Here is a 57,671-nt window from a genome sequence, read left to right on the forward strand (position 1 = left end):
GCCGCCTGAGAGCACCACCCGGCAACAACCGGCAGCGCTCCGCTCGCCGGGGGCTACGCCCTGCCCTGGTCACCTCGATTCACATACCAACACTGTTTCCCACTCACGACCGGTCTTGCTGTCAGGACTTGAGGTCCGGGAAGTCCTCTTCGCGGAACTCCGTGCCGGCGCCGCGGGCCGGGTCGTTCTCGCGGCCGCGCAGCTCGACGCGGCGGATCTTGCCCGAGATCGTCTTGGGCAGCTCCGCGAACTCAAGCCGCCGGATCCGCTTGTACGGCGCCAGGTTCTCCCGGCAGTACGCGAGGATCGCCTTCGCCGTCTCCGCCGTCGGCTCGTGACCGGCCGCCAGCACGACGTACGCCTTGGGCACCGCGAGCCGGATCGGGTCCGGGGCCGGGACGACCGCCGCCTCCGCCACCGCCTCGTGCTCGATCAGCACGCTCTCCAGCTCGAACGGCGAGATCCGGTAGTCCGACGCCTTGAACACGTCGTCCGTGCGCCCGACGTAGGTGATGTAGCCGCGTTCGTCGACCGAACCGACGTCACCGGTGTGGTAGAAACCGCCGCCGAAGGCCGCCGACGTGCGCTCGTCGTCGCCGGTGTAGCCCGTCATCAGGCCCACCGGGCGGTACTCCAGGTCGAGGCAGATCTCGCCCTCCGAAGCCCGTTCGCCGCTGACCGGGTCGACCAGTGCCACCACGAACCCGGGCAGCGGGCGGCCCATCGAGCCGGGCACGACGTCCTGGCCGGGTGTGTTCGCGATCTGGACGCTGCTCTCGGTCTGACCGAAGCCGTCGCGGATCGTGACGCCCCACGACTTCTGGACCTGCTCGATCACCTCGGGGTTGAGCGGCTCCCCCGCCCCGACGACCTTCTTCGGCGGGGTCTTCAGCGCCGTCAGGTCCGCTTGGATCAGCATCCGCCACACCGTCGGCGGCGCGCAGAAGCTCGTGACGCCGCACCGGTCCATCTGGGCCATCAGCCCGTTCGCGTCGAACCGGCTGTAGTTGTAGAGGAACACCGTCGCCTCGGCGTTGAACGGGGCGAAGAAGTTGCTCCACGCGTGCTTCGCCCAGCCGGGCGAGGAGATGTTCAGGTGGACGTCACCGGGCTCGAGCCCGATCCAGTACATCGTGGACAGGTGACCCACCGGGTACGAAACGTGCGTGTGCTGCACCAGTTTCGGCTTCGCCGTCGTGCCGGAGGTGAAGTAGAGCAGCAGCGGGTCGCCGGCCTTCGTCGGGCCGTCCGGGGCGAACTCCGGCGACTGGGCGAACGCGGCCGAGTACGGCTGCCAGCCCTCGACCGGCTCCCCCACCGCGATCCGCGTGTAGTCGCCCTCGATACCGGCGAACTTCTCCGCGTCCACCGACCGGACCACGACGTGCTTGGCCGCGCCGCGCTCCACTCGGTCGGCCAGGTCGGCCGGCCCGAGCAGGGTGGACGCCGGGATGATCACGGCGCCGAGCTTGATCGCGGCGAGGATCGTCTCCCACAGCTCGCCCTGGTTGCCCAGCATGAGGATCAGCCGGTCGCCGCGGCGGACACCGAGGCTCCGCAGCCAGTTCGCCACCTGGTTGGACCGGCCGGACAGCTCCGGGTAGGTCCACTGGTTCTCGGTGCCGTCCTCCTCGACGATCCACAGCGCGTACCGCTCGGCGTTGTCCGGGTCGTGCGCGACGACGTCGAACCAGTCGATCGCCCAGTTGAACTCGTCGAACTCCGGCCAGGCGAAGTCGCGGTAGGCCGTGTCGTAGTCCTCGCGGTGGGTCTGCAGGTAGTCCCGCGCCACGCGGAACGCGTGGTGGACTTCCGAAGCGCCGTTGCTCACCCTGCTGCCTCCTGCTCTATTCGCCCTTGAACTCCGGCTTCCGGCGCTCCATGAACGCCTGGACCGCTTCGCCGAGGTCCTTGCTGGGCAGGAACGCCGAGTTCCACGCCGCGACGTACCGGAGGCCGTCGGCGACCTGGCGCTCGGTGTTCGTCGCCAGTACCTGCTTCGTACCCTGCACCACGAGCGGCGGGTTCGCAGCGATCTCCCCGGCGAGTTCGCGCGCGGCCTTCAGCAGGGCGTCCTGGTCGGCGTGGACATCGTTGACGAGGCCGATCTTCTCGGCGCGCGCGGCGTCGATGTCCTTGCCGGTCAGGGCGAGCTCGCGCAGGTGGCCTTCGCCGACGATCGAGGCGAGCCGCTGGAGGCTGCCGAGGTCCGCGACGATGGCGACGCGCACCTCGCGGACGCTGAACTTGGCGTCGGCGCTGGCCAGCCGGATGTCCGCGGCGGCGACGACGTCGACCCCGCCGCCGATGCACCAGCCCGAAACGGCCGCGATGACCGGTTTGCGGCATTCCGCGATCGAGCTGACCGCGGCCTGCAGCGACTTGACCTGGTCGAGGAACGCCGTCCGCGGCCCGGCCAGGTTGTCCCCACCGAGCATCGGCGCCCAGTCGCCCATCATCGCCGGCAGGTCGAGGCCGTAGGAGAAGTGTGCCCCGCTGCCGGTCAGCACCACGGCCCTCACCTGCGGGTCGGCGTCCAGCGCGCGGAAGACCAGCGGCAGTTCGCGCCAGAAGTCCGGCCCCATCGCGTTGCCCTTCGACGGGCCGAGGAGCGTCACTTCGGCCACGGGGCCGTCGACGTCGACCTTCAGGGAGACGAGGTCGGGCAGACTGTCAGCAGTAGCGGTCATGAGGTCATCTTGACCCATGCCCGCGACGAGCCGCCATTGGCATGATGTCAATTGACGCGGGAGTCACTGCCGGGAATCACTGTGCCAACGTGGTCATGGGATGTTTTCCTGGACGTAGGTGACCACGAAGCGGGGAGGACGGTGGGACATGAGCCCGGCGAGCAGCGCGACCCTGATCGAGCCGGAACCCCCGGCGCCGGCCGCCCGGCGCGAGTCCCGCCCCATCGAGCTGACCGGCTCGTTCGACCACGAGGGCCACCGGCTCTGGTACACGGAGTTCGGCGGCGGCGACAAGGTCGTCGTCCTCACCCACGGCATCATGCTGACCCGCCGGATGCACGCCCCGCTCGCGCGCCGGCTGGCCCGCGCCGGGTTCCGGGTGGTCACGCTCGACCTGCTCGGCCACGGCGACTCCGACCGGCCGACCGAGTCGTGGCTCTACTCGATGCCCTCGTTCGCCGAACAGACACTGGCGCTGCTCGACCACCTCGAAGTGGAGTCGGCGGTGGTCGGCGGGACGTCGCTGGGTGCGAACGTCTCGCTCGAAGTGGCCGTGTCGGCGCCTTCGCGGGCGCGCGGGCTGATCGTCGAAATGCCGGTGCTGGACAACGCGATCGTCGCCGGGCTGTTCACGTTCGCCCCGCTGCTGATGGCGGCCCGGTTCCTGCCGGTGACGGTCCAGGCGGTGGCGCTGGTGGCGTCCCTGGTCCCGCACGGCAACCAGTGGGTCGACGTCGTCACGGACACGCTGTCCCAGCAGCCGGCCCCGATGGCGGCACTGCTCCACGGGGTGCTGTTCGGCCGGATCGCGCCGCCGAAGTCGGTGCGCCGCAAGATCACGACGCGGGCATTGGTGATCGGCCACGAGGGCGACCCGATCCACCCGTTCGGCGACGCGGACACCTTGGCGGTGGACATGCCGGACGCGGAGTTCGTCCAGGCGCGCAGCCCGGTCGAGCTGAGGCTGGACCCGACCCGGCTGTCGGACGCGATCCGGGACTTCGCCGCGAGCTGTTACGAAGACTGACCGCGACTCGAGGTGAGAGGCTTCGCCGGTGCCGTTGGTGTGGGTGACCGGCAACTCGGGAGCCGGCAAGTCGGCGGTCTGCGCGCTCCTGAAGAGCCGGGGCGAGCACGCGGTCGACGCGGACTGGGAGGGCTACAACCACTGGGTGGACCGGACGAGCGGACAGGTCGTCGCCGATCCCCCCGACCCGGTACCGGCTGGCTGGCTCGACCGCTTCGGCTGGCAGACCAGCCGCGCGGCGGTCGAGGTCCTCGCGGCGAAGGCACGCGACGAGATCGCGTTCTTTTGCGGATCCACCGAGAACGACGGGGATCTGCGGGACCTCTTCGACCTCGTGGTCTGCCTGGTGGTCGATGACGACACGCTCCGGGACCGGCTGCTGACCCGCACCTCGAACTCCTTCGGCAAGCACCCGGAGGAGCTGGCGGCGGCCCTCGAAGCCAACGAAGGCGCCGAGTCCGCCTACCGGCGGCTCGGAGCGACCGTCGTCGTCGACGGCCGCCTGCCGCTGCCCGACGTCGCCGATGCGATCCTCGCCGCCGCCCGCCGCGCTACGAAGACCGAACCGGCGCGAGGCCGGCCACCGGGCCGATCACGATGATCGCCGGCGGCCGGACTCCCGAGGCCGCCGCGTCGGTGACCACAGTGTCCAAAGTGGACCGCAAGGCCCGCTGGGTGCGCATCGTGCCGTCCTCGATGATCGCCACCGGGGTGGCGGCCGGGCGGCCGCCGTCCAGCAGCGCCTTCGCGAACTGCGGGAGCCGCTCCACGCCCATCATCAGCACGATCGTCCCGCGCATCCGCGCCAGCAGCTCCCAGTCGACCAGCGACCGGTCGTCGCCCGGGGCGACGTGGCCGGAGACCACCACGACCTCGTGCGCGACGCCGCGGTGGGTCACCGGGACGTCCGCCACCGCCGGGACCGCGAACGCGCTCGTGATGCCCGGGACCATCGTCACCGGGACGCCCGCCTCCGCGCAGGCCAGCACCTCTTCGAAGCCGCGGCCGAACAGGTACGGGTCGCCGCCCTTGAGCCGGACGACGAACTTGCCTTCCTTGGCCTTCTCGATCAGCGTGCTGTTGATGACGTCCTGGCTGGCGGCGCGGCCGTACGGGATCTTGGCCGCGTCGACGATCTCGACCTCGGGGGCCAGCTCGTCGAGCAGCTCGCGCGGGGCCAGCCGGTCGACCACCACGACGTCCGCGCGGGAGAGCAGCCGACGGCCGCGGACCGTGATCAGCTCCGGGTCGCCCGGGCCGCCGCCGACCAGCGCGACGCCGGGCAGGGTGCCCTCCGGGTGCGGCTGACGGCCGTCCTCGATCGTGCCGTCGTGCAGGCCGTCGAGCATCGAGTCGCGGACCGCGGCCGAGCGCAGCGGCTCGCCGCCGGAGAGGACACCGAACAGGAGGCCGCCGTGGCGGCCGGACGCCGGGGTCACCGCGGAACCCGACTCGCCTTCGTCGGCGCGGACGCAGAAGACCCGCTCGCGCTCGGCCTCGGCGCAGATCTCCGCGTTCACCGCCGGGTCGTTCGTGCAGGCCAGCGCGTACCAGGCATCCTTCAGGTCCCCGGAGGCGTAGCGGCGTTCGTGCCAGACCAGCTCGCCCGCGTCCACCATCCCCTGCACCGACGGCGTCGTGTGCGGCGACACCAGTTCCACGCGGGCACCCGCGCTGATCAGCCGGGGCAGCCGCCGCTGAGCGACCGAGCCGCCGCCGAACATGACGACGCGGCGGCCGGACAGCTGGAGGCCGGACAGGTAATGGGGATCGTCCATGGGCGGGAGTTTATTGACGGTTCACCCGCGCGCCAGCCCAGCGTGGGTCACGCCACGCGGAACACCGGTCCGCGCGCCACGAACGGCAGCCGCGCACCCCTCGGCACCAGGTACGCGTGCTCGCGTCGCGGCCGGACGTGGTCGCACATCGCGTCGGTGATGATCAGGATCGGGCCGTCGGCCGGGAAGTCGTCAGCGCGCTGGAGCAGGTCGACGCCGGGCTGCAGGATCGTGCCCCCGCGGCCGCGGACCTTCACCCGGCCGGCGATGTCCTCCACCGCGAGGTAGCCGGCGTCGTAGGCGACCGCGTCGCAGAACACCACCCGGGCCGCCGGGACGTCCCGGGCCAGCGCGTACGACGCGATCGCGCCCAGTGCCTTGCCCAGCAGCTCCGCGTTCATCGAGCCGGACGTGTCGAGCACGACGCCGAAGGTGGCGCGCCGGTCGAGCCGTTCGGGGCGGACGCGCCCCGGCCGCGGGATGTCCGGCGTCGCCGACTGACGGCGCGACGCCCGCGCGTAGCTGCGCACCGGCAGCTCCACCCGGACGTGCTCGTCGAACCAGCGCGCCAGCTGCGCGTCCCAGGGCAGCGGCGGGTGGTCCAGCGCCCGGATCTCCTGCTCCAGCCCGAGCGGCAGCAGCCCTCGGCCCCGGGCGTGGTGGTACTCGAGTCCCTGCGTGAGCGCACGACGGTAGAACTCGTCGAGGTCGACGCCGCCGGCACGGTCGCCGGTCCGCCAGGGCAGCGGCCGCGACTCCCGCCGCGACGACCGGCGCTGAGCCGCCTCCGGTTCGGACAGCCAGTCACCCAGGACGTCCCCGGCGGACCGGCCGCCGAGGGTCATCAGCTTGCGGGCGCGGCGGATGTCGGTGGTCAGCGTGTCGTACACCGACTCCGCCGACATCCCGGTGAGCTGCTGGTCGTGCAGGCTACCGTCGGGCAGCTCGCCGACGCCCATCGAGACCAGCCAGCCGTTGATGACGTAGTCGCAGGCGACGTTCCACAGGTACGGGTCGCGGCCCAGCACCCGGCGGTCGTGGCGCAGCGCGGCGTGCAGCATCTCGTGGGCCAGCACGAACCGCCATTCTTCGGCGGTCAGCGCGGCACTCGGGTTGACGTAGATCTCGCCGTGTTCGGCGTCGACCGCCGCCAGCGAGATGTCCCAGGCCCGGACGACCTCGGCGTCCACGACCAGGGTGAACCCGGCGGCGATCGCGCCGAGCAGCGGGAACGACGAGACGAACCACGCGAGCGCGCGGTCCCACTCCCCCATCGCGCGTCGGTGCCGGGTCTGCCCGCGCGCGTCCGCGGCGCGTTCCATCGCGTCGGTCGCCGAGGCGATCAGCCCGCGGGCGAAGCGCTCGGTCCACGGTTCCGGCTTCCCGCGGTAGGCCAGTTCCCAGCGCGAAAGCGGCGGCGCGTGCGCCAAGCACGGCCGGCCGGTGCCTAGGTCGGTGAACAGCTCCGGCACGCCCGTCTCCCGCCACGCCCTGGTCAGCGCCTCTTCGTCGGTGCCGGGCAGGTCCGGCAGCTCCAAGACGGGGGTGCCGACCCGGATTGCCTGGGCGAACCGGTGCACGGCCACGCAACAGGCGACGCCGTAGGCCTCGTCGATGACCGGCTCGTCGTCGAGGTGACCGAGGCCGAGGTGGAGCAGGAGGTGCGCGAACACCCAGGCCCACTCGCCCGGATCGGCGTCGCGCGCGCGATTCGGCGTGATGACGCCACGATCGTTGACGACGCCCCAGCCGCCGACGCTCTCGGCGCTCAGGCTCGCGCCGCGGGCGAGGTGCTCGAGGACGGTGTGCGAGCGCGCCTGGGCCCAGCCGTCGTCTATCGCCTTGGTCCGGCGCTTGGCCTCAGCCTTGGCGTTCATGCCCGCGCCGCGACCAGCCGCGGCAGGTCGCGGGCCGCTTCGACCAGGAACCACGACGGCAGCCGCGGGTGACCGGCCTCGTCGTCGGCGATGACCAGCTGCGCCATCTCCAGGGAGATCTCGGCCAGCTCGACGAGCAGGCTCTTGGCGTGGAAGGCGAACTGGCGGACGGCCGCCGACGCGTGCCGCTTGTCCGCCGGCAGGTCCTTGACCAGCCGGGCGCGGAACGTCTCGGCGAGGAAGTAGAGCAGGTCGCGGTCGCCCGGCTCGGCGGGCCAGCGCGCGTCGCCCTTGAGGATCGCCTCCAGGTCGAACGCGTGCCGCGCCACCTTGAGGTACGCGCGGAAGGAGCCCGCGTGCGCCGGCGTGAGCGTGGCGTACGCGAGCAGGGCGATCGTCTCGTCGCCGGCCGGGTCGCCGTAGGAGTGCAGGAGGTCGGACAGCATGTGCCAGGACCGCGGCGTCGAGAACGGCTCCTCGGTCTTCGGCGGCGGGCTCCACAGGTGGTCCGGCCGCTGGGTCAGGTATTCGATCACCCACGGGTGGATGGCGTGCCCGGCGGCCCACGTGAGCCAGTCGCCCGCGGCGGCACGCAGGTGGACGTGCACCAGGCGGTTGACCAGCGCGGACGCCATCGGGCGGGCGAGCGCCTGGTCGGTGGCGCGGTTGCCGGCGCCGATCACGACCGAACCCGCCGGCAGCTCGTACGAGCCGATCCGGCGGTCGAGGATGAGCGAGTAGAACGCCTTCTGGACGTCGGGCGCGGCGGCGTTCAGCTCGTCGAGGAACAGGCAGTACGGCTCGTCGCGCGCGATCTGCTCCGGCGGGCAGAACCGGCTGCGGCCGTCGACGATCTGCGGGACGCCGATCAGGTCTTCCGGCGCGAGCTGGGTACCGAGCAGCGACACGCATTCGAGACCCAGCGAAGCGGCGAAATCCCTTACCAGGGAGGACTTCCCGATGCCGGGCGCGCCCCAGAGGAACACCGGCCGGACGACGGCGGTGTTGAGCAGGACTTCGGGCAGCTGGGCGGGCGTGACCGTGAGCTGGGCGTGCAAGCGTGGACCTCCTCGGTCAGGACATCCTGCTGCGACGCCCCCTTTCGTGAGCCCATGATCCCGCGCCCGCCCAGCGTGCGCATCCGAATTAGTTCGCGCGACCCGATGCCGGGTACGGCAGCAGGGCCATCTCGCGCGCGTTCTTGATCGCCGTGGCGATCTGTTTCTGTTGCTGCGGTGTCAATCCCGTGACGCGGCGGGCCCGGATCTTGCCGCGGTCGGAGATGAACTTCCGGAGCAGGTCGGCGTCCTTCCAGTCGACCTCGGTGATCTTGTTGGCGCGCAACAGGTTCACCTTGCGGCGGGCGGGACGGTCACGGTTCGGCTTCGGCATCCGGCTCACCAGCTCGACTTCGTGACGCCGGGCAGCTCGCCGTGGTGCGCGGCCTGGCGCATCTTCACCCGCGACAACCCGAACTTGCGCAGGTACCCGCGCGGGCGCCCGTCGGCGGCGTCCCGGTTGCGGATGCGCGTCGGGCTTGCGTCGCGCGGCAGCTTCTGCAGCGCGACGACCGCTTCGCCCTTCTCCTCCGGAGACGACGACGGCGAGGCGATGACGGCCTTGAGCGCGCGCCGGCGTTCGACGTACCGCGCCGCGATCACCTTCCGCTGCTCGTTCTTCGCGATCTTGGACTTCTTGGCCATCAGCGCTCTTCCTTGAACTCGACGTGCTTGCGCGCGACCGGGTCGTACTTGCGCAGGACCATCCGGTCCGGGTCGTTCCGCCGGTTCTTCTTCGTGACGTACGTGTAGCCCGTGCCCGCGGTGGACCGCAGCTTGATGATCGGGCGGACGTCGGTGCTCTTCGCCATTACAGCTTCACTCCCCTTGCCTTCAGTTCGGCCACGACGGCCTCGATGCCGCGCTTGTCGATCGTCTTCATGCCCTTGACGGAGACGCGCAGCCGCACCCAGCGGCCTTCACTGGGCACGAAGTAGCGACGGTTCTGCAGGTTCGGCTCCCAGCGCCGGGACGTGCGGCGGTGCGAGTGCGAGACCTGCTTGCCGTAGCCCGGCTTGCGGCCGGTGACCTGGCACACGGCGGACACGGACCCTCCCGAGTTGATAGTGGTTGTCGTTTTCATCTACTCTACGCACCGTACCCCGCCCGTATTCCTGGAGCTCTCGTGACCCCTGATCCCCGCGTCCCGGTCGTCCTCGTCAGCGGCCTCGCCCCGGGACCGAACGCCGAACTCGCCGAGTTGCTGCGCGTCGCCGGGCCCGGCACCGCCGTCGTCCACCACGACCTGCGCGAGATCCACTCCGGCGTCGTCCGCCGCCGGCTCCGGCTGGAGCAGCGTGACCAGCTGACCGTCCTCGAACTGGCCCACGGCTGCGTGTCGTGCACCCTGCGCGAGGACCTGCTCCCGCTGCTGCGGCACCTGGCGCGGATGCCGCAGGTGCGCCGGATCGTCGTCCGGCTCGACGAGGCCATGGAGCCGGAGCCGGTGAGCTGGGCGATCCGGAACGTCGTGGTCGGCGACCACCCGGTGAGCGACGACGTCGACCTGCGCGCCGTGCTCACCGTCGTGGACTGCGCGACCTTCCTCGCCGACGCGACCGGCGACGACGTGCTCGCCGAGCGGAACCTGCAGGCCAGCCCGGAGGACGAGCGCACGGTCGCGCAGGTCGCGCTGTCGCAGGTCGAGTTCGCCGACGTCCTCGTGCTGGCCGGCGCGGCCACCGACGCGTGGACCGCCGCGAAGGCGTCCGCGATCCTCGACCGGGTCGCGCCCTCGGTCCCGCGGGTGGAACTGTCGCGGATCGACGGGCACAGCGTGCTCCACGCCGTGCCGAAGGACGCCCGCCGCGGCGAAGTCACCGACATGCACGGCGCGCTGCTGCGCGGCGAACCGCCGGTGCACGTCGACTGCGGCATCGGCCTGGTCACGTTCACCGCGCAGCGGCCGTTCCACCCCGAACGGCTCCACGACGCGCTCGACGTCCTGCTCGACGGCGTCGTGCGCACCCGCGGACGGGCCTGGGTGGCCAGCCAGCCGGACGTCGCGTTCTGGATCGAGTCGGCAGGCGGCGGGCTGGGCATCGGCCACGCCGGGCCGTGGCTCGCGGCGCCGGGCGGTCCGGAGTGGACGGACGTCTCGCCCGAGCGCCGCACCCTCGCGTCCCTGCGCTGGGACCCGGTACACGGCGACCGCGCGCAGGAACTCGTCGTGGTGACGGACCAGACAACGCCCGACGAGATCGACGCGGCCCTGCGCGGCGCTCTACTCACTGAAGAAGAACTGGCCGCCGGCCCCGGGGTGTGGCAGCACTACCCCGACCCGTTCGGCGACTGGCACGAAGAGCCGTGCGAGGACACCGAAAACGACCCGGCGCGCCACGACGCGACCGCGGCGAACCGAAAGGAAGACCAGTGAAGACAGGCATCCACCCCGACTACCACCCCGTGGTGTTCAAGGACTCGTCCACCGGCGACGCGTTCCTGACCCGCTCCACCATCACGTCCGAGAAGACCATCGAGTGGACCGACGGCGAGACCTACCCGCTCGTGATGGTCGACATCAGCTCGTGGTCGCACCCGTTCTGGACCGGCACCCAGCGCATCATGGACAGCGCCGGGCAGGTCGAGAAGTTCCACCGCCGCTACGGCAAGCGCGGGACGCGCTGATGGCCGTCCCGAAGCGCAAGAAGTCGCGTAGTAACACGCGTTCCCGGCGTTCGCAGTGGAAGGCCGCGGTGCCGGATCTGGTGCCGATCAAGGTCGACGGCGAGGTCCGGCTGGTCCCGCGCCGGCTGATGCGGCACTTCCACTCGTGACCGTCCCGGTCACCGTGCTGTCCGGTTTCCTCGGCGCCGGCAAGACGACGCTGCTCAACCGCATCCTCGCCGGCCGGCCGGGGACGCGGGTGGCGGTGATCGTCAACGACATGAGCGAGGTCAACATCGACGCGGCGCTCGTGCGCTCGCGGGAGCGCCTCGTCGAGCTGACCAACGGGTGCATCTGCTGCACCCTGCGGGAGGACCTCCTGGAGGAGGTGTTCCGGCTCTGCGCCGAGGGCCGTTTCGACCACGTGCTGATCGAGTCGAGCGGGATCTCGGAGCCGATGCCGGTGGCGGCGACGTTCACGTTCCTGGACTCGGTCGCCCGCCTCGACACCATGGTGACGGTGGTGGACGCGGCGAACTTCGCCCGTGAACTGGCCGCCGGTGACTCCCTCGTGGAGCGTCGGCTGGACCAGTACGAGAACGACGAACGGACGGTCAGCGACCTGCTCATGGACCAGGTCGAGTTCGCCGACGTCCTGCTGCTGAACAAGACGGACCTCGTTCCCGCGCCCGAGGCCGAGCGTCTGGTGGCGACGCTGCGGCGGCTCAACCCCGCCGCCGACGTCGTCACGGGCAGCTTCGGCGAAGTGCCCCTCGACCGGGTCTTCGGCACCGGCCGGTACGACGCGGCGAAGGCCCAGGAGGCGCCGGGCTGGGTCACCGAACTGAACGGCGACCACGTGCCGGAGACCGAGGAGTACGGCATCTCGAGCGTGGTCTTCCGCGCCTCACGCGCGTTCGATCCGGCAGCACTGTGGAACTTCGTCGCGCGGCGCCTGGACTCCGGTGAGTTCGGGACCGTGCTGCGCTCCAAGGGGTTCTTCGCGCTGGCGTCCCGGCCCGGGGTGATCGGGCTGTGGTCCCAGGCCGGGACGGTGGCGCGGTTCGAACCCCAGGGCGTGGCGGACGAGCCGCGTCAGGAGCTGGTGTTCATCGGCGTCGAACTGGCGGAGGAAGCACTCCTGAAGGCACTGGACGGCTGCCTGGGCGACGCGACCGGGCCGGACCCGTTCCCGGACTGGGAGCCGGTGGCCTGGTTCACCACGATGAAGTAGTCGCGGCCGCGGTTCGACTGGGCGCCGCCGGCGGTCCGGCTGTAGACCTGCATGGGGTAGAAACCCGACGCGTCGGGGGTGAAGGTGAAGCTGGCCCGGCCGTCGGCGTCGGCCGGGACCACGGTCGGATTGTCCCAGTCCTCGTTGAAGTAGTAGACGTACTCGACGACGCCCGGCGTACGGGGAGTCAAGGTGAAGACGCCGGGGATGCCGGGGCCGCCGCTGCCCACGAAGTCCGGGTAGTCGGTGCTCGCCACGAGAGGAGCCTCACTGGCCGTGTAGCTCGGGTCGGCGGTGCCGGACCTCAAGCCCGTGCTGGTCGTGCTCCACACGTTGAGCCGGTGGGACCCCGGGTTCGCGGTGACGACGTTCGCGGTCGCGGTTCCGTCGGCCGAGGCCGCGACGGTGGTCTCGGGACCGTTGTCGATCCGGTAGGTGTACGAGACGACATCGGCCATGCCGGGCGAGAAGCGGACCTCGGCCGGGACTCCGACACCGGTTTCACTGGGCGCGTCGACCCGCGGCTCCGTCGACTGCACGTAGAAGTGGTGGATGTGGTGCGGCGACCGGTTGCCCGCGCTGTCGACGCTCGCCACGTAGAGATCGTCGGGCCCGGATGCCTGCGGCGTGTAGGAAACCGTCGCCGAACCGCCAGGGTGGTCCGCCGCCACGAAGGTGCCGGCCGGATCGGTGTTTCCGTAGTAGAACCCGACGACCGCGTCCTCGCCGTTGGCGGTGAAGGTGAACGAGCCCGGCAGCCCGGCACCGGGGTGCCAGGCACCGTCGTCGGGGTACTCGGCCGACGTCACGGTCGGCTCGGCGATCGAGGTGGCGGCACTCGCCTGGGCCGGCACGGCGCCGAACGCCATCGCCCCGACGGCCAGCAGCACGGTGACTCTACGACGAACCCGCATCGGATACCCCCCAGGTGAATCCCGCTGTCCGCTCCAGCTAAGCACAATTCCGTGCTGGGCGGCCGATTTCGCTCGGGTCGGGCGAAACGTCCGAGTTGATCAACCCAGATTTATCAGTCTAGGTTGACGAATGTGACGGACGAGGAACTCCTCCAGGCGAGCGCCGACCTGCGCGTCGCCCTCGGGCGGCTGGTCCGGCGGCTGCGGCAGGGCTACGTCGTCGGCGAACTGACCCTGCCCGAACGGTCGGTGCTCTCCCGGCTCGACCGGGAGGGCCCGGCCACGCCCGGGTGCCTGGCCGACCTGGAACGCGTCAAACCGCAGGCCATGGGCGTCACGCTCGCCGGGCTCGTCGACCGCGGGCTCGTCGAGCGGCGCAAGGACGACTCCGACGGCCGCAGGGTGCTGATGTCGGTCACCGGCACCGGCGTCCAGCTGCTCACCGACCGCCGGTCGGAGACCACACGGAAGATGGCGACCGCGCTAGCCGACAAGTTCACGGTGGCCGAGCAACGGGACCTCGTCGCCGCCATCCCGCTGATCGAGCGGCTGGCGGACGAGCTGTGACCGCGACGCAGACCACGAACAGCCGCTACAAGTGGGTCGCGCTCTCCAACACCACGCTCGGCGTGCTGATGTCCGCGCTCGACGGCTCGATCGTCATCATCTCGCTGCCCGCGATCTTCCGCGGCATCGGCCTCGACCCGCTCGCCCCGGGCAACATCGGCTACCTGCTCTGGATGATCCTCGGCTACCTGCTCGTGCAGGCCGTGCTGGTCGTGACGCTCGGGCGGCTCGGCGACATGTTCGGCCGGGTCAAGATGTACAACCTCGGCTTCGTCGTGTTCAGCGTCGCGTCGGTGGCGCTGTCGTTCGACCCGTTCCACGCCGGCGGCGGCGCGCTGTGGCTGATCGGCTGGCGGATCGTGCAGGCCGTCGGCGGGTCGATGCTGACCGCGAACTCGGCCGCGATCCTCACCGACGCCTTCCCCACCGAGCAACGCGGGATGGCGCTCGGCGTCAACCAGATCACCGCGCTGGCCGGGCAGTTCCTCGGCCTGGTCGTCGGCGGGCTGCTCGCCGAGATCGACTGGCGCGCGGTGTTCTGGGTGAGCGTCCCGTTCGGGCTGCTCGGCACGATCTGGTCGATCCGCAGCCTCCGTGAGGTCGGCACGCCGAAACGCGCGAAGGTCGACTGGGGCGGCAACATCACCTTCGCCGCCGGGACCGCGTTGCTGCTGGCCGCGATCACCTACGGCATCCAGCCCTACGGCGGCGCCGCGACGGGCTGGGGCAGTCCGTGGGTGCTCGGCGGGATCGGCGCCGGCGTGCTGCTGCTCCTGCTGTTCGGACTCATCGAGACCCGGGTCGCGGCCCCGATGTTCCAGCTGAGCCTGTTCAAGATCCGCGCGTTCGCCGCGGGCAACATCGCCGCGTTGCTGACGTCGGTCGCCCGTGGTGGCATGCAGTTCATGCTCATCATCTGGCTGCAAGGGATCTGGCTGCCCCTGCACGGCTTCGACTACGAGCGGACGCCGTTGTGGGCGGGCATCTACATGCTGCCGCTGACCGTCGGGTTCCTGCTCGCGGGGCCGGTGTCGGGCTACCTGTCCGACCGGTTCGGCGCCCGGCTGTTCTCCACCGGCGGGCTGCTGCTGGTCGCGGCGGCGTTCCTCGGGCTCCTCGCGCTGCCGGTGGACTTCCCCTACCCGGCGTTCGCGGCGCTGCTCGTGGTCAGCGGGATCGGCCAGGGCATGTTCTCCGCGCCCAACACGTCGGCGATCATGAGCAGCGTGCCGACCGAGCAGCGCGGGGTGGCCTCCGGGATGCGGGCGACGTTCCAGAACTCCGGGACGTCGTTGTCGATCGGCGTGTTCTTCTCGCTGATGATCGCGGGGCTGGCTTCCTCGCTGCCGCAGACGTTGACCAGCGGGTTGCAGGCTCACGGCGTCCCGGCGTCCGTCGCCGACGGCGTCGCCCAGCTGCCGCCGGTGAGCACGCTGTTCGCGGCGTTCCTCGGCAGCAACCCGGTCGGGCACCTGCTCGGCCCGGACGTCCTGGCCGGGCTCTCCCCGGCCGACCGCTCGGCCCTGACCGGCGGGGAGTTCTTCCCGCAGCTGGTCTCCGGCCCGTTCCACCACGGCCTGGTGGTCGTGTTCACGGCGGCCGCGGTGATGGCCGTCGTCGCCGCGGTGGCTTCCGCTTCACGCGGCGCGCGTTACTTCCACACCCCCGAGGGATCGAAGGAGAACCGATGACCGACGAGATCGTCGCCGGGACCGTCACCATCACCGGCCACGGCGGTGACGAGCTCGAGGCCTACCTGGCCAAACCGACCGACGCGACCCCGCGCGGCGGCGTCGTGGTGATCCACCACATGCCCGGCTACGACGCGGCGACGAAGGAGATAGTGCGCCGTTTCGCCGTCGAGGGCTACAACGCGCTCTGCCCCAACCTGTACACGCGCGAAGCGCCCGGCGCGGACCCGGACGACGCGGCCGCCACGGTCCGCGCGGCCGGCGGTGTCCCGGACGACCGGCTCGTCGGCGACGTCTCCGGCGCGGCGGACTACCTTCGCGCGCTCGAGAACGCTAACGGCCGTATCGGTGTCATCGGGCACTGCTCGGGCGGCCGCCAGGCGTTCCTTTCCGGCTGTTCGCTCGACCTCGACGCGGCGGTCGACTGCTACGGCGCGTTCGTCGTCAACGACCCGCCGGAGGCGATGAAGCAGATGAAGCCGCTGCTCGGGCTGGCATCGCAGCTGTCGTGCCCGCTGCTGGGCCTCTTCGGCGCCGACGACCAGTTCCCCGGCCCGGACGAGGTCGCGGTCCTGGCGGCCGAGCTGGAAAAGCTGGGCAAGGAGCACGAGTTCCACACGTACGCGGACGCCGGCCACTCGTTCTTCTCCGTCGACCGCCCCAGTTACCGGCCGGAAGCCGCGAAGGACGGCTGGGAACGCATCTTCGACTTCTACTCCCGCACGCTCACGGCCTGAGAGAGGACCCGCTCATGTGCACCTACCTGACCGAGAAGTTCGCGCTCGAAGGCAGCGGCAAGGGCGCCCGCGGCTGGTTCCGCCTGAACGAGGGCACCGTGTACGTGGACCACCCGGTCCACGCACCGTACGGGCACACGGTGAACATCGACTTCCGCAACCCGGGGTTGGGCGCTTCGGCCCGCGTCGCGTTGGAACTCACCGAGGAAGACGCCCTGGCCTTGGCGGACGCGATCCACGCCGCGGTCAAGTCCGCCCCCACCGGCCTGGCTTCCCGCAACCAGTAGCGAAAGTCATGAGGGGCACCTTCATGGACTTTAGAGCCATGAAGGTGCCCCTCATGGCGTGTAGAGCGCGCCCAGGAACTCGAGCAGCAGGCGTTCGCGCAGCGGTGCGGGGGCTGTTGCGAGGAGCGCGTTGATCGGGGCCATCCGTTCCGGAAGCCCCGAAGCGCCGCCGAGGCCTGCCGCGACGAGAAGGCCCGCGAACTGTTCAGACGTCAGCGTCGCGGGGTCCAGCGCCGCGACGAACTCCGCCACCGCCGGGTCGATGACCACCGGGCCCGAGGCGCGCGCGGCGTCCAGAGAAGCCGCCAGGTCCGCGAGGAACTCCTTCTCGGTGCCGTGGTTGGCCGCCGTCACCGTCAGGTGCAGGTTCACCGGGGACGCCAGGTGCGCGAACTGCGGCTGGACGTACCAGCCGCGCGTCTTCATCTCGTCGGCCACCGTGAAGAGGTCGAAGCCGTCGTCGCCGGTGAACGCGATCAGCGTCGACACCGGGTCGCCGAGCACGCGCAGACCGGGCAGTTCCTCGATGCCGGCCCGGATCCGGGAAACCGCTTCCCGTGTGGACGTCGCCAGGCGGAGGTAGCCGTCTTCACCGAGGTGACGGACCACCGCCCACGCCCCGGCCAGTGGACCGCCCGAGCGGGTGCTCTGGATCGTCGTGTTCAGCATCGTGTAGCCCGGCCAGGCCGCGCTCGCGAAGTAGTGCGAGCGCCGCAGTTCCGCCGACGCGTGCAGCAGTACCGACGTCCCTTTCGGGCAGTACGCGTACTTGTGCAGGTCCACCGAAATGCTCGTGACGCCCGGGACGCGGAAGTCGAACGGCGCGACGTCGGCGCCGAGACGGGCGAAGTACGGCAGCACCCAGCCGCCGATGCACGCGTCGACGTGCATCCGGACTCCGCGAGCCGAAGCCGCCGCGGCGATCTCGGAAATCGGGTCGAGCACGCCGTGCGCGTACGACGGCGCGCTCGCCACCACCAGCACCGTCGAGTCGTCGATCGCCGCCGCCATCGCGGCCGGGTCGGCGCGGAACGTCACCGGGTCGACCGGGACGTCGATCCGGCGCAGCCCGAACAGGTGCGCCGCCTTGTGGAACGCGGCGTGCGCGGTGGTCGGCAGCACGATCGACGGCGAAGCGATCTCCGGGTGCGCGTCCCGGGCGGCGAGCACTGCCAGCAGACACGACTCCGTGCCGCCCGACGTCACCGAACCGACCACGCCCGGGACGTCGCCGAGCAACGCGGAAGCCGCGGCGACGAGGTCGTTCTCCATCCGCAGCAGGCTGGGGAACGCCGTCGGGTCGAGGCCGTTGGCCGACGACGCCAGCGCGTGCGCGGCGGCCCCGAGGGTGTCCACTTCGGACAGACCGCTGTCGTAGACGTACGCCAGGGTCCGGCCGCCGTGCGTCGGCAGGTCACCCGCGCGCAGCTCTCGCAGCGCCGCGAGGACGTCCTCAGGCGGGTTCATGGCGGGGTTCCAGGACCTTGCGCCGCAGCAGCGGCAGGGCCAGCGCGATGAGCACACCGGGCACGATCGACGCCCCGATCAGGATCGCCACGATCGCGCTGTGCGGCTGGGCCGTCGTCGCGTCCGTGCTGGACACGTACCCGCCGAACGCGAGGATGAGTGCCCACAGCCCGCCGCCGAAGGCCAGCCCGAGCGTCTCCCCCGCGGTCCACACGCCGGCCGCGATCCCCGCGCGGGTTTCCCCTGTGCGCTCCTCTTCGGCGGTGATCAGGTCGGGCAGGATCGCCAGCGGGAACACCGAGATCCCCGCGTACCCGACGCCGCACAGCGCCACGAACACGAACGACACGAACAGCGGGATCTCCTGGGCGAACACCAGGCCGAGCAGGCCGACCGCGAACGTCGCTGTCGCCAGGCGGAAGCCGTTGAGCTTGCCGACCCGGTCGCCCAGCCGCGGCCACAGCGGCATGGTGACCAGCGCCGGGCCGACGAAGATGACGAACAGGATCGTGCCGTAGCCGTCGTCGCCGAGGATGCGCTGGGCGAAGAACGGGATCGCGGCGAGCACCGTGCCGATGCCCAGCGCCTGGATGAAGTAGGTGCCCAGCAGCCAGCGGAACGGCCGCCAGCCGGCGAGGGTGCTGATGAGCTCCTTCAGGTTCACGGTGTTCGGCCGCAGCGAGCCGACCGGCGCGTCCTTGAGCCCGAAGTACACCAGCAGCGTCGCGGCCAGCACGATCAGCCCGATCACCACGGCCATCACGCGGTAGCCGGCGACCCCGTCGATCGCCGAGGTGATCGCCGGGGCGCCCCCGCCGCAGATCAGGATCGTCACGGCCAGGACGCCGATGCGGACGCTGGTGAGTTTCGTCCGCTCGGTCGCCGACTCGGTCAGCTCGGCGGGCAGCGCGTTGAACGGCACCTGGAACAGCGCGTACGCCGTCGCGCAGAGGGCGAACGTGATCGCCACGTACAGGGCGTCCGGCAACGGGGTGCCGAACCCGGGGTGGGCGAACATCGCCGCGAACAGGATCGCCACGCCGATGCCGCCGATGAGCAGGAAGCGGCGGCGGCTGCCGGTCTTGAGCAGGTCGGCGTCGGACATCCGGCCGGCGATGGGGTTGAACAGCACGTCCCAGGCCTTGGGCACGAACACGATCGCGGCGGCCCACCCGGCCGGCACGGCCATCGTGTCGGTCAGGTACTTGACCAGGACCAGGCCGGGGACCGTGCCGAAGGACCCGGTGACGAACGAGCCGAGCGAATACCTGAACCGCGTCCGGCCGGACAGCGTCGTCATGGTCCTCCTCGCAGAGCGGATTCCGACATCCAACACTGAGGGGATCAGTAGTGGATCTCGGCCCGCACCGGGTAGTGGTCGGAGGGAATCGTGCCACCGTCGTAATGCACCAGCTGTACCGGCCCGACCTCGGCGCGTCGCAGCGAGCCGACGTAGTCCAGCGAGTCGCGGTAGGTCGCCGGGATGGACTTCGCCGCGTCCGGGTTGGTCGCCGCGTCGAAGGTGTACTCCCCCGGCCCGGTCGTCTGCAGTGTCCCGCCGAGCGCGGCGGCGCCCTGCTCGGCCTGGGTGCGGCCGGCCGCGTCGCGACGGTCCTGCCCGGCCCAGTACTCGATGTTGAGGTCCCCGGCGACGGCCACCGCGTCACCGGCCGGGACTTGGGCGGCGGCGAGGTCGCGCAGTTCGCCGAGCTGCGCCATCCGGATGGTGTGCGCCTTCGGGAGCGTCTCCGGGCCTTCGTCGGCCTGCAGGTGCGTGCCAGTCCCCTGGTGGACAAGTAGTCGGCGGTGCCGGAATAGGAGTTGCGGTAGAGGGCTGGGTGCTTCTCTGTGATCGGGTACTTGCTCAGCACGGCCACCGCCGTCGACCACGATCGGCGAGTTCGAGCAGTTGCCGCTCACTGACGTCCAGCCCGGCGAGGTCGCGCAGTATTGGCCGACCAGCGGTGTCCGGAACAGGTCGGCGTCGGCGTCGGCGAGCCGGTCTCGCAGGTCCTCGGCCTGGGTGCTGCAGGCCTCCGCGAGCATGACGACATCGGTGCCCGGCGACCGATGACCTTTCGGCCGCCGGAGGTTCGGCCGCCGGAGGTCGGAGCTGAGCAGGCTCACGGCGGTGTCCGCGGCCTGAGCCGGGCCGCGAGGGTGGTCAGAGCGGTGACGACGACGGCGAGAATGGCGGTCCTGCGCACGACGGGGTCCTTTCCGGTCAGGAGACGACGAAGGCGCGGGAGGTCCCGCCGAGCTGGGCGATGGCGCCGGTGAGCCCGTGCTTCCACGCTCCGAAGTGGACGACGCGGTACTTCCCGACCGGCGTGTTCGCGGGGATGTCCCAGGTGACCTCGGCCCGGGACTCGGACACGAACGTCCGCGTCCACCGGAACTTCGTGGCCCAGTCGCCGTCGTCGGCGTAGCGGACCCAAGCGCCGTTGACGTACTGCTGGATCTCCAGGAACGTGCCGTCGCGGCGGAGATCGTTCTTCGGGTGACCGGTCACGAACGCGACCGCCACCTGCTCGCCGCGCCGGTAGCTGCTCTTCGCGTCCGTGACGACGTCGCCGAAGCTCTTCAGCAGCGGCGCGCTGTCGAAGACGACGCCCGGCTGGAAGTTGACGAGCTTGCCGCGCAGGTCGCGCGGGACCGGGCCGTGCGGCACCGGCGTCCCGGCCTTCATCGCGGCGGCGAGCTTCCCGAACTCCTGCTGGTACGCGGGCAGCGTGTAGCGGCCGAAGAGCGTCGACGCGCCTTCGTACTGCTGCGAGTCGTACTCCTCGGGCGTCGTGACGTACTGGCTGTAGGCGTTGGAGTAGCCCTGCATGAGGACGTTCTCCAGCGGCACGCCCAGCGCCACCGCCACGGTCTTCCGGATCCGCAGCCCGGCGACGATCGTGTACTCGGCCGGCCCGGCGACCAGGTGCAGTTGCCCGATCCGGACGATCTGCAGCGGCAGCACCTCCGGCGCCCACGGATACGGCTTCATCGCACCGAACGGCACGGCGACGACCTTCGGCGCCTGCGCGTCCGCGAGGGCCTGCGGGATCGGCGCGTCGATGCCGCCGAGCCAGTCGATGAACGGGTTCTTGACGCCTTCGGGCAGCGGCAGGCCGGGCCCGTCTTCGGTGCTGCCGGCCAGCATGGAGACGCCGATCGCCGCCGTGCAGGTGCGGTGCGGGCGGCCGTCGGGCGTGAACTTCGGGTCGACGTCGACGGCGGACATGTCCACGTAGGTCAGGCGGTGGTCGACGCCGCCGGTCACGGCTTCACCAGCCGCGTCGAACGCGCGTTTCGCCGCCTGGAACTGGAGTTCGCCGATGCGCCGGGTGTTCTCGAACTCGGTCTCGGACGTGCCCGGCTGCAGGTTCAGGTTCGGCGTCATGTCGCCGGAGTTGGTCTGGGCGAACGCGGCGACGAACCCGGGCGGGCCGTCGAGGTAGCGGACGCCGGCGTGGTCGTGCTCCCACGCGTAGGCGGCGTAGCCCTTGTTGTCGCTGCTGATCAGGTGGTTGCCGTTGCTCATCGACGTGCCGTGCGTGGCGAACCAGGTGATCGCGCCGACGTCCTTCCCGCCTTGGCGGAACCGCAGCACGGTGACGGCGGGGTCGATCGAGAGCGGAAAGTGGTCCTTGTCCGGGTTGAGCTCGAACGCGACGCGGGACCGGTTGGCACTCGCCTCGGTCAGCTCGGTGCGGCCGAGGGTGAGCTCGCCGGGCTTGAGGTCGTCGTGCGCCCGGCTGATCGCGTCGACGATCCCGGCGACGACGGCGTCGTAGGTCTGCTGCTGGAAGCCGAGGATCGAGAGGTCGTAGGCGGCGTAGTGGGAGTCGCCGCCGCACGCGGAGTGCGAGTGGGTGGCGTTGAGCAGGACGTTCTGCTCGGTGTAGCGGTCGCCGTACTTCCGGACCAGCTCGCGCAGGACGCCCTGGTGGACGGACTGGAACAGGGCGCCCAGCTCGGCGGTGACGAAGACGATCCGCTTGGTCCCGTCGTCGACGACGTACGCGCGGGCCCGGGTGCGCAGGTGGATGCCGGCGGTCTGCTGCTGCGGCATCGAGTAGCCCATCATGCCGTTCTCGGCCGCGGGCCCGGTGACGTCGCCGATCCCGACGCCGACCCGCAGCCCCGGTTCGGCGGCCTCGGCGGTTCTCCCGCCCAGCGCGGCGGCGAACGGGAGCGCGGTGGCTCCGGCCAGGACGGTACGACGACTCACCCGCATACGGTCTCCCGACTAACGTGAACGACTTTCGCGTTAATCGGGGACCGTACGTGAGCCCCGCCACCCCGGCAACCCGGCAACCCGACAAAAGTGCCGCCACGAGCCGCCCGGAAAGCCATGAAGGGCACCTTTATGGCCATAAAAGCCCTGAAGGTGCCCTTCATGGCGTTTCAGCCCAGGGCGTCGGCGATCTTCGTCAGCGTCGCCGCGTCACCCCGCAGGAGGAGCTGGGTGACCACCGTTTCCTCCCAGGCCTGCAACTCGTCGCGGATCTTCGCGGCCGGCCCGATCAGCGACGTGTCCTCCACGAGCGACGTCGGGATCGCCGCGGTCGCCTCGTCCTTGCGGCCCGCCAGGTACAGCTCCTGCACTTTGTCCGCGACGTCCTCGTAGCCGAGCCGGGCGAAGACGTCGTGGTGGAAGTTGACGCTCTTCGCGCCCATCCCGCCGATGTACAACGCCAGCGACGGCTTGATCCACGAAGCCGCCTCCTCGACGTCGTCGTGCACGATCACCGGGATCGAGCACGGCACTTCGAACGTCTCCAGGGTGTGCCGGGCACCTTCGCGGGCGAAGCCTTCTTCGAGCGCCGCCTTGTAGAAGGCGTTGCTCTTCGGCGAGAAGAACAGCGGCAGCCAGCCGTCGCCGATCTCGGCGGAGAGGGCGACGTTCTTCGGCCCCTCCGCGGCCAGGTGGATCGGGATCTCCTTGCGCAGCGGGTGGACCGTCGGCTTGAGCGCCTTGCCGAGCCCGGTCCCGCCCTGCAGCGGCAGCTGGAAGTGCTGGCCGTCCAGGGTCACCGGGGCCTCGCGGGCGATCACCTGCCGGACGATGTCCACGTACTCCCGGGTCCGCGCGAGGGGCTTCGGGTACGGCTGGCCGTACCAGCCCTCGACGACCTGCGGGCCGGACGCGCCGAGCCCGAGCACCATCCGGCCGCCGGAGAGGTGGTCGAGCGTCATCGCGCTCATCGCGGTCGCGGTCGGGGTGCGCGCCGCCATCTGCACGATGTTGGTACCCAGGCGGATCCGGCTGGTCGACGCGCCGTACCAGGCCAGCGGGGTGAACGCGTCCGAGCCGTACGCCTCCGCCGTCCACACCGAGTCGAAGCCGAGCTCCTCGGCCTTGAGCACCGCTTCGAGTGCGCCCGGGGTCGGGCCGCTGCCCCAGTACCCGACGTGGAATCCCAGCTTCACGAATGCCTCCTAGACGTTCGGCGCGTAGTGCTCGGGTTTGCCCCGCTCCGACAGCGGCGGCAGGTTCCTTCGTGGAGTCTCGACCAAGGCGGCCTCCGGAGCCACCTCGCCGCGCACCCGGCGCCAGCCGGCCCGGGCCCGCGGGTGGTAGCGGCGGTCGTGCGGGACGAGCTTGAACACGGCGTTGATCAGCTTCCCCACCCGCCGGTGCCGCCGCGCGTCGCGCTCGGACCAGCGCAACCCCAGCAGGTCGCGGATCTCGCGGTCGTACAGCCCGGTCGTCAGCCAGACGAAGTTCTTCGCGATCAGCACGCTCACCGGCCGCCACAGCACATCCGGCAGCCACGGCAGGAACGGCGGTTTCGCGATCCCGCCGAGGTCGAGGACGTCGCGGGTGGCCTTGTTGTCCTCCAGGACCTCGGCGCACATGTGCTTCCAGTAGCGCTGGAAGTCTTCCCAGCTCTCCGGCACCGGCCGCATGGTCATGTCGTACATCCGCCACCACGTGACGTGCTCGTCGAACAGCCGCCGCTTCTCCGCCTCGCCGATGCCGCCCATGAAGTGGTCGGCGATGAGGATCGTGCTGACGAAGAACGTCGAGTGCGCCCAGTAGTAAGTGTCGGGATCCAGCGCGTGGTAGCGCCGTCCTCGAGCGTCGACGCCCTTGATGCGGTCGTGGTAGCCGCGCACCTCGAGAGCGGTCCGGTGGGCGCGCGGGCCGTCGTAGACGACCCCGCCGATCGGGTAGAGCGAGCGGAACAGCCGCTGCCAGCGCTCCTCGAAGAACCGCGAGTGGTGCTCGACGCCGGCGCCGAGGCCCGGGTGCATGTTCTGCATCGAGCCCGCCCACAACGCGATGAGCAGGCCGCGCCAGTCGCCGAAGTACTTCCAGGTCAGCGAGTCGGGACCCAGGGGTTTCGGCGTCATCGGCGGCTCTCCTCGTCGCGTCGGAACTGACTACGGCTGTTGTCAGGCTAGGATCTGACAACACACGTAGTCAACCGAGGAGCGATCATGCCGGGCCGCACGTGGGCGGGCACGACCCTGGACGACCGCAAGGCGCTGCGGCGCGAGCAGCTCGTGTCCGCGGGGCTCGAACTGCTGGGCACCGAAGGCTCGGCCGCGACCAGCGTGCGCGCGGTCTGCCGGCACGCGAAGCTCACCGAGCGGTACTTCTACGAGAGCTTCGCCGACCGGGAAGAACTCGTCGCCGCGGTCTACGAACACGTCGGCGAGCAGGCCCGGCAGGCGCTGGTCGACGCCGTGCGGGACGCGCCGACCCCGGTGCTGCGGGCCGAGCACGCCGTGCGCGCGTTCGTCGAGCTGATCGTCGACGACCCCCGCCGGGGCCGGATCCTGCTGCTCGCGCCGCTCACCGACCCCGCGCTCACCCGCCGGGGCCTGCACCTGCTGCCGGTGTTCGCCGGGCTCGTCGGCGAGCAGCTGTCCCACGGCGACGAGACCGAGCGCCAGATGGTCGCGGTCGGGCTGGTGGGGGCGCTGAGCAACGTCTTCATCGCCTACCTCGACGGCTCGCTCAAGGTCTCCCGCGAGCGGCTCGTCGCCCACTGCGTGCGGCTCGTGCTCGGCGCCGACGACCACTGACCTCACCTCCGCTGCCCTGGTGACAGTGGCGGGGAAGATCGGGCACACTCAACCCATGCGTACCGCTGGGCGGAACGACGGCGCGAGCGGCGACGGTCTCGTCGCGGCCCGCCTCGCCGCGCTCCTGGAAGCTTTCCGGCCGGGCGACGACGCCCTCGGCGTCTCCGAGCTGGCCCGCCGGACCGGGCTGGCGAAGACGACCGTGCACCGGCTGGTGGGACACCTCGCCGGCACCGGCCTGCTCACCCGCGAGGACGGCGCGGTGCGGCTCGGGCTGCGGCTGTTCGAAATCGGCCAACTCGCTTCGCCCCGCCGTGGGCTGGTCGAAGCGGCCCGCCCGTACCTCGCCGACCTCCGCGAAGCGACGCGCAACACCGTCCACCTCGCCATCCTCGAAGGCACCGAAGTCGTCTACCTCGACGTGCTGCGCGGCCCGGACGCGCCGACGCTGCCGTCACGCATCGGCGGCCGGTTCCCCGCGCACGCCACTGGAGTCGGGAAGGCGATCCTCGCGTTTTCTCCGGAATCCGTGGTGAAACAGGTCATCGACGCCGGATTACCCAGGATGAGCCCGAAGACGATCACCGTGCCCGGTCTGTTGCGCCGGCAGCTCACCCGGGTCCGGGAGGAGGGAATCGCCTTGGAACGCGAGGAATCCGGCGTCGGTGTCGTGTGCGCGGCGAGCCCGCTGCTCGATTCCCGCGGCGTCGCGGTGGCCGCGGTCTCGATCTCCGGCTGGGCCAACCGGATGCGGACCGAACGGGTTGCCCCCGCCGTCCGCACGGTCGCACTGGCGTTGACCCGGACACTCTCCGGATCCACTCGAGACAGTCGGAAATAATCTTGCGAGACAAGGCTTTTCCGATCTCTAGGCCGTCCGGCTGACGTAACCGTCCCGAGCTGGACGGGTGATCGGGAGCGGCTACGATCCGTCGAATGGCCCAGCACAGCTGGGGGACGACGTTCTCGGGCCGCTCCCCCGCGACGCTTTCCGAGCCGGCGCCCGGTCACCGGCTGCTGTCGCTCGACATCGTGCTCGCGCTGCTGGCCCTCACCGGCGGCCTGCGGGTGCTCTACCTCGCCGCCCCGGACCCGGCGCTGCCCGCCGAAGCCGCGAACGTCGCCCACGCCTACGCGCTCGGCCACCTGACGCCGTTCACCGACGCGGGCGGGGCCGGGGTCAGCCCGTTCGGCTGGTGGCAGCTGTCGGCCTACACGATGGTTTCGGACGCGTTCGGCCGCTCGGCCACGGCGCTGGCAGCGGTCCGCGAGACGACGCTCGTCGCCGCGCTGATCGGGGTCGTGCTGCTGTGGGTGCTCGCGCGCCGGCTCGGCCTGACGCGGTGGGCGTCGGCGGCCGCGGTGCTGCTGCTCGCGGCGTCCCCGCTGGCGCTGGGCCTGCAGCGGCTGGTCGTCGTCGAGCACCTGGCGGTGGTGTGGGCCCTCGGCGCGCTGGTGCTCGTCACCCGGCCCGACGCCCGGATCCGGCACGACATCCTGGCCGCGGTCTGCCTGCTGGCCGCGGTGCTCACCTCACCGCTCGCGCTGTTCTTCCTGCCCGCGGCCGGCTGGCTGCTGGTGCGGCGCGCGCCCGTGCGGGCCGCGCTGGTGGCGGTGCTGCTCAACCTCGGGCTCGGCATCGCGTTCGGCCCGGCGGCGGGACTGCTCCGGCCGCACCTCGCGGCCGCGGGCCGTCCGACGGTCGCCGACTGGGTCGCGCTCGACCCGGCGTGGGCGGTGCTCTCGACCGTCGCGCTGGTGGCCGCGCTGGCGGTGACGTCCCTGCGGCCGTTCGCCGTGTCCGGGCTGCTGCTCGTCGCCGCCCTGGCGGTGCCGGGCGTGCCGGACACCGCCGTGCTCGCCCTGCTGCTGCCGGTGACCCCGCTGCTGCTGGCCGGGGTCGTGCAGGCGGTGACCCGGCAGCGCGCCCCCGCCCACCGGTGGGAGACGAAGCGGGGACCCGGCGTCGCGCTCGCGGCGGTCGTCCTGATCGCGATGGTCGCCGCGGGCTGGGTCTACGGCTACCCGGCTCTGCGGCCTTCGACCGACCGCGGCGGGCCGATGGCCGACGCGCAGGAGTGGTTGCGGGCCAACGCTTCCGGCTCCCGCGTCCTCGTCGACGACGCCGCCTGGGCCGAGCTCGCCAAGGCCGGCTGGCCGACCGGCATGCTCGTCGCGCCCGCCGCGTGCGCGGCCGCCTGCCCGCCCGCCGAGTGGGCCGTCTTCGCCGACGACGCGACCGACCTGCGCCACCGCTATCCGGCGCTCGAAGCCGCCTTCGACGACTCCGGCGCGACCGCCGTGTTCGGCACCGGCGACCGCCGCGTCACCGTCTCGCGCCTCGGCCTGCCGCCGGTCGACCCGGCCGCGCCGTCGGAGTCGTCGGCGCGCGCCCACGCCGGGGAGGCCCTCCAGGCGTCGGCTCGGATCTCCTTCGCCCCGGACGCCGCCGCCGAGCTCCGCGCGGGACGCGTCGACCCCCGGCTGATCGCGACGATCGCCGCGCTCGCGGCCCTCGGGCCGGTCCGGGTCGCGGCGTTCCCCGAAGTCCCCGGCGAAGACCCCGCCGGGCAGCCCCGCCGCCGGGTCCTGCTGACCGGCGGCGAAGACGGCGCGGCCGCGTTCTACACCGGCCAGCGCGACCTGTTCCGCCCGTCGTCGGTCGTCCGGACCGGCGCCGGCGTGCTCGTCACCTATCCGCTGTTCGCGCCCCCGGGACTGCTCGTCCCGTTCTCCTCCCCCTGACGGTGAAAGGCCCTCCGATGCGCACTCTGCCCCAGCGACTGCTCAGACCCGGCGGGCTGACCGCCGCAGCCCTCCTTCTCGTCGCGCTGACGCCGGTGACGGCCGAAGCGGCGACCGCCCCCGGCCCGGGCGTCGGCTGGATCCGGGTCGGCCACCTCTCCCCCAAGGTCCCGCCGGTGGACATCTACTTCGCGCCGTTCGGCCAGGCCGAAAAGGTCGTCATCCGCAAGGCCGGCTACGGCGCGGTCACCCCGTACTCGTCGCTCGACCCCGGCAAGTACACGCTGTCGATGCGGCCCGCCGACGCCGCGTCCAGCACCCCGCCGGCGCTGTCGGCGACGATCGACGTCGCCGAGCGCAGCGCCTACTCGCTGCTGGTCTTCGCGAACGGCCCGGACGGCACGCTCAAGGGCGACCTGGTCACCGACGACCTCACCGCGCCGGGCGCCGGCAAGGGCCGGGTCCGGGTGGTCGAAGGGTCGGCGGCGATCGCGCCGGTCAGCGTCGAAGGCCCGCAAGGCGTCTCGCTCGCCAAGGACGCCGCCTACGGCCAGACGTCGTCCTATGTGGACGTGCCGGAAGGACGCTGGCCCCTGCAGTTGTCCGGCGGCTCGGTGAAGTCCACCGCCGACGTCGACGTCAAGGCCGGGACGTCCACGACGCTGCTGGTCACCGAGAACGCCGGGGCGCTCAAGGCGAACCCGATCTCCGACGGCGGGTCGCTGCCCGAACCGCCGAAGCTCGGCGTCGAGACCGGTGGCGGCGGCACGGCGCCGTCGTCCGAACTGCCGCTCTGGCCGGCGTTCGCGGCGGCCGGGCTGCTGGCCGCGTTCGTGCTCGGGCGCCGGCTGGTCCGTGCGCGCTGACCTCGGCGCGCTGCTCGTCGCGGTCCTGGTGGCCGCGGGCTGCTCGGCGGCTCCGGCCCCGCCCGCGGCTCCACCCTCGCCCCCGGTTTCGTCGGCGCCGGTGGCGGGCGGGCCACAACCGCTGCCCCCGGCCGCCGACGTCCGCCCGGTGCGGCTGCGGATCCCCGCCATCGGCGTCGACGCGCCCGCGCTCGTCCCGCTCGGGCTGGGCGCCGACCACGAACTGGAGGCGCCCGAACGCTTCGAAGACGTCGGCTGGTACGCCGCCGGCCCGGTGCCGGGAGACCCCGGGCCGGCGGTGATCGCCGCGCACGTCGACTCCCGGTCCGGGCCGGCACCGTTCTTCCGGCTGCGCGACCTGCGCGACGGCGACCAAGTGTTCGTCGCGCGCTCCGACGGCCAGGAGACCCGGTTCGTCGTGGACACCGTCCAGCGCTACCCGAAGAACGCGTTCCCGACCGACGCGGTGTACGGGCCCGCGCCGGGCAGCGCGCTGCGGCTGATCACCTGCGGCGGCAGCTTCGACGCGGCGAAACGGTCCTATCGCGACAACATCGTCGTCTACGCCTCGACCCGCTGGGGTTAGAACTCCTTGATCAGGCCGCGCCGGGCCAGCTCGGGCCGGACGCCGTCGCCGAACCAGTACGCCTCCTCCAGGTGCGGGTAGCCCGACAGCACGAACTCGCTCACCCCGACGCTGTGGTACTCCTCGATCAGGTCGGCGACCTCGCTGTGGCTGCCCACCAGCGCGGTTCCGGCGCCGCCACGGACCAGACCGACGCCGGCCCACAGGTTCGGGTGGATCTCCAGCCCGCGGACGCCGCCGTCGGTCCGGCCGCCGTGCAGGGCGACCATCCGCTGCTGCCCGATCGACTCGCTCGCCGCGAGCTGCGCCTGGGCCTTGGCGACCTGCTCCGGGCTCAGCGCGTCCAGGAGCTTCTGCGCCTCCGCCCACGCTTCGGCCGAGGTGTCGCGCGAGATGGTGTGCAGCCGGACGCCGAAGCGGACCGGCCGGTCGCCGGCCAGCTCGCGGACCTTGCCGATCTTCTCCGCGACCTGCGCGGGCGGCTCGCCCCAGGTCAGGTAGACGTCGGCGTGCCGGGCGGCGACCGGCAGCGCGGCCGGCGACGACCCGCCGAAGTAGATCGGCGGCACCGGATCGGGCGCGGCCAGCGTCGTCGCGCCTTCGACGCGCAGGTGCTCGCCCTCGAAGGTGAACGGCTGACCGGACCAGACGCCGCGGACGATGGTGAGGAACTCGTCGGTGCGCGCGTACCGGGCGTCGTGGTCGTGCCAGTCGCCGAAGCGCCGCTGCTCCACCGCGTCGCCGCCGGTGACGATGTTGAGCAGCACGCGGCCGTTCGACAGGCGCTGGAAGGTGCCGGCCATCTGCGCGGCGAGCGTCGGGGAGATGACGCCGGGGCGGAACGCGACCAGGAACTTCAGCCGGGTCGTCTCGCGGATCAGCGCGGCCGTGGTCAGCCACGCGTCCTCGCACCAGGTGCCGGTCGGGGTCAGGACGCCTTCGAAGCCCTGGCGCTCGGCGGCGCGGGCGACCTGGGCGAGGTAGTCCAGGTCGGGTTCGCGCTGCGCCGACGGGCCCTGGGACCGGTTGGCGTGGAAGCGTTCCACGATCGTGCGGCCGTCGCCGCTGGTGGGCAGGAACCAGTGCAGCCTGATGCTCATCCGTTGCTCCTCGCCTGATCCAGGTCGGAGGCGAACCGCCGGTCGGCGAACGCGGCGAAGTCCACCTTGCCCGGCAGAGTCTTCTCGTCGGTGAAGGCGTCCGCGAGCTGTTGCTCGGACTGCACGACCGAGTCGTCCAGCGGGATCGGCTGGTCACGGCCCGCGTCGACGGCCTTCCGGGCCACCTCGGGCTTGAGCCCGGTCTCCTTGGCCCAGGCCGCCGCCCACTCCGGACGGTGCGTGTCGGCCCACTTCTGGGCCTTGACCACCCGGATCACGAAGTCGCGGATCGCCGAGTTCCGGCCGGGGTCGGCCAGCGCCGTCGTGCTCGCGGTTTCGAAGGCCAGCCCGTTGGACGCGCCGCGCCCGTCGGCGAGCACCCGCGCCTTGGCCTCGATCTGGGCCTGCGCGGTGTAGGGGTCCCAGATCGCCCACGCGTCGATCGTGTGCTGGGTGAACGCCGCGTAGGCCTCGGCCGGCTGCAGGAAGCTCACCTTGATGTCCTTGGTGGACAACCCGTTCTTGTGCAGTGTGTTCAGCAGCTGGCCGTGCGCGGAACTGCCCTTCGCGACGCCGACCGTCTTGCCCTTCAGCGAGGCGACGTCGGTCAGCGGCGAATCGGGCGGGACGAGGATGGCCTCCCGCTCGACGTTGCTGCGCGCGACGCTGACCACCGCGATCCTGGCCTTCGCCGCGGCGGCGAAGATCGGCGGCGTGTTGCCGACGCGGCCGATGTCGATCGCGCCCGCCGAGGCCGCTTCGAGCAGCGGCGGGCCCGAGGTGAACGTGGACCATTCGATCTTGTACGGCGTGCCGTCGAGCTGGCCGGCCGCGGTGAGCAGCGACTTGACGCCGCCCTTCTGGTCGCCGACCTTGAGCGTCACCTTCGCCAGGTCGGCCGCGCTCACCGGGCCCGGAACGGCGGCCGGTCCCGGGTTCGCGCTCGTCGCCGAGCCGCACCCGGCGAGCACCACGGCCGCCGCGACGAGAGCGATTCCGTTACGCCACTGCATCTTCGGTCACTCCCAGGTCCGCCAGCACGCGCCGGCGGAGGTCGTCGTGGTCGGCTTCGCGCGGCCGGTGCTCGGCCACGATCCGGCCGCCGTCGAGCACCAGGACCCGGCCGGCGAGCCGCAGGGCCTCGTCGACGTCGTGGGTCACGAGCAGCACGCCGGGCTGGTGGCGCCGCCAGAGGTCCTGGACCAGCCCGTGCATCGCGATCCGCGTGAGCGCGTCGAGCGCCCCGAAGGGCTCGTCCAGCAGCAGCAGATCGGGTTCGCGCACCAGGGCGCGGGCCAGCGAGACGCGCTGGGCTTCGCCGCCGGAGAGAGTGAGCGGCCAGTCGTCGGCGTGGTCGGTCAGGTGGACCTCGCCGAGGGCCTTCTCGGCGAGCGTGCGGTTGCGGGACTTCGCGACGCCGTCCTGGCGCAGGCCGAGGACGACGTTGCGCCAGACCTTGCGCCACGGCAGCAGCCTGGGCTGCTGGAAGGCGACCGAGACGGTGCCGGTCACGTCCGCGCGGCCTTCGACGTCGTCGTCGAGACCGGCCAGCACGCGCAGGAGCGTCGACTTGCCCGAGCCGCTGCGGCCGAGCAGGGCGACGAACTCGCCGCGGTCGACGGTCAGGTCGAGGCCGGAAAGGATGGTCCGGTCACCGAATCGCTTGGTGAGGTCCCGGACCTCGGCTACCGGGTTCGCCACCGCAGCACCTTCCGTTCGAGCAGCCGGACCAGCGCGTCGGTGACCAGGCCGAGCAGGGCGTACAGGACGAGGCCGACGACCACGACGTCGGTGCGCAGGAACTCCCGCGCGTTGTTGATGAGGTAGCCGACCCCGGCGTCGGCGTTCACGGTCTCGCCGACGATCAGCGCGAGCCAGGCGAGGCCGAGCGACTGCCGGAGCCCGACGAGCGCCTGCGGCAGCGCGCCGGGGAGGACGACGTGCCAAAGCCGTTCCGCGCGGCTGAATCCGAGCGCCCGCGAGGCTTCGACGAGGTTCGGGTCGGCGCTCCGGATTCCCGAGTGGACGTTCAGGTAGAGCGGGAAGGCCACGCCGAGCGCGACCAGCACGATCTTGGTTTCCTCGCCGATGCCGAACCACAGGATGAACAGCGGGATCAGGCCGAGGAACGGCAGTGTGCGCAGCATCTGCACGGGCGGGTCGACCAGCGCTTCGCCCCAGCGGGAAAGCCCGGAGACGATGCCCAGCAGCACGCCGACGACGGCACCGATCGCGAACCCGGCGCCGACGCGCCCGAGGGACACCGCGAACGCGGTCCCGAGTTCGCCGCTGCGCGCGACTTCGACGCCGGCCTGCACCACCGTCCACGGTGAACTGAGCTTGTCGGACGGCAGGACGCCGGTGGCGCTGGCGATCTGCCAGGCGGCGACGAGCACCACCGGGCTGATCCAGCGCCGCAGGTCGGGCCGGCGCACGGTCCGGCGCGGCGGCCCTTCGGCGCGTTTCCGGGCGCGCGGAAGCACGCCCGTGAAGGAAATCGACACGGATTTCTCCCGGGGACGGGGATGTTCGGGCTTGCGTGATCCCGAGCTTCGAGCCCGTTCGCGGGGAAGTCAATCCGTGGACGCGCACTCCCAGTCCGTGAACACGGCGGGTTTCACCCCGTGGAACCGGTTGTGCCGGAACGGGTCAGCCGCCGAACATGACCTTCCATTCGTCGAGCGACCGCGGCCGGTAGACGAAGTTGGTGCGCTTGACGTCGGACAGCGCGGCCGACGGTTCGGCCGAGTACTGGTGCCCGGGATAGACGACGGGGTCGCCGGGCAGGCCGGCGAGCGCCTGCAGGCTGCGGTAGATCTCCTCGGCGTCACCGCCGGGGAAGTCGGTGCGGCCACAGCCTTCGAGGAAGAGCGTGTCGCCGGAGACGAGCTTGTCCTCGACCAGGAAGCACTGGCTGCCGGGCGTGTGGCCGGGGGTGTGCAGCATCCGCACCGGGATCGACCCGACTTCGAGGACGTCGTCGTGGTCGTGCGCGCGCAGGTCGGTGTGCTCGACCCCGGTCACGCGGCGGACCCACTCGGTCTCGGCGCCGTTGACGTGGATCGGCACCGGCCGGAGCGCGAGCAGCTCGGCGATCCCGGGCAGCTCGAAGCCCATCATCGCGCCGCCGACGTGGTCGGGGTGGTGGTGCGTGGCGAGCACGCCGGTGAGCCGCATGCCATCGGCGTCGAGGACGTCGAGCAGGTCCTGCACGGCGTAGGCCGGGTCGACGATCACCGCTTCCTTGGTGTCCCGGTCGCCGATGAGGTAGGCGAAGTTCACCATCTGCGTCGCGACCGGGTCGCCGACGGCGAAGTCCCGCCCGGCGAGCAGCTGCCGGAAGTAGAGCCGATCTGCCATGGCCACACCCTACGGGTCAGCTTTTCGCCGGGGTCAGCACGATCCGGCCGAACACCTCCCCGGCGTGCATCTTCCGGTGCGCCAGTACCGCTTGCTCCAGCGGCAGCACCTCGTGCACGACCGAGGTCAGCTCGCCCCGGTCCGCCGCGGCGAACAGGTCCGCCGTCACCGCGCGCCGGTCGGCCTGGGGCACCGTGTTCGCGCTGAACGTCGCGAAGGACAGCGACTTCTGGAACGCCGTGAACAGCTCCTTGCCGAAGTCGCTCGGCGGGTCGCCGGCGACCGCGCCGACCGCCACCAGGCGGCCGTTCGGGCTCAGCTTGGCGAAGAACGACGGCAGCCCCGGGCCGGCGACGACGTCGAGGATGACGTCGTAGGTGTCCGCCGTGCCCTCGCCGGCGCGGTCCAGGACGCGGGTCGCGCCCAGCTCCCGCAGGCGGTCGCCGCGCTCGGGCGACGACGTCGTGACCGCGATCGCGCCGGCCCCGGCCTTCGACGCGAGCTGGACCGCCATGATCCCGATGCCGCCCGCCGCGCCGCGGACCAGCACCGACTCGCCCGGGGCGAAGTGGGCGTGGCGGAGGCCGAAGTGGGCCACGGCGCCGGAGCTGCCGAGCGTCACCGCGTCGACGGCCGACGTCGTCGCCGGGAGCGGGACGAGCGTCTCGGCCGGGGCGACCGCCTGCTCGGCGTAGCCGCCGCCGACGCCGGTGAAGGCCCACACGCGCTGTCCGGTCCAGTCCGGGTCGACGCCCGGCCCGGTCGCGGTCACCGTGCCCGCGATCTCGCCGCCGAGGACGTGCCCGTCCCGGAACCCGTACGCGGCGAGGGCGCCGCTGCGGATCACGGCGTCGACGCCGCCCACGCCGATCGCCTCGGTGGCGATCAGCACCTGCCCCTCGGCGGGTTCCGGGACCGGGAGGTCGACGACCGCCAGCCCCTCGGGACCGCCGAACGCTTGCACCGCAACTGCTTTCATGCCCCCGACGGTAGTGGACGCCGGCGTCCGCTTGGCTAAAGTGAGAGCGTGGCCGATCAGTTGTCTCACCTGTTGCGCTCCGACGCCCGCGACAACCGCGAGCGCATCCTCGACGCGGCCCGCGCGGTGTTCGCCGCCGACGGCCTGGACGTGCCGATGCGCGAGATCGCCCGGCGCGCCGGGGTCGGGCCGGCGACCCTGTACCGCCGGTTCCCGACCAAGGAGCTGCTGGTCACCGAGGCGTTCGCGGACCAGATGCGGGCGTGCTACGCGATCGTCGACGAAGGGCTCGCCGACCCCGATCCGTGGCACGGGTTCGCCCTGGTGGTCGAGAAGCTCTGCGAGCTGCACGCCCGCGACCGGGGCTTCACCGCGGCCTTCGTCTCGGCGTTCCCGCACGCGATCGACTTCGCCGCGGACCGCGAACGGGCGTTGCGCTCGATCGCCGAGCTGATCCGCCGCGCGCAGGAGGCCGGGCACCTGCGCCCCGACGTCGTCCTGGACGACCTGGTCCTGGTCCTCATGGCCAACAACGGCATCCAGGCGCCGTCACCGGCGGCGCGTGTCCTGGCTTCACGGCGCTTCGCCGCGCTCGCTCTCCGGGGCCTGCGAGCCTGACCCCTGGTGCAGGGCGGCGTACGCGCGTTCGCGCAGGACGTTCGCCTCACGGTCCGACAGGGTCGCGTCCAGCGGGCGCAGGGTTATCCGCACCAGGAGGTTCTTCTGGTCCTCGGTGGCGCCGAGCCGGGCCAGCGCCTGGGGCGGCAGTTGCGCGCACGGCGTCTCCTGGCGGATTTCGACGCGCTCGACGACGTCGGCGTCGTCGCCGAGGGCACTGCGGACGCGGTCGCCGAGGTCCTCGGCCCGGTCGTCGGCCGCCACCGCGATGGAGAGGTCGCGGCGCACCGGCGGCAGGACCGACACCGGACGGTACGGCGCGAGGTCGCCGAGCTGCGCGACGACGGCCGGGTCCGCCGACCGCAGGAGGCGGATGTCCGGGATGCCCTTGAGCAGCATCACCACCCGGTCGAGGCCCATCCCGAGGGCGAGCCCGGACCAGCCGTCGCCGAGGCCGGCGCGGGCGAGGACGGCCGGGTGCGCGAGACCGCATTCGGCGATCTCGACCCACTCGCCGCGGTGCTCGACGTCGAGCTGGGCACCGTCCACTGTGTACGGATGACGACGCGGCTCGAGCCGCCACCGCCGTCCCGGCAGAAGGTTCTCGACGAGGGCGGCCACGAGTTGTTCGAGGTCGGTCTCATTGGTGCGGGTGATCCGCCAGAGGTCGAGCTGGTGCGGGGTACCGGTGTGCAGCCGATCGATGCTGTCGCGCCGGTAGACGATGCCCGGGCAGACGAGCAGGACGTCGTCGGCCGGGCGCGCTTTGAGCGCCCGCAGCGCGGCGGCGATCATGGCGCTGGAGTGGCTGCGCAGGACGTGGTCCGCGTCGACGTAGCGGGTGTAGCGCGCGTCGCGGGTGACGTCGGCGGGGTCGTAGCCGAGGTTGTCGTAGTTGTCGGCGACGGTGACGATCCGATCGCCAGGCCATCGCCGGACTTCGGTGCGCGATCCTTTGACGGCGACGACGGCCCGTTCGACGACGAGCTGGACGGCGTGCGGACCGGCAGCGGGATCGGTGAGATCGCGGACGGCGAGGTCGCGGGTGAGCTGGGTGGGAGTGAGTGTTTCGGGCATGACAGAACCTCCTGGGTGAACGGGATGGGGGTGATTGCTCCCCCTGACCCGGACACCAGGCGAGGTTCACTGCGGCGCTATTCGCTCACTTACGGCGGCGACCGCCGCTGCGATGAGCCCGAACCGCGCTCAGGCGAGCGCGGACATGGCACCGAAACCCCGCTGGCACCCGCAAAGGGCCAGGGGGCCGGTAAATCGGCGGTACTCCGCAACGACGGCCACAAACCCACACTAGCCGGGCCTGTCACGCGATTTTCCCCGAAGGCCCGCCGCACCGTCACCCCTCCCTCACTCACCCACCTCCCCATCGGCCAGCTCCCGCAGCACGTCCAAATGCCCCACATGCCGCGCCGTCTCCTGCACGACGTGCGCCACCACCCACCGGACCGTGAACTCCGATCGCCGCCGCGTCCGGTCGTCCGGCCCCAACCGGCGCAACGCCTTCTCCGACCGCGCCCACTCGGCCTTGTACGCCGCCACCACCGATGCCGGCGTGTCGTCCGGTGCCAGGTCCCAGCTCGGGTCCGGCGACCCCACCCACAGCGACGGCAGGTCCGCTCCCCCGGCCTCGATCGACAGCCACCACCGCTCGACCGCCGTCAGGTGCTTCACCACCCCCAGCGCGCTCAACCGGGGCGACGTCGGCAACGGGGTCGCCGCCGCCTGCGGAACCGGCAGCCCCGCCAGCTTGTTCACCGCCGTCGCGCGGAGGAACTGCAGGAAGTCCAGCTGAAGGCGCAGCTCGTCCCACGCCAGCCGCGCGGGCCAGGAGCGATGCGTCTTCGAACTCGTGTTCGACATGACCGGAAAGTACCGCAAGGGTCCGACAAAATAGAGTGATCGGCATGTGGTGGGGACTGCTCTGCGCCCTGGGCGCCGCAATCGCGTACGGCGTCGCTTCGGTGATGCAGTCGGTCGCCGCCCAGGCGACCGAAGACTCCGGGGCCGGCGGGGTCGACCCGAAGCTGCTCGTCCGCGTCCTCGGCCAGTGGAAGTTCGTGCTCGGCCTCTCGCTGGACGTCCTCGGCTTCGTCGCGCAGATCGCCGCGCTGCACGTCCTGCCGCTGTTCGTCGTGCAGGCCGCGCTCGCCGCGAGCCTCGCCGTGACCGCCGTCGCCGCGCGGTTCCTCGGGGTCCGGCTCGGCCGGAAGGAATGGGCGGCCGTCGCCGTCGTGGTCGCCGGGCTCGCGCTGCTCGGCGCCGCCGCCGAGAGCGAGGGCTCCGACCCGGTCGGGCTCGGCTTCCGGCTCGGGCTGATCGGCGCGGTCGTCGTCCTCGCCGCCGCCGGGATCGTCGCCGGGAAGGCGAGCCGGCGCGTGCGGACGCCCGCACTCGGGCTCGTCGCGGGGCTCAGCTTCGGCGTCGTCGCCATCGCCGGGCGGATCATCCCCAGCCTCGCCCCGCTGGACCTGCTCACCGATCCGGCCACCTACACCGTCGCCGTCGCGGGCGGGATGGCGATGCTGTTCTACGCGACGGCGTTGCAACGCGGGAGCGTCACCACCTCGACCGCGATGATGGTGCTCGGCGAGACCGTCTTCCCGTCGCTGGTCGGCGTGTTCGTCCTCGGCGACCGCACCCGGCCCGGGTTCGCGGTCGTCGCGATCGCCGGGTTCGCCCTCGCCGTCGCGGCCGCGCTCGCGCTGGCCCGCTTCGGGGAACCGGCGACCGAGGGAAATGAGACGAAGCCGACCGTATTCCCGTAACTTGTTTACTTAGACTAGCCTTACCTATCCCACGACAGGACAGGGAGGCGCGGGTGAGCACGACCGGACGGGAAGTCCTCCGCCGTTCGATCACCGGGCAACGACGATCGGTGGCGCTCGCTTCGCTGCTGACCGCGGGCCACCAGGGCGGCGAAGCACTGGTTCCGGTGGTGATCGGCGTGGTGATCGACCAGGCCGTCGCGGACGGCTCGGCGGGCACGCTGATCTTCTGGCTGGCGGTGCTGGCCGTGCTGTTCGCCGCGCTGTCGACCAGCTACCGCCTGGGCGCCCGCTTCGGTGAGCGCGCCGCCGAACGCGCCGCCCACGAACTGCGCCTCGACGTCGGACGCCGCGTGCTGCACCCCGGCGGCGGCGCCGAAGCCGGCAACCTCGCGGGTGAGCTCGTGAGCATCGGGACGTCGGACGCGAAACGGGTCGGGCAGCTCAACGGCGTCCTGCCGTTCGGCGTCGCCGGGCTGGCCGGGCTGCTGGTCAGCGCCGTCGTGCTGCTGACCATGAGCATTCCGCTCGGCCTGCTCGTGCTGCTCGGCACGCCGCCGATGCTGTACCTGGCGCACCTGATCGGCAAGCCCCTCGAACGCCGCAGCGAGGCCGAGCAGGAGCGTTCCGCCTTCGCCTCCGGCATCGCCACCGATCTCGTCGCCGGGCTCCGCGTGCTCAAGGGCGTCGGCGCCGAACGCGCCGCAGTCGACCGCTACCGCCGCACCAGCCAGGATTCGCTGCGAGCCACCTTGCGTGCGGCGCGCGCCCAGGCCTGGCACAACGGCGCGCTGCTCGCGCTGACCGGCATCTTCATCGCCGTCGTCGCGCTCGTCGGCGGGAACCTCGCGGCGGCGGGCGACATCAGCGTCGGCGACCTCGTCGCCGCGGTCGGCCTGGCGCAGTACCTGATCACGCCGTTCTCGATCTTCTCGTGGGTCAACGGCGAGCTCGCGCAGGGCCGCGCGTCGGCCGGGCGCATCGCCGACGTCCTGAACGCGCCGCCGGCCGTCGACGCCGGCGAGGCCACGATCCCGGCTCCGGCCGCGGGGCACGTCCGGCTTTCCGCGCTCAGCCGGGGCGCGCTGCGCGACGTCGACTTCGAAGCCCGCCCCGGCGAGCTGCTCGGCGTCGTCGCCACCGACCCGGCCGCCGCGACCGACCTGCTGGACTGCCTCGGCCGCGCCGCCGACCCGTCGACCGGCTCGGTGTCGGTCGACGCGGTCGATCTGTCCACTGTGGACCCGAGCCGGGTCCGCGAGGTGGTGCTGGTGGCCGCGCACGACGCGGATCTGTTCGCCGGGACCGTCGCCGAGAACTTCGCGACCGGGCCGCTCAGCGAAGAAGCGATGTCCGCGGCCGCCGTCGACGAGGTGGCCGGCGCGCTGCCCGACGGCGTCGCGACCGAAGTCACCGAACGCGGGCGGTCGCTGTCGGGCGGGCAGCGCCAGCGGGTCGCGCTCGCCCGCGCGCTCGCCGCCGACGCGCCGGTGCTCGTGCTCCACGACCCGACGACCGCCGTCGACACCGTCACCGAGGCCCGCATCGCCGCGGGCCTGGCCGCACTGCGGCGCGGCCGCACGACCATCCTCGTGACCACCAGCCCGGCACTGCTCGCCGCGACCGACCGCGTCGTCCTCCTCGACGACGGGCGGATCGCGGGCGAAGGCAGCCACGCCGACCTGGCCGGTCGCGCCGACTACCGGGCGGCGGTGCTGTCATGACCCGTGAACTCCTCCCCGTGGCCGACGGCCGCCGGATCCGCGCCGTCGTCGGCGAACTCCTCGGCCGGGCGAAGGGCCGCACCGCGGCCGCGTTCACGATGCTGGTCGCGGCCACCGCGATCGGGCTGCTCACCGCGCCCCTGCTCGGCCGGGTCGTCGACCTCGTCGCAACGCGACAGCCGGCGGCCGAGCTGCTCACGCCGGTCGTCGAGCTGGTCCTCGTCGCGGTGGGACAGGCCATCGCGACCGCGATCGGCGTGTCGCTGGTGGCGCAGCTGGGCGAGACGATCCTGGCCGAGCTGCGCGAACGCTTCGTCGAGCGGGCCCTCGGCCTGCCGCTCGAACAGCTCGAGCGCGCCGGGTCCGGCGACCTGACCGCACGCGTCACGAACGACGTCTCGGTCGTCGCGGAAGGCGTCCGGCAGGCGCTGCCCGAGCTGGGCCGCTCGGTGCTGACGGTCATCCTGACGCTGGGCGCGCTGGCCGTGCTGGACTGGCGGTTCCTGCTGGCCGCGCTGGTCGCCGTGCCGATCCAGCTGTGGACCGTGCGCTGGTACGTGCCGCGCGCGAAGCCGCTGTACGCGAGTCAGCGCGAGGCCGTCGGCGAGCAACAGCAGCAGCTGCTCGACACCATCGGCGGCGCGAAGACCGTCCGCGCGTTCCGGCTGGCGGACACCCACCTGGAGCGGGTGCGGCAACGCTCCGACACGGCCGTCGACCTGGCACTGCGCGGGATCCGGCTGGTGACGCGGTTCTACGCGCGGCTCAACCTGGCGGAGTTCGCCGGGCTGTCCGCCGTGCTGGCCGTGGGGTTCCTGCTGGTCGGGGCGAACGCGGTGACGGTCGGTGTGGCGACGGCCGCGGCGCTGTACTTCCACAGCCTGTTCGGGCCGATCACGACGGCGCTGGCCCTGGTCGACGACGCGCAGGCGGCCGCGGCCAGCCTCGCGCGCCTGATCGGCGTGGCCGACCTGCCCGCCGAGGCGTCGCCTTCCCAGCCCGCACGGCCCGTGGACGCGTCGGTGAAGACGGCGGCGGCCGGCTACTCCTATGTGGACGGTCACCCGGTGCTGCGCGACGTCGACCTCGGTGTCGCCCCCCGCGAGCGGGTGGCGCTGGTCGGTGCGAGCGGCGCCGGGAAGACGACGCTGGCCAAGCTGATCGCCGGGATCCACCGCCCGTCCACGGGTTCGGTGACGCTGGGCGGGGTGGCACTGGAGGAACTCGGCCCGGAGACCACGCGCCGGACCGTCGCGCTGATCAGCCAGGAGGTCCACGTCTTCGCCGGACCGCTGGCCGAAGACCTCCGCCTCGCGCGCCCGTCGGCGTCCGACGAGGATCTCCGGACGGCGTTGGCGAAGGTGGGCGCACTGTCCTGGGTGGACAGTCTGCCGGACGGATTGGCCACCGTGGTCGGCGAAGGCGGTCACCAGCTGACGGTGACCCAGGCCCAGCAGCTGGCGCTGGTCCGGCTGGTGCTGGCCGACCCGCCGATCGCGATCCTCGACGAAGCCACGGCGGAGGCCGGCAGCGCGGGTTCCCGGGTCCTGGAGTCGGCGGCCGCGGCGGCCCTGGAAGGCCGGACGGCACTGGTGGTGGCCCACCGCCTCACCCAGGCGGCGGCGTCCGACCGGATCGTGGTCCTCGACGCGGGCGCGGTGGTGGAGACCGGAACGCACGACGAGCTGGTCGCGGCGGGCGGCCAGTACGCGAAGCTCTGGGCGGCCTGGTCGGGTCAGCGCGCCTGAGCCCGTCCATGCGAAAGCGCCGGGAGCCACCTGGGCTCCCGGCGCTTTCGTCTTTCCGGAGGGTCAGTCGTCCATGGCGTCGGCCAGGGACTTCGGCCGCATGTCCGTCCAGTTCGCTTCCACGTGGTCCAGGCAGTCCTGGCGGCCGGCCGGGCCGAACGCGACCGTCCAGCCGGGCGGGACCTCCACGAACTCCGGCCACAGGCTGTGCTGGTTCTCCGCGTTGACCAGCACCAGGTACGTACCGGACGGGTCTTCGAACGGGTTCGTCATGCCCAGCCTCCTCAGGCGGTGATGTCCGTGCGGGCGCCCTTGACGACCTCGGTCAGCTTCTGGATGACCGGGGCCGCGAGCACCGGGTTGAACCGGGGTTCGGTCGACCAGTCGGCGAGCTGGTTCGCCTTGACCGCGGGCAGCTGCGCCCACGTCGGGATCGCCGCCAGCTGCTGGCGCGACAACGCGTACGTGCGGCTGTCGCTCAGGATCAGGTCGGCCGGGTACTTGCCCGCCTGCTCCCAGCTGAGCGTCTCGAAGTAGTCGTCCGGGCCGGCGCCGTTGATGATGTCCAGGCCCAGGTCGCGGTAGTACGCCAGGTCCGCGAAGAACTCCGGCTTGCAGACGTACAGGTTGTCCTTGTCGCTGGACACCACGAGGACCTTGAGGCCCGGCTTGGCCTTGATCGCGGCCTTCAGGTCGTCGGACGCCTTCTGGAAGTCGTCCTTGCCCTTCTTGATGGCGGCGGAGTTCGCGTCACCACCCAGCGCGACGGCGAGCTGCTCGTAACGCTCGATCACCTTCGGCAGCGTGACCTTGTACTCCGACAGCGCGACGATCGGCGCGATCGCCTGCACCTTCGGGCCGAGGTCGTCCTTGAGCACCCACAGGTCGGTCGGCTTGGTGCCGGTCAAGCCGGTGACGACCAGGTCCGGCTTCAGCGCGGCGAACTTCTCCATGCTGAAGTCGTCCCAGGCGTTGCCGATCGAGGTGACGGCGTTCAGGTCGATGTTGCCGGCCTGGATCTCCTTCGCGCCGTCGGCCGTCTTCTGCGGGCCGAACACGCCGAGGGGGTGGACGCCGTAGTCCCACAGGGCGGCGGCCGAGCTGGCGTAGGCCACGACGCGGGACGGGCGCTGGTCGCGCGACGCCTTCTGGTTCCGGTCGTCGGTGAACTCCCACGGCCCGGAAGCGGCGGCCGCCGGCTTGTCGTCACTGCTGCCGCACGCGGTGAGCGCCGCGGCCGCGGCGAGCCCGCCGGTGCCGATCAGGAATCCACGCCGGCTGAGCCCGGCACCGCCTTGAAACACGGACATGAGAACCTTTCGCGGATTTCGGGGGTTCCGGGTGGCGGAGCCCCCGGCCCGGGCCGGGGCCCGGATGTCACAGTCGACACACTTTAGGATAGGCACACCTTATTTAGGTGAGGCTGCCAAAAGCAACCACCGCGACCGACCTGTGTCCACGCCCACCTACGTCAATTCCGGCCCGACAACTGGGCTTGCGCGCCGGGCACCGGCTCGGCCGGGTCGTGGCCCAGGTGGACCTGGCGGTTGTCGGCGTCGACGTGCACCACGCGCGCCCGGTGCCCGGCGCGTTCGGCCTCGTCGACCTGGGCGTAGGTGATGATGATGACGAGGTCGCCGGGGTGCACGAGGTGCGCCGCGGCGCCGTTGATCCCGATCACGCCGGTCCCGGGCTCGCCGGTGATCGCGTAGGTCTCCAGGCGGGCGCCGTTGGAGATGTCGACGATCTGGACCCGTTCGCCTTCGACGATGTCCGCGGCGGCCATCAGGTCGGCGTCGATGGTCAGGGACCCGACGTAGTGCAGGTCGGCCTGGGTCACCGTGGCGCGGTGGATCTTGGCGTTCATCAGGGTGCGCTGCATCAGTTTCCTCGGGTTTCGGTCAGCAGGGCGGCGAGCCCGGCCGCGGTGGGGGTACGGAAGAACTCGGCGATCGGGAGCTCGGTCCCGAGCCGCTCGGTGATCCGGGTGCGCAGGACCACCAGCAGCATCGAATGCCCGCCGAGAGCGAACAGGTCGTCGTCGGCGCCGACCGCGGCGACGTCCAGGACCTCCGCGAAGACTTCGCAGAGGGCCTTCTCCAGGGGTGTTTCGGGGGCCCGGCCGCGAGTCTCGAACTCGGGCACCGGCAGGGCGGCCTTGTCGAGCTTCCCGTTGGGCGTCACGGGGAACGCTTCCAGGGGGACGATCGCCGCGGGCACCATGTACTCCGGCAGCGACCGGGCGACGAACTCCCGCAGCCGCACCGGATCCGCGTGCGCCGGGGTGGTGTAGGCGACCAGGCGCTTGTCCCGGTCTTCCCGGACGACGACGAGCGCCTGCTCGACGTCGTCGTGGCGCGCCAAGGCCGTCTCGATCTCGCCCGGCTCGATCCGGAAGCCGCGGATCTTGACCTGGTCGTCGGTGCGGCCGAGGTACTCGAGTTGCCCGTCGGGCCGCCACCGCACCAGGTCGCCGGTGCGGTACATGCGCTCCCCCGGCTCGAACGGCGAAGCGACGAACCGCTCGGCGGTGAGCGCGGGACGCTCGTGGTAGCCGCGGGCCAGCCCGGCGCCGGCCAGGTACAGCTCGCCGGGTACGCCGGCCGGAACCGGCGTCAGGCCACTGTCGAGGACGTACGCGCGGGCGTTGTGCACCGGGCGGCCGATCACCGGCCGGTCCGCGTCGGCGAACCGGCCGACGAGCGCGTCCACGGTCGCCTCGGTCGGGCCGTAGAGGTTGTACGCCGCCGTCCCCGGCATCGACCGCAGCGACTCCCACAGCGTCTGGGACACCGCTTCACCGCCGACGCCGACGACACCGAGGGCGCACTTCCCGTCTTCGACGACCCCGGCCGCGGCCAGCTGCGCGAAGTGCGACGGCGTGAGCTCCAGGAAGTCGAGGCCGCGCTCGCGCACCACCGCGGCCAGCCGGTCGGGGTCGCGGCGAGTGTCGTCGTCGACGACGTGCACCTCGTGCCCGTCCAGCAGCCACAGCTGTGGCTGCCAGGAGGCGTCGAAGAAGAACGCCCACGCGTGCCCGACCCGCAGCCGTCGCCCGCCCGCCGCCGCGACCGCCGGGCGGTACAGCGTCTCGCGGTGGCTGTGGAACAGGTTCACCAGCCCCGAGTGCGGGATGACGACGCCCTTGGGCTTGCCCGTGGAGCCGGACGTGTACAGCACGTACGCCGGGTTCGCGGGCGACGGCAGGGTCAGCGCCGTGTCACTGTCCACTGTGTCCTCAAGCAAGTCCTCGACGAACAGTGCGCCGGCAACCGGCGAGGCCAGGGCGCGGCTCGTCAACACCAATGCGGCACCGGCGTCGGCGAGGATCGCCGAGATCCGGTCGGCCGGCTGGTCCGGGTCCACCGGCAGGTACGCCGCGCCCGCCTTGAACACACCGAAGATCGCCTCGACGACGGCCGCGGACCGCGGCAGCACGAGCGCTACGACCTTCTCGGGACCCGCGCCCCGCGAGGCCAGCCAGCGGGCCAGGCGGTCGGTCCGCAGCGCGAACTCCGCGAAGGTGACGCTCGAATCCGCGTCGCTCAGCGCGGTCGCGCCCGGCGTCGCCGCCACCTGCGCCGCCAGCCGGTCGACGACCGTCGGCGCGGACGTCGTCAGCGGCTCGCCCGAGCCCCACTCGGCGACGATCCGGTGCCGTTCCGCCGCGTCGAGGACGTCGATCCGGCTCAGCGGCCGGTCCGGGTCGGCGACGACGGCCGTCATCAGCCGCACCAGGCGCTCGGTGAGCGTCCGGGCGGTCGGCTCGTCGAACAGGTCGAGGCTGAACTCGAGGTCGCCCTCGATGCCCTCGGGGGTCTCGACGAGGTCGAAGGACAGGTCGAACTTCGCCTGCCGCAGCCCGGTGTCCCGATAGGACGCGTCGAGGCCGAGCAGCCGCTCCGGCTCCGAACCCGAGTGGTAGACGGCGAGCATGACCTGGAACAGCGGGTGCCGGGCCAGGGACCGGGCGGGGTTGAGCAGCTCGACGAGGTGCTCGAACGGCAGGTCCTGGTGGGCGTACGCCGCCAGGTCGGCCTCACGGACGCGGGCCAGGAGCTCCCGGAACGTCGGGTCGCCGTCGGTGTCGGTGCGCAGGACCAGGGTGTTGACGAAGAACCCGGCGAGGTCCTCCAGCGCGTGGTCGGTGCGCCCGGCGACCGGGGTGCCGAGCGGGATGTCGGTGCCCGCGCCGAGCCGCGTCAGCAACGCCGCGAGCGCGGCCTGCAGCACCATGAACGTGCTGGTGTCGCTGCTGTGGGCCAGGTCGCGCAGACCGCGGTGGACGTCGGCGGGCACGGTGACCGGCACGGCGGCGCCGCGGTTGGTCGACCGCGCCGGGCGGGGCCGGTCGGCCGGGAGCGCCAGCTCGTCCGCGATCCCGGCGAGGGTGTCCCGCCAGAACGCCGCCTGCCGGCCGAGCAGACTGTCCGGGTCGTCCGCGCGACCGAACATTTCGCGCTGCCACAGCGTGTAGTCCGCGTACTGCACCGGCAACGGAGTCCACTGTGGACTTTCACCGCGCAGCCGCGCGGCGTACGCGGTGTCGAGGTCGCGCTTCAACGGCGGCAGCGACCAGCCGTCGCCGGCGATGTGGTGCACCAGCAGCACGAACACGTGCCGGTCGGGCCCGAACGACACGAGTGTCGCGCGGACCGGGATTTCGGCGTCGAGGGTGAAGCAGTACGACGCCGCGGCGGTGACGCTCTCGCCGAGGTCTGCCGCCGTCTCCGTGACCAGCACCGGCCGGGCGCGGTCGTCGTCCGGCGCCAGCACCACCTGGCTCGGCGTGCCGTGATCCTCGACCAGGATCGTCCGGAGGATTTCGTGCCGGGCGACGACATCGCCGAGCGCGGCTCGCAGCGCGTCGGCGTCGACCGGTCCGGTCAGCTCCCACGCCCAGGGGATGTTGTAGGTCGCGCTCAACCCGTCGAGGCGGTCGAGGAACCACAGCCGCTGCTGGGCGAACGACAGCGGCAGCACCTCGGGCCGCTCGACCGGCACGAGCGCCGGACGGCTTTGCCGCCCCGGGTCGAGGAGTTCGGCCAGGCGGGCCGGGGTGGGCGCGTCGAACACCGCCCGGATCGGGACCTCGACGCCGAGCAGCGCGCGGATCCGGCTGACCAGCCGCGTCGCCAGCAGGGAATGCCCGCCGAGGGTGAAGAACCCGTCGTCCGGGCCGACCTGCGGCACGCCCAGGACGTCGGCGAACAGGTCGCACAGCGCCTGCTCGGACGGGGTCCGCGCGACGCGACCCGAGGTCCGGACCTCGGGATCCGGCAGGGCGGCGCGGTCGAGCTTGCCGTTGGCGTTCAGCGGTAGCTCCGGCAGCACCACGATCGCCGACGGCACCAGGTACTCCGGCAACCGCGCGGTCAGTGATGCTCGTAGCGCGGCCGGATCGCCCGACGGTGCGACGTAGGCGATCAAGCGGTTGTCGCGGGCGATCACCGCTGCGCGTGCCACGGAGGCGTCGGCCGTCAGCGCGGTTTCGACCTCGCCCGGCTCGACGCGGAACCCGCGGATCTTGATCTGCTGGTCCGCGCGGCCCACGAACTCGAGCGCGCCATCGGTGCGGCGGCGGACCAGGTCGCCGGTGCGGTACATCCGCTCCCCCGGTTCGAACGGCGAGGCGACGAACCGTTCCGCGCTGAGCGCCGGCCGGCCGAGGTAACCCCGCGCGAGCCCGGCACCGGCCAGGTACAGCTCGCCACGGACGCCGGGCGGCACCGGCCGCAGGGCGCCGTCGAGGACGTACGCGCGGGTGTTCGCGACCGGCCGTCCGATGGCCACCGGCCCGCAGACCTGGGCCAGGCTGTCGCCCGCGGCTTCGGAACAGCCGTACAGGTTGACCAGCTTCGCCGACGGCCACCGCCGGGCCACCTTCTCGGCCAGTGCGCCGGAAAGCGGCTCGCCACTGGTGATCCACGTGGTCACCGAGGCGAACGCGTCAGCCGAGGCGTCCTCGGTGAAGCTGTCGAGGAGGCTCGGGACGACGGTCAGGACCTCGGCACCGGACGTCCGCACGAGTTCGGCGAGCGCGTGCGGGTCGGTGGCCGTCGCGTCGTCGGCGAGGACCACCGGGTCGCCCGCGACGAGCCCGCCGAGCAGTTCCGTCGAGCCGTCGATGAACGTCAGCGCGCTCTTGGCCACACGCACGCCTTGGGCGACGTCCCGGCCCCAGTGCAGCCGGTTGGCCAGCGCGCGCTGGGTGCCGGCGACGGCCTTCGGGCGTCCCGTGGAGCCGGACGTGAAGATCACGTACGCCGGGTTGTCCGGGCTGATCGACGGCCACCCCGGTTCGGGCCCGGTGTCGCCGGGTCGCACCAGCCGATCCCCGAAGCCTTCTTCGGCGACGACCAGGTGCGGAGCGGCGTCGGTCAGCATCAGCTCGACGCGCTCGGCCGGGTGGTTCAGGTCGAGCGGCAGGTAGGCGGCCCCGGTCTTGAGCACCGCCAGGAGAGCGACGACCAAGTCGGCCGACCGCGGCAGTGCCACGGCCACCACGCGTTCCGGCCCCGCACCGCGTGCGAGCAACGCCCGGGCGAGCGTCGTGGCTCGCGTGTCCAGTTCCGCGTAGGTGAGCCGCTCCGAGCCGAACACCAGCGCGGTGGCGTCCGGGGTCCGTGCTACCTGGGCCGAGAACAGCCCGGCAGCCGTCTCCGCGGGAAGCGGCGTCGCGGGGGCGGGAGCGAGCTGGTCGTGCTCGGCGTCGGTGAGCAGGTCGACCGCGCCGATCCGCGTGTCCGGATCGGTGACGACGGCTTCCAACAGCAACCGGAGCCGGTCGAGGATCGCTTCGACGCTCGCTCGGTCGAAGACGTCGCTGTTGTACTCCGCGGTGCCGCGGATCCCGGTCCGGCTGCCGGGCCGCTCGCCGACGAAGAACGTCAGGTCGGCGCGGGCCGTGCCGGTGCGGACCGGTTCCTCCGCGACGGTCAGGCCGGGCAGCGCGAGGTCGGCGACGGCGTTGTTCTGCCAGGCCAGCATCGTCTGGAACAGCGGGTGGTACGCGAGCGAGCGCGCCGGGTTCAGCGCTTCGACCAGCCGCTCGAACGGGACGTCCTGGTGGGCGTAGGCGTCGAGGCTGCGGTCCCGCACGCGGGCGACGAGGTCCCGGAACGACGGGTCGCCGCCGGTGTCGACGCGCAGCACGAGGGTGTTGACGAAGAAGCCGACGAGGTCGTCGAGGGCCTGGTCGGTGCGCCCGGCGATGGACGTGCCGAGCGGGATGTCGGTGCCCGCGCCGAGCCGGGTGAGCACGGCGGTGAGCCCGGCGTGCACGACCATGAACACGCTGGCCCCACAGGCACGGGCCAAGTCGACGAGTCCACTGTGGAGCTCGGCGTCCCAGCCGAAGGCGAACTGCTCGCCCCGGTAGGACGATTCGGCCGGGTGCGGCCGGTCGGTCGGCAGCTCGATCCGTTCCGGCAGATCGGCGAGGGCGTCACGCCAGTAGGCCAGCTGTGGTTCGATGACCGGCTCGTCGAGGACGTCGCGCTGCCACAGCGTGTAGTCCGCGTACTGGACCGGAAGCGGGGTCCACTGTGGAACGTCATCGGACTGCCGGGCGGTGTAGGCCGTCGCGAGGTCACGCCACAGCGGCGCGGTCGACCAGCCGTCCGACGCGATGTGGTGGAACACCAGCACCAAGACGTGCTCGCGGGCGCCCAGCCGCAGTAGTTCGGCGCGCAGCGGGATCTCCGACTCCAGCTCGAACACCGTGCGGGCCGCTTCCGACACAGCGTCGGCGAGCGTGGTCTCGGTGACCGTGCGCGTCGGCAGCGGGATCGTGACGTCGCCGAGGATCTGCTGGCGGGCTTCGCCGTCGATCTCCGGGAAGATCGTGCGCAGGGCTTCGTGGCGTTCGACCACATCGGACAAGGCGAGCTTCAACGCGGAGACGTCGAGGTCACCGGTCAGCCGGACCGCGGTCGGCATGTTGTACGTCGCGGACGGGCCCTCCAGGCGGTGGAGGAACCACAGTCGCTGCTGGGCGAACGACAGCGGCAGCACGTCCGGCCGCGGCTCGACCCGTTCCAGCGCGGGCCGGGCGGCCGATGAGTCCGAAGTGGACAGCAACGCGGCCAGTCCGGCGACCGTCGGCGTTTCGAACACGGACCGCACCTGCAGCTCGACGCCGAACACCGCGCGCAGCCGCGCGACCAGGCGCGTCGCCATGAGCGAGTGCCCGCCCAAGGCGAAGAAGTCGTCGTCGACGCCGATCGACGCGGCGTCGAGGACCTCGGCGAACAGGCCGCACAGGACCTCTTCGACAGGTGTCCGCGGCGCTCGGCCGGCGGTGACGGCCTGCTTGTCCGGGCTCGGCAGCGCCCGCCGGTCGAGCTTGCCCGAGGCGAGCAGCGGCAACCGGTCGAGGACGACGAACGCGGACGGCACCATGTACTGCGGCAGCCGGTCGCGGACGTGGGCCCGCAGGGCCGAGACGAGGGCGCTGGTGTCGCGCTGCCCGGCCGGGTGGTTGCCCAGCGTGTCCAGGGCGGCCCGGACCGGGCGGGCGCGGTGGATCCGCGTCGGCTCGCCGGTGGTGAACACGACTTCGAGAGTGCCCTCGCTCACCGGTGCCGCGAAGGTGCGGTAACCCTGGCGGGCGCCGAGCTCCTGCAGCGTCTCGAGGTCCACCCCGGACGGATCGGCGTCCAACGCGGACAGCGCAGCGTCGGCGTCTCCCTCGGCGAGTGCGGCGACGGCGGCGAGTTCGCCGGAAAGCCGCGCGTCCGGCACACCGGTGACGCGCAGCCGGGCCGGGTGCTCGGACAGCAGGCGTTCCAGCTCGCCGAGCGAGGTGAACGCGACGACGTCCTCCTCGACCGGTCCCGGCTTGGGTGCCTTCCGCAGGACGACGTCGTAGCGGTGCCGGGTCAGCTCGTTGTGCGCCTGACCGCGCTTGACCCACAGGTCGACGTCGTCGAAGCCATCCAGGCTACGGGCCAGTGCCGTGAAGAAGTCCGGATCGAGCACGAGTTCGCCCTCGCGCGCGATGGCCTGGTCGACCGCGGCGGCGTCGCGACGGCCGTGGCGCAGTTCGGTCGCCGTCCGGAACGCCCGCAGCGAGCGCAGGTTTCGGATGTCGCCGAGGAAGATCACCCCGCCCGGCCGGACATGGGCAGTCACTGTGCGGACGACCTCGGCGAGGTAGTCGACGCTCGGGAAGTACTGCGCGACCGAGTTGATGATCACCGTGTCGAACGGCTCGTCCGGCAGGTCCCCGAGGTCGTGCGCGGGGCGGGCCGCCACGTGGACCTTGTCCGCGAACGGCGTCGCCGCGAGCTCCCGCCGGAGGTTGGCGATCGCCTTCTCGGACAGGTCGACGCCCCAGTACTCCTCTGCGTCCGGCGCGATCCGGGACAGGATCAGCCCCGACCCGACGCCGATCTCGAGGACCCGCTTCGGCTTGAGCGCACGGATGCGGTCGATCGTGGCCGCGTGCCACTCGCGCATCTCGCCGAGGGGGATCTCGGTGCCGTCGTAGCTGGAATTCCAGCCGGTGAAGTTCTCCTCCAGGCCGCCGGCCGCCGCCTCGGTGAAGACGTTCTCGTGCAGCTCGCGCCATTCGCCGACGTGGTCCAGCTCGGCCTCTTCGTCGCGCCCGGCCGCCGGGACGGCGTAGGCGATGAGCCGGCCGTCCTGCGCGAGGACGACGGACTGCCCGACCGCCGGGTGCTCGGTGAGCACGGCTTCGATCTCGCCCGGTTCGATGCGGTAGCCGCGGATCTTGACCTGGTCGTCCGCGCGGCCCAGGAAGACGAGGCGCCCGTCCGGCAGCCACTTCACCAGGTCACCGGTGCGGTAGAGCCGGCCGCTCGAGCCGAACGGGTCGGCGACGAACCGTTCCGATGTCAGCGCGGCGCGCCCGAGGTACCCGCGGGCCAGGCCCGAGCCGGCGAGGTACAGCTCCCCCACCACGCCGGGTGGGACCGGCCGCAGCCCGGCGTCGAGCACGTAGGCCCGCGTGCCGGGGTCGGGGATGCCGATCGGGACGACGGTCGCGTCCGCCAGCTCGACCGGGTCGCTTTCGCCGAGCGTCGAGTTGGTGGTGGCCTCGGTCGGGCCGTAGGCGTTGAACATCCGGCGGCCCGGTGCCCACCGCCGGATCAGCTCCGGCGACACGCGTTCGGTGCCGGCGAGCAGGACGCTGTCGCGCGGGAGGTCGCAGTCCGCGGGCAGGGCGTCGAGCAGCGCGGGCGGGAGGATCATGAAGTCCACGCCGTGCTGGTGCGCGTACTCGGTCAGCGCGAGCCCGGCGACCCGGCGCTCGGCCGGGACCACGACGAGGCGGCCGCCGGAGAGCAGGCCCAGGCAGAGGTCCCAGAAGGCGACGTCGAAGCTCGGCGACGCGAACTGCAGGACCCGGCTGTGCGGCCCGATCCCGAACCGGTCGACCTGGGTGGCGACCAGCTTCGCGACGCCCGAGTGCTGGAGGACGACGCCCTTCGGCCGGCCGGAGGAGCCGGACGTGTAGATCACGTAGGCCGCGTTCTCCGGCTGCACCGCGACTGCGGGGTCCACTGTGGACATCCCGTCGAGGGCCGGGTCTTCGAGGAGCACGCGAGGAACGTCCGCCGGGAGCTTCGCGTCGATCTCGCGGGTCGTGACGACGCAGACCGGGCGGGCGTCCTCGACCATGTAGGTGATCCGGTCGCCGGGGTAGTCGACGTCGATCGGGAGGTACGCGGCGCCGGCCTTGAGCACGGCCAGCTCCGCGACGATCATGTCGACCGACCGCGGCACGGCCAGCGCGACGACCCGCTCGGGCCCGGCACCGCGTTCGAGGAGCAGGTGCGCGAGCCGGTTGGCGCGCGCGTTCACCTCGGCGTACGTCAGCTCGACGTCCTCGAAGACGAGCGCGATCGCGTCCGGCGCCTCGGCCACGCGACGGGCGAACAGGCCGGGGAACGTCTCGGTACCCGCGGGCTCGAGCGCCCCGGCCCACTCGGTCAGGACCCGGTCGCGCTCGTCGCCGTCCAGGAGGTCCAGGGCGCCGACCGGGCGGTCCGGCTCCGCCAGCGCGGCGCGCAGCAGCACTTCGAGGCGGCGCAGGATCGCATCGGCGCCCGGGTGGTCGAAGACGTCCGCGTTGAACTCCAGGACGCCCGCGATCCCGGCGTCGCGCTCGGTCAGCGAGATCGCCAGATCGAACTTGGACGTCCCGGTGGTCACCGGGATCTCGGTGACGGTCAGGCCGGGCAGGGTGACGTCGGCGCGGGTGTTGTTCTGCCCGGCGATCATCACCTGGAACAGCGGGTGGTAGGACAGCGACCGCGCCGGGTTGAGCACCTCGACGAGCCGTTCGAAGGGGACGTCCTGGTGGGCGTACGCGTCGAGGTTGCGCTCGCGGACCCGCGCGACGAGGTCGCGGAACGACGGCTCGCCGCCGGTGTCGACGCGCAACACGAGGGTGTTGACGAAGAACCCGACGAGGTCGTCGAGGGCCTGGTCGGTGCGGCCGGCGATCGGTGAGCCGATCGGGACGTCGGTGCCCGCGCCCAGCCGGGTGAGCAGGGCGGCGAGGGCTGCGTGGACGACCATGAACACGCTGGCGCCGGACTCCCGCGCCAGCTCGGCCAGGCGCGTGTGAAGGTCCGCGTCCCAGGTGAAGGTGTGCAGCTCGCCGCGGAAGGTCGCGGTCGCCGGGTGCGGGCGGTCCAGGGGCAGCTCGATGCGGTCGGGCAGGCCGTCCAGGGTGTCGCGCCAGTAGTCCAGCTGCGTGCTGAGCACACTGTCCGGGTCGTCTTCCGCGCCGAGGAGATCCTGCTGCCACAACGTGTAGTCCGCGTACTGCACCGGCAGTGGGGTCCACTGTGGAGCGTCGCCGTTGCGCCGGGCCGCGTAGGCCGTGGCGATGTCACGCCAGAGCGGGGCCATCGACCAGCCGTCGGAGGCGATGTGGTGGAACACCAGCGCCAGGACGTGCTCGCGTTCACTCAGCCGCAGCAGCTCCACGCGCATCGGCGCCTGCTGTTCCAGATCGAACGAGCCGCGGACCAGTCCGGTCAGTTCGGCGTCGAGGTTCGTGACGTCCCGCACCGGCAGGGCGATCTCTCCGGCCGGGAGGATGTCCTGGTACGGAACGCCGTCGTGCTGCGGGAAACGCGTCCGCAGCGCTTCGTGCCGGGCGACCACATCGGACAGTGCAGTGCGCAGCGCCTCGACGTCGACGTCACCTTCCAGGCGCATGATCAGCGGGACGTTGTAGGTGGCCGAAGGGCCTTCGAGGTGGTGCAGGAACCACAGCCGCTGCTGCGCGCCGGACAGGGGCACGAGCGCGGGCCGGTCCATCGGGACCAGCTCGGGCCGCGCGGTCCCGGTCCCGACACCGACCAGGGCGGCGAGGCCGGCGGCGGTGGGCGTCTCGAACACCGACCGGACTTCGAGCTCGGCGTTCAGCGTCGTGCGGATGCGGGCGATCAGCCGGGTGGCCAGCAGCGAGTGGCCGCCGAGGGCGAAGAAGCTGTCGTCCGGGCCGACCCGCGGCAGGCCGAGGACGTCGGCGAACAGCTCGCACAACTGCCGTTCGGCAGGCGTGCGCGGCTCGCGGTCGGACGTCGGCGCGACGGGGTCGGGTGACGGCAGGGCGCGGCGGTCGAGCTTGCCGTTGGCCGTCACCGGGAGCGCGTCGAGGACCACGATCGCCGACGGCACCATGTGCTCCGGCAGCCGGTCGGCGGCGAGGGTCCGCAGGTCCGCGGTGAGGGTGCTGATCCGGCGGAAACGGCCGGGGTTGCCGGTGTACGAGAGCAGCGGGTCCACCCCGGGCCGGAACGCGCCGGCGGTCTCGCCGGTCGTGAACACGACATCGACGGAACCGTCGCCCTCGGCGGACCAGGTGACGACCGTGCGGTAGCCGTGCGCGTCACCGAATGCGTACCAGTCTTCAGGGTTCACTCCGCCCGGCGCGGTGCGGCCGTTCGGAACGCGTTCGATCCGGCTCGGACCGGCGACCTCGTCCACAGTGGAGAGATCGGTGCCCCACACGAGCGCGGGGACCTCGGGTGCCACGGCCGAGCCGGGGCGCAGGACCACGTCGTAGCGGTATCGGGTCAGCTCGTTGACCGCCCGGCCGCGCTTGACCCGGATGTCCGCGGCGACCCCGTCGAGCCCGGCGAAGAATTCGGGTGCGACCAGGAGTTCCTTCTCCCGCAGGAGGTTCTGCTCGACGTCGCCCCCACGCGCTTCGGCCACCGCCGTGTGGAAGGCGCGGACCTGGCGCAGGTCGCGGACATCGCCGACGAACAGTGACCCACCCGGCGCGAGTAGCTCGAGGGCCTTGCGCAGCACCTCCAGCAAGTACGTCCCGCTCGGGAAATACTGGACGACGGAGTTGAGCACGATGGTGTCGAAGAAGCCGGACGGCAGTCCGGACAGGTCCGCGGCGTCGCCGGTACGCAGTTCGACGCGATCGGCGAGCGCCGGGTCGGCGGCGACCCGCTCGCCCAGCGAAGAGATGACCTCGGCGGAGAAGTCCGTGCCCCAGTACGTCTCGCAGTGCGGGGCCAGCTCGGTCAGCAGCAGGCCGGTGCCGACGCCGATCTCCAGCACCCGCTTCGGCTTCAGCGACCGGATCCGCGTGACGATGGCGTCCCGCCACTCCCGCATCTCGGCCCGGGGAATCGGGTCGCCGGTGTAGCTGGAGTTCCAGCCTTCGAACTCGTCGGCGGCGCCCGCGTACATCGAGTCGTACAGTTCGCGCCACTCGCCGACCTGCTCGGTCTCGTCCAGTGCTGTCGGTTCGGCGGGCACGACGTACCCCACCAGCCGGACGTCGCCCGGGCGGTCCTCGCGGGCCACGACCACGGCGTGCGCGACGTCGTCGTGCGTGGCGAGGGTCGCGGCGATCTCGCCCGGTTCGACGCGGAAGCCACGGATCTTGATCTGCTCGTCGCCGCGACCGAGGAACTCGAGGACGCCGTCGGGACGGAAGCGGGCGAGGTCGCCGGTGCGGTACATCCGCTCCCCCGGCTGATGCGGCGAAGCGACGAACCGTTCGGCGGTCAGCCCAGGGCGGCCGAGGTACCCGCGGGCCAGCTGGACGCCGGCGAGGTACAGCTCGCCGGGAGTACCCGGCGGTACCGGGCGCAAGGCGGCGTCGAGAACGTAGGTCCGGGTGTTCCACACCGGACGTCCGATCGGGATGGACGTGTCCTCGGTGGACGTCCGCCACGAAGTGACGTCGACCGAGGCTTCCGTGGGGCCGTAAAGGTTGTGCAACTCGGCGTCCAGGACCTGACCGAACTGGACGACCGCGTCGGCCGGCAGGGCTTCGCCGCTGCACAGGACCCGGCGCAGGCTCGTGCACTCCCCCGCGGCCGGCTCCTGCAGGAACACCTGGAGCATCGACGGGACGAAGTGGACGGTCGTGACCCCGCGGTCGCGGATCAGCCGGGCGAGGTAGGCCGGGTCCTTGTGGCCGTCCGGCCGGGCGACGACCTCGGTGGCCCCGGTGATCAGCGGCCAGAGGAACTCCCAGACGGAGACGTCGAAGCTGGACGGCGTCTTCTGCAGGACCCGGTCGTCGCCGGTCAGGCCGTACTCGTCCTGCATCCACAGCAGCCGGTTGACGATGCCCGCGTGCGGCACGACGACGCCCTTGGGCCGGCCCGTCGAACCGGAGGTGTAGATGACGTACGCGGGGTTCTCGGGCCGGAGTACGACGTCGAGCGGAGCGTCCGAAACTCCGTCGAGGAGTTCCAGGTCGTCGGCGGTGGACAGCACCAGTGCCGGTTCCGCATCTTCGAGCATGAACGCGATGCGCTCGGCCGGGTAGCCGGGGTCGAGCGGCAGGTAGGCCGCACCGGTCTTGAGCACGGCGAGGATGGTCGTGACCAGGTGCGTCGAGCGCGGCAGTGCCAACGCGACGACGCGCTCGGGCCCGGCACCGCGCTCGGCGAGAACGCGGGCGAGGCGGTTCGAGACGGCGTCCAGCTCGGCGTAGGTCAGCTCTTCGTCCTCGAAGACGAGCGCCGTGGCGTCCGGCGTCCGCGCGACCTGGGCGGCGAACAGTTCGGGCACGGTGACCGCGGGGACGTCCGCGGCAGCCCCCGACCAGACCGCGGGCAGGGCGTCACGCTCCGCCGGGGTCAGGACGTCGAGGCTGCCGAGCCGGCGGTCGGGCGTGGAGACGACCTGGCGCAGCAGGACTTCGAGGCGGTCGAGCAGGCCGGTGACGGTGGCGTGGTCGAACACCTCGGCGTTGAACTCGGCCTGGCCGTGGATGCCGTCGGCGCGCTCGGTGAGGGAGAACCAGAGATCGAACTTGGCCGTGCCGGTGCCGACGGGCCGCTCGGTGACGGTCAGCCCGGGCAGTTCGACGCCGGCGCCGGGGGTGTTCTGCCACGCGAGCATGGTCTGGAACAGCGGGTGGTGCGCCAGGGACCGCGCCGGGTTCAGCGCTTCGACCAGCCGCTCGAACGGCACGTCCTGGTGGGCGTACGCATCGAGGCTGCGGTCCCGCACCCGGGCCACGAGGTCACGGAACGACGGGTCGCCGCCGGTGTCGACGCGCAGCACCAGGGTGTTGACGAAGAAGCCGACGAGATCATCCAGGGCCTGGTCGGTCCGGCCGGCGATCGGCGTGCCGATGGGGATGTCGGTTCCGCCGCCGAGCCGCGAGAGCAGGGCGGTCAGACCCGCGTGCACGACCATGAACGGGCTGGCGCCGCACGCTCGCGCCAGGTCGGCCAGGCCCGCCTGCAAACCGGCGTCCCAGGCGAAGGTGAAGAACTCGCCGCGGTAGGCCGACACCGCCGGGTGCGGCCGGTCGAGCGGCAGCGGGATGCGCTCGGGCAGGCCGTCGAGTGCCGTGCGCCAGTAGTCGAGCTGCGTCGTCTCTTCGGCGGAGAGGAGTTCACGCTGCCAGAGCGTGTAGTCCGCGTACTGCACGGGCAACGGCGTCCACTGTGGAGCTTCGCCGCGGAGCCGGGCGCGGTAGGCCGTGGCGATGTCGCGCCAGAGCGGGGCCAGCGACCAGCCGTCGGCGGCGATGTGGTGCACGACGAGGACCAGCACGTGCCGCCGCGCGTCGACGGTCAGCAGCGCGGCCCGCACCGGAACGCCGGCGCCGAGGTCGAACACACCGCGGACCAGGCCGTCCACCGCGGAGTCCACTGCGGACTCCGGTAGCTCACGGACGGTCAGCTCCACCGTGGCTTCGGCCAGGACCTGCTGGTACGGCACGCCAT

General features: G+C 72.0%; 46 protein-coding genes (1 of these 46 running past the window's edge). 19 read left to right on the top strand and 27 right to left on the bottom strand.

The features are described from left to right. Nucleotides 1–121: 121 nt before the first annotated feature. Together QQ657_RS34900 and QQ657_RS34905 are read right to left on the bottom strand one after the other, a co-directional pair. Nucleotides 122–1,831, bottom strand: coding sequence for an AMP-binding protein (locus tag QQ657_RS34900; protein WP_284746575.1), 1,710 nt, complete (start codon nucleotides 1,829–1,831; stop codon nucleotides 122–124). 16 nt (nucleotides 1,832–1,847) lie between these two features. Then, entirely contained in the window at nucleotides 1,848–2,690 is an 843-nt protein-coding gene (locus tag QQ657_RS34905; protein ID WP_284746576.1) for a crotonase/enoyl-CoA hydratase family protein, read from the bottom strand. Between the two features lie 148 nt (nucleotides 2,691–2,838). Between QQ657_RS34905 and QQ657_RS34910 the strand changes: the two genes are divergently transcribed. After that, nucleotides 2,839–3,717, top strand: a complete 879-nt coding sequence (locus QQ657_RS34910) for an alpha/beta fold hydrolase (protein ID WP_284746577.1) — start codon at nucleotides 2,839–2,841, stop codon at nucleotides 3,715–3,717. Between the two features lie 28 nt (nucleotides 3,718–3,745). Next, nucleotides 3,746–4,318 carry a hypothetical protein gene (locus QQ657_RS34915; RefSeq protein ID WP_284746578.1) on the top strand — a complete coding sequence of 191 codons (573 nt, stop codon included), beginning with the start codon at nucleotides 3,746–3,748 and terminating at the stop codon, nucleotides 4,316–4,318. Here QQ657_RS34915 and cobA read toward each other — a convergent pair. From cobA to rpmB, 7 genes are all read right to left on the bottom strand, one after another. Then, nucleotides 4,269–5,495 carry a uroporphyrinogen-III C-methyltransferase gene (gene cobA / locus QQ657_RS34920; RefSeq protein ID WP_284746579.1) on the bottom strand — a complete coding sequence of 409 codons (1,227 nt, stop codon included), beginning with the start codon at nucleotides 5,493–5,495 and terminating at the stop codon, nucleotides 4,269–4,271. The two genes, QQ657_RS34915 and cobA, sit on opposite strands and share 50 nt — an antisense overlap. A 47-nt stretch (nucleotides 5,496–5,542) precedes the next feature. Further along, nucleotides 5,543–7,372, bottom strand: coding sequence for a vWA domain-containing protein (locus tag QQ657_RS34925; RefSeq protein WP_284746580.1), 1,830 nt, complete (start codon nucleotides 7,370–7,372; stop codon nucleotides 5,543–5,545). After that, the gene (locus tag QQ657_RS34930) at nucleotides 7,369–8,430 is read right to left on the bottom strand and encodes an ATP-binding protein (protein ID WP_284746581.1); all 1,062 of its coding nucleotides are present in this window, start codon (nucleotides 8,428–8,430) and stop codon (nucleotides 7,369–7,371) included. Before QQ657_RS34930 ends, QQ657_RS34925 begins: the two co-directional genes overlap by 4 nt. A gap of 88 nt (nucleotides 8,431–8,518) precedes the next feature. Beyond that, entirely contained in the window at nucleotides 8,519–8,773 is a 255-nt protein-coding gene (rpsR, locus tag QQ657_RS34935) for a 30S ribosomal protein S18 (RefSeq protein WP_284746582.1), read from the bottom strand. Next, nucleotides 8,770–9,075 (bottom strand): 30S ribosomal protein S14, encoded by a 306-nt coding sequence (rpsN, locus tag QQ657_RS34940; RefSeq protein WP_284746583.1) that lies wholly within the window; start codon nucleotides 9,073–9,075, stop codon nucleotides 8,770–8,772. Before rpsN ends, rpsR begins: the two co-directional genes overlap by 4 nt. After that, nucleotides 9,075–9,242 (bottom strand): 50S ribosomal protein L33, encoded by a 168-nt coding sequence (rpmG, locus tag QQ657_RS34945; protein ID WP_003091682.1) that lies wholly within the window; start codon nucleotides 9,240–9,242, stop codon nucleotides 9,075–9,077. Before rpmG ends, rpsN begins: the two co-directional genes overlap by 1 nt. Beyond that, nucleotides 9,242–9,478 carry a 50S ribosomal protein L28 gene (gene rpmB / locus QQ657_RS34950; RefSeq protein WP_284746584.1) on the bottom strand — a complete coding sequence of 79 codons (237 nt, stop codon included), beginning with the start codon at nucleotides 9,476–9,478 and terminating at the stop codon, nucleotides 9,242–9,244. The genes rpmG and rpmB overlap by 1 nt, the downstream gene beginning before the upstream one ends. A 78-nt stretch (nucleotides 9,479–9,556) precedes the next feature. Between rpmB and mrf the strand changes: the two genes are divergently transcribed. From mrf to QQ657_RS34990, 8 genes are all read left to right on the top strand, one after another. Continuing rightward, on the top strand, nucleotides 9,557–10,807 hold the full coding sequence (gene mrf / locus QQ657_RS34955) for a ribosome hibernation factor-recruiting GTPase MRF (RefSeq protein WP_284746585.1): 1,251 nt from the start codon (nucleotides 9,557–9,559) through the stop codon (nucleotides 10,805–10,807). Continuing rightward, nucleotides 10,804–11,058: a type B 50S ribosomal protein L31 gene (locus QQ657_RS34960; RefSeq protein ID WP_284746586.1), complete on the top strand. Its 255-nt coding sequence runs from the start codon at nucleotides 10,804–10,806 to the stop codon at nucleotides 11,056–11,058. Before mrf ends, QQ657_RS34960 begins: the two co-directional genes overlap by 4 nt. Continuing rightward, complete coding sequence (gene rpmF / locus QQ657_RS34965) at nucleotides 11,058–11,207, top strand: 50S ribosomal protein L32 (protein ID WP_125316285.1); 150 nt, start codon at nucleotides 11,058–11,060, stop codon at nucleotides 11,205–11,207. Before QQ657_RS34960 ends, rpmF begins: the two co-directional genes overlap by 1 nt. Continuing rightward, nucleotides 11,204–12,271 carry a GTP-binding protein gene (locus QQ657_RS34970; protein WP_284746587.1) on the top strand — a complete coding sequence of 356 codons (1,068 nt, stop codon included), beginning with the start codon at nucleotides 11,204–11,206 and terminating at the stop codon, nucleotides 12,269–12,271. The genes rpmF and QQ657_RS34970 overlap by 4 nt, the downstream gene beginning before the upstream one ends. Before the next feature lie 1,046 nt (nucleotides 12,272–13,317). Continuing rightward, nucleotides 13,318–13,752 (top strand): MarR family winged helix-turn-helix transcriptional regulator, encoded by a 435-nt coding sequence (locus QQ657_RS34975; RefSeq protein WP_284746588.1) that lies wholly within the window; start codon nucleotides 13,318–13,320, stop codon nucleotides 13,750–13,752. Further along, nucleotides 13,749–15,443: an MFS transporter gene (locus QQ657_RS34980; protein ID WP_284746589.1), complete on the top strand. Its 1,695-nt coding sequence runs from the start codon at nucleotides 13,749–13,751 to the stop codon at nucleotides 15,441–15,443. The genes QQ657_RS34975 and QQ657_RS34980 overlap by 4 nt, the downstream gene beginning before the upstream one ends. After that, complete coding sequence (locus QQ657_RS34985; RefSeq protein ID WP_284746590.1) at nucleotides 15,440–16,180, top strand: dienelactone hydrolase family protein; 741 nt, start codon at nucleotides 15,440–15,442, stop codon at nucleotides 16,178–16,180. Before QQ657_RS34980 ends, QQ657_RS34985 begins: the two co-directional genes overlap by 4 nt. A 14-nt stretch (nucleotides 16,181–16,194) precedes the next feature. After that, complete coding sequence (locus tag QQ657_RS34990) at nucleotides 16,195–16,467, top strand: DUF6295 family protein (protein ID WP_284746591.1); 273 nt, start codon at nucleotides 16,195–16,197, stop codon at nucleotides 16,465–16,467. Nucleotides 16,468–16,518: 51 nt separating this feature from the next. On the opposite strand, the gene QQ657_RS34995 is transcribed toward QQ657_RS34990, so the two are convergent. The 6 genes from QQ657_RS34995 to QQ657_RS35020 form a co-directional block, all read right to left on the bottom strand. Continuing rightward, nucleotides 16,519–17,934 (bottom strand): pyridoxal phosphate-dependent decarboxylase family protein, encoded by a 1,416-nt coding sequence (locus QQ657_RS34995; RefSeq protein WP_284746592.1) that lies wholly within the window; start codon nucleotides 17,932–17,934, stop codon nucleotides 16,519–16,521. Further along, nucleotides 17,921–19,234, bottom strand: a complete 1,314-nt coding sequence (locus QQ657_RS35000) for an MFS transporter (protein ID WP_284746593.1) — start codon at nucleotides 19,232–19,234, stop codon at nucleotides 17,921–17,923. The genes QQ657_RS34995 and QQ657_RS35000 overlap by 14 nt, the downstream gene beginning before the upstream one ends. A 44-nt stretch (nucleotides 19,235–19,278) precedes the next feature. Continuing rightward, nucleotides 19,279–20,061: an endonuclease/exonuclease/phosphatase family protein gene (locus tag QQ657_RS35005; RefSeq protein WP_284746594.1), complete on the bottom strand. Its 783-nt coding sequence runs from the start codon at nucleotides 20,059–20,061 to the stop codon at nucleotides 19,279–19,281. 97 nt (nucleotides 20,062–20,158) lie between these two features. Further along, nucleotides 20,159–22,162 (bottom strand): neutral/alkaline ceramidase, encoded by a 2,004-nt coding sequence (locus QQ657_RS35010; protein ID WP_284746595.1) that lies wholly within the window; start codon nucleotides 22,160–22,162, stop codon nucleotides 20,159–20,161. A gap of 170 nt (nucleotides 22,163–22,332) precedes the next feature. Continuing rightward, a complete protein-coding gene (locus QQ657_RS35015) occupies nucleotides 22,333–23,358 on the bottom strand; it encodes an LLM class F420-dependent oxidoreductase (RefSeq protein WP_284746596.1) in 1,026 nt (341 codons plus the stop codon). A 9-nt stretch (nucleotides 23,359–23,367) separates the two neighbouring features. Further along, nucleotides 23,368–24,285, bottom strand: a complete 918-nt coding sequence (locus QQ657_RS35020; protein ID WP_284746597.1) for an oxygenase MpaB family protein — start codon at nucleotides 24,283–24,285, stop codon at nucleotides 23,368–23,370. An 87-nt stretch (nucleotides 24,286–24,372) separates the two neighbouring features. On the opposite strand from QQ657_RS35020, the gene QQ657_RS35025 reads away from it, so the two are divergent. The 5 genes from QQ657_RS35025 (at nucleotide 24,373) to QQ657_RS35045 (ending at nucleotide 29,160) form a co-directional block, all read left to right on the top strand. After that, a complete protein-coding gene (locus QQ657_RS35025; protein ID WP_284746598.1) occupies nucleotides 24,373–24,963 on the top strand; it encodes a TetR/AcrR family transcriptional regulator in 591 nt (196 codons plus the stop codon). Nucleotides 24,964–25,018: 55 nt separating this feature from the next. Next, nucleotides 25,019–25,804 carry an IclR family transcriptional regulator gene (locus QQ657_RS35030; RefSeq protein WP_284746599.1) on the top strand — a complete coding sequence of 262 codons (786 nt, stop codon included), beginning with the start codon at nucleotides 25,019–25,021 and terminating at the stop codon, nucleotides 25,802–25,804. 95 nt (nucleotides 25,805–25,899) lie between these two features. Then, complete coding sequence (locus QQ657_RS35035; RefSeq protein ID WP_284746600.1) at nucleotides 25,900–27,708, top strand: glycosyl transferase; 1,809 nt, start codon at nucleotides 25,900–25,902, stop codon at nucleotides 27,706–27,708. Between the two features lie 17 nt (nucleotides 27,709–27,725). Next, the gene (locus tag QQ657_RS35040) at nucleotides 27,726–28,574 is read left to right on the top strand and encodes a DUF4397 domain-containing protein (RefSeq protein WP_284746601.1); all 849 of its coding nucleotides are present in this window, start codon (nucleotides 27,726–27,728) and stop codon (nucleotides 28,572–28,574) included. Next, complete coding sequence (locus QQ657_RS35045) at nucleotides 28,564–29,160, top strand: class F sortase (RefSeq protein WP_284746602.1); 597 nt, start codon at nucleotides 28,564–28,566, stop codon at nucleotides 29,158–29,160. Before QQ657_RS35040 ends, QQ657_RS35045 begins: the two co-directional genes overlap by 11 nt. Here the strand turns inward: QQ657_RS35045 and QQ657_RS35050 are convergent. The 6 genes from QQ657_RS35050 to QQ657_RS35075 all read right to left on the bottom strand — a co-directional run bounded on the left by QQ657_RS35050 (nucleotide 29,157) and on the right by QQ657_RS35075 (nucleotide 34,599). Next, nucleotides 29,157–30,260 carry an LLM class flavin-dependent oxidoreductase gene (locus tag QQ657_RS35050; RefSeq protein WP_284746603.1) on the bottom strand — a complete coding sequence of 368 codons (1,104 nt, stop codon included), beginning with the start codon at nucleotides 30,258–30,260 and terminating at the stop codon, nucleotides 29,157–29,159. The genes QQ657_RS35045 and QQ657_RS35050 overlap by 4 nt on opposite strands. Further along, the gene (locus QQ657_RS35055) at nucleotides 30,257–31,273 is read right to left on the bottom strand and encodes an ABC transporter substrate-binding protein (protein ID WP_284746604.1); all 1,017 of its coding nucleotides are present in this window, start codon (nucleotides 31,271–31,273) and stop codon (nucleotides 30,257–30,259) included. Before QQ657_RS35055 ends, QQ657_RS35050 begins: the two co-directional genes overlap by 4 nt. Beyond that, entirely contained in the window at nucleotides 31,260–31,961 is a 702-nt protein-coding gene (locus QQ657_RS35060; RefSeq protein ID WP_284746605.1) for an ABC transporter ATP-binding protein, read from the bottom strand. The genes QQ657_RS35055 and QQ657_RS35060 overlap by 14 nt, the downstream gene beginning before the upstream one ends. Continuing rightward, nucleotides 31,946–32,764: an ABC transporter permease gene (locus QQ657_RS35065; RefSeq protein ID WP_284746606.1), complete on the bottom strand. Its 819-nt coding sequence runs from the start codon at nucleotides 32,762–32,764 to the stop codon at nucleotides 31,946–31,948. The genes QQ657_RS35060 and QQ657_RS35065 overlap by 16 nt, the downstream gene beginning before the upstream one ends. Nucleotides 32,765–32,909: 145 nt before the next feature. Then, entirely contained in the window at nucleotides 32,910–33,620 is a 711-nt protein-coding gene (locus tag QQ657_RS35070) for an MBL fold metallo-hydrolase (RefSeq protein WP_284746607.1), read from the bottom strand. Between the two features lie 16 nt (nucleotides 33,621–33,636). After that, nucleotides 33,637–34,599 (bottom strand): zinc-dependent alcohol dehydrogenase family protein, encoded by a 963-nt coding sequence (locus QQ657_RS35075; protein ID WP_284746608.1) that lies wholly within the window; start codon nucleotides 34,597–34,599, stop codon nucleotides 33,637–33,639. Between the two features lie 60 nt (nucleotides 34,600–34,659). Here QQ657_RS35075 and QQ657_RS35080 point away from each other — a divergent pair, with 60 nt between their 5' ends. Then, nucleotides 34,660–35,217 (top strand): TetR/AcrR family transcriptional regulator, encoded by a 558-nt coding sequence (locus tag QQ657_RS35080; RefSeq protein WP_434056812.1) that lies wholly within the window; start codon nucleotides 34,660–34,662, stop codon nucleotides 35,215–35,217. Here QQ657_RS35080 and srmL read toward each other — a convergent pair. Together srmL and QQ657_RS35090 are read right to left on the bottom strand one after the other, a co-directional pair. Continuing rightward, on the bottom strand, nucleotides 35,173–36,294 hold the full coding sequence (gene srmL / locus QQ657_RS35085; RefSeq protein WP_284746610.1) for a PheS-related mystery ligase SrmL: 1,122 nt from the start codon (nucleotides 36,292–36,294) through the stop codon (nucleotides 35,173–35,175). The genes QQ657_RS35080 and srmL overlap by 45 nt on opposite strands. A 288-nt stretch (nucleotides 36,295–36,582) precedes the next feature. After that, the gene (locus QQ657_RS35090) at nucleotides 36,583–37,095 is read right to left on the bottom strand and encodes a DinB family protein (RefSeq protein ID WP_284746611.1); all 513 of its coding nucleotides are present in this window, start codon (nucleotides 37,093–37,095) and stop codon (nucleotides 36,583–36,585) included. Between the two features lie 44 nt (nucleotides 37,096–37,139). Here QQ657_RS35090 and QQ657_RS35095 point away from each other — a divergent pair, with 44 nt between their 5' ends. Genes QQ657_RS35095 through QQ657_RS35105 form a run of 3 tightly spaced genes read left to right on the top strand, consistent with a single transcriptional unit; the run spans nucleotide 37,140 to nucleotide 41,472 of the window. Continuing rightward, nucleotides 37,140–38,000, top strand: a complete 861-nt coding sequence (locus QQ657_RS35095) for a DMT family transporter (RefSeq protein ID WP_284746612.1) — start codon at nucleotides 37,140–37,142, stop codon at nucleotides 37,998–38,000. Nucleotides 38,001–38,053: 53 nt separating this feature from the next. Next, nucleotides 38,054–39,724, top strand: coding sequence for an ABC transporter ATP-binding protein (locus QQ657_RS35100; RefSeq protein ID WP_284746613.1), 1,671 nt, complete (start codon nucleotides 38,054–38,056; stop codon nucleotides 39,722–39,724). Continuing rightward, nucleotides 39,721–41,472 (top strand): ABC transporter ATP-binding protein, encoded by a 1,752-nt coding sequence (locus QQ657_RS35105; protein WP_284746614.1) that lies wholly within the window; start codon nucleotides 39,721–39,723, stop codon nucleotides 41,470–41,472. The genes QQ657_RS35100 and QQ657_RS35105 overlap by 4 nt, the downstream gene beginning before the upstream one ends. A 63-nt stretch (nucleotides 41,473–41,535) precedes the next feature. Here the strand turns inward: QQ657_RS35105 and QQ657_RS35110 are convergent, their stop codons facing one another. The 4 genes from QQ657_RS35110 to QQ657_RS35125 form a co-directional block, all read right to left on the bottom strand. Next, nucleotides 41,536–41,745, bottom strand: coding sequence for an MbtH family protein (locus QQ657_RS35110; RefSeq protein WP_284746615.1), 210 nt, complete (start codon nucleotides 41,743–41,745; stop codon nucleotides 41,536–41,538). Between the two features lie 11 nt (nucleotides 41,746–41,756). After that, nucleotides 41,757–42,782: an ABC transporter substrate-binding protein gene (locus QQ657_RS35115; RefSeq protein ID WP_284746616.1), complete on the bottom strand. Its 1,026-nt coding sequence runs from the start codon at nucleotides 42,780–42,782 to the stop codon at nucleotides 41,757–41,759. Between the two features lie 161 nt (nucleotides 42,783–42,943). Beyond that, nucleotides 42,944–43,354 (bottom strand): aspartate 1-decarboxylase, encoded by a 411-nt coding sequence (panD, locus tag QQ657_RS35120; protein WP_284746617.1) that lies wholly within the window; start codon nucleotides 43,352–43,354, stop codon nucleotides 42,944–42,946. Then, nucleotides 43,354–57,671, bottom strand: partial view of a non-ribosomal peptide synthetase gene (locus tag QQ657_RS35125; protein ID WP_284746618.1) — the 3' portion only. It continues 3,721 nt past the right edge of the window; the window shows 14,318 of its 18,039 coding nt (coding positions 3,722–18,039); the start codon falls outside the window, past its right edge; its stop codon occupies nucleotides 43,354–43,356. Before QQ657_RS35125 ends, panD begins: the two co-directional genes overlap by 1 nt.

The organism is Amycolatopsis ponsaeliensis, assembly GCF_030182635.1.
Classification (GTDB): Bacteria; Actinomycetota; Actinomycetes; order Mycobacteriales; family Pseudonocardiaceae; genus Amycolatopsis; species Amycolatopsis ponsaeliensis.

Excerpts from the sequence above, each read along its gene's own strand:
- QQ657_RS34905 (WP_284746576.1), bottom strand. The coding sequence starts at position 2,690 with ATGACCGCTACTGCTGACAGTCTGCCCGACCTCGTCTCCCTGAAGGTC.
- QQ657_RS34910 (WP_284746577.1), top strand. The coding sequence starts at position 2,839 with ATGAGCCCGGCGAGCAGCGCGACCCTGATCGAGCCGGAACCCCCGGCG.
- cobA (WP_284746579.1), bottom strand. The coding sequence starts at position 5,495 with ATGGACGATCCCCATTACCTGTCCGGCCTCCAGCTGTCCGGCCGCCGC.
- QQ657_RS34925 (WP_284746580.1), bottom strand. The coding sequence starts at position 7,372 with ATGAACGCCAAGGCTGAGGCCAAGCGCCGGACCAAGGCGATAGACGAC.
- rpsN (WP_284746583.1), bottom strand. The coding sequence starts at position 9,075 with ATGGCCAAGAAGTCCAAGATCGCGAAGAACGAGCAGCGGAAGGTGATC.
- rpmG (WP_003091682.1), bottom strand. The coding sequence starts at position 9,242 with ATGGCGAAGAGCACCGACGTCCGCCCGATCATCAAGCTGCGGTCCACC.
- rpmF (WP_125316285.1), top strand. The coding sequence starts at position 11,058 with ATGGCCGTCCCGAAGCGCAAGAAGTCGCGTAGTAACACGCGTTCCCGG.
- QQ657_RS34985 (WP_284746590.1), top strand. The coding sequence starts at position 15,440 with ATGACCGACGAGATCGTCGCCGGGACCGTCACCATCACCGGCCACGGC.
- QQ657_RS34990 (WP_284746591.1), top strand. The coding sequence starts at position 16,195 with ATGTGCACCTACCTGACCGAGAAGTTCGCGCTCGAAGGCAGCGGCAAG.
- QQ657_RS34995 (WP_284746592.1), bottom strand. The coding sequence starts at position 17,934 with ATGAACCCGCCTGAGGACGTCCTCGCGGCGCTGCGAGAGCTGCGCGCG.
- QQ657_RS35000 (WP_284746593.1), bottom strand. The coding sequence starts at position 19,234 with ATGACGACGCTGTCCGGCCGGACGCGGTTCAGGTATTCGCTCGGCTCG.
- QQ657_RS35010 (WP_284746595.1), bottom strand. The coding sequence starts at position 22,162 with ATGCGGGTGAGTCGTCGTACCGTCCTGGCCGGAGCCACCGCGCTCCCG.
- QQ657_RS35020 (WP_284746597.1), bottom strand. The coding sequence starts at position 24,285 with ATGACGCCGAAACCCCTGGGTCCCGACTCGCTGACCTGGAAGTACTTC.
- QQ657_RS35025 (WP_284746598.1), top strand. The coding sequence starts at position 24,373 with ATGCCGGGCCGCACGTGGGCGGGCACGACCCTGGACGACCGCAAGGCG.
- QQ657_RS35030 (WP_284746599.1), top strand. The coding sequence starts at position 25,019 with ATGCGTACCGCTGGGCGGAACGACGGCGCGAGCGGCGACGGTCTCGTC.
- QQ657_RS35035 (WP_284746600.1), top strand. The coding sequence starts at position 25,900 with ATGGCCCAGCACAGCTGGGGGACGACGTTCTCGGGCCGCTCCCCCGCG.
- QQ657_RS35040 (WP_284746601.1), top strand. The coding sequence starts at position 27,726 with ATGCGCACTCTGCCCCAGCGACTGCTCAGACCCGGCGGGCTGACCGCC.
- QQ657_RS35050 (WP_284746603.1), bottom strand. The coding sequence starts at position 30,260 with ATGAGCATCAGGCTGCACTGGTTCCTGCCCACCAGCGGCGACGGCCGC.
- QQ657_RS35055 (WP_284746604.1), bottom strand. The coding sequence starts at position 31,273 with ATGCAGTGGCGTAACGGAATCGCTCTCGTCGCGGCGGCCGTGGTGCTC.
- QQ657_RS35070 (WP_284746607.1), bottom strand. The coding sequence starts at position 33,620 with ATGGCAGATCGGCTCTACTTCCGGCAGCTGCTCGCCGGGCGGGACTTC.
- QQ657_RS35075 (WP_284746608.1), bottom strand. The coding sequence starts at position 34,599 with ATGAAAGCAGTTGCGGTGCAAGCGTTCGGCGGTCCCGAGGGGCTGGCG.
- srmL (WP_284746610.1), bottom strand. The coding sequence starts at position 36,294 with ATGCCCGAAACACTCACTCCCACCCAGCTCACCCGCGACCTCGCCGTC.
- QQ657_RS35090 (WP_284746611.1), bottom strand. The coding sequence starts at position 37,095 with ATGTCGAACACGAGTTCGAAGACGCATCGCTCCTGGCCCGCGCGGCTG.
- QQ657_RS35095 (WP_284746612.1), top strand. The coding sequence starts at position 37,140 with ATGTGGTGGGGACTGCTCTGCGCCCTGGGCGCCGCAATCGCGTACGGC.
- QQ657_RS35105 (WP_284746614.1), top strand. The coding sequence starts at position 39,721 with ATGACCCGTGAACTCCTCCCCGTGGCCGACGGCCGCCGGATCCGCGCC.
- QQ657_RS35110 (WP_284746615.1), bottom strand. The coding sequence starts at position 41,745 with ATGACGAACCCGTTCGAAGACCCGTCCGGTACGTACCTGGTGCTGGTC.
- QQ657_RS35115 (WP_284746616.1), bottom strand. The coding sequence starts at position 42,782 with ATGTCCGTGTTTCAAGGCGGTGCCGGGCTCAGCCGGCGTGGATTCCTG.
- panD (WP_284746617.1), bottom strand. The coding sequence starts at position 43,354 with ATGCAGCGCACCCTGATGAACGCCAAGATCCACCGCGCCACGGTGACC.